The sequence below is a fragment of the Micromonospora sp. I033 genome (assembly GCF_053890995.1).
In genome coordinates, this window is sequence record NZ_JBSSLX010000028.1 from 1 (window position 1) to 44,937 (window position 44,937).

40 protein-coding genes and 1 pseudogene are annotated in these 44,937 nt (G+C 74.1%); 25 read left to right on the top strand and 16 right to left on the bottom strand.

All coding sequences use genetic code 11. The annotated features are described in order from the left end of the window. The 4 genes from ACW0Q9_RS07600 to ACW0Q9_RS07615 form a co-directional block, all read right to left on the bottom strand. Window positions 1–1,000, bottom strand: a 1,000-nt coding sequence (locus tag ACW0Q9_RS07600; protein ID WP_456179257.1) for an NADH:flavin oxidoreductase/NADH oxidase, incomplete at its 3' end; no start/stop codon positions are given. A 60-nt stretch (window positions 1,001–1,060) separates the two neighbouring features. Further along, a complete protein-coding gene (locus ACW0Q9_RS07605; RefSeq protein ID WP_456179320.1) occupies window positions 1,061–2,353 on the bottom strand; it encodes a dicarboxylate/amino acid:cation symporter in 1,293 nt (430 codons plus the stop codon). A 240-nt stretch (window positions 2,354–2,593) separates the two neighbouring features. Further along, window positions 2,594–3,217, bottom strand: coding sequence for a DUF998 domain-containing protein (locus ACW0Q9_RS07610; RefSeq protein ID WP_456179259.1), 624 nt, complete (start codon window positions 3,215–3,217; stop codon window positions 2,594–2,596). Then, window positions 3,210–4,175, bottom strand: coding sequence for a glutathione S-transferase family protein (locus ACW0Q9_RS07615; protein ID WP_456179261.1), 966 nt, complete (start codon window positions 4,173–4,175; stop codon window positions 3,210–3,212). The genes ACW0Q9_RS07610 and ACW0Q9_RS07615 overlap by 8 nt, the downstream gene beginning before the upstream one ends. Before the next feature lie 108 nt (window positions 4,176–4,283). On the opposite strand from ACW0Q9_RS07615, the gene pcaF reads away from it, so the two are divergent. The 5 genes from pcaF (at window position 4,284) to ACW0Q9_RS07640 (ending at window position 10,992) form a co-directional block, all read left to right on the top strand. Then, entirely contained in the window at window positions 4,284–5,489 is a 1,206-nt protein-coding gene (gene pcaF / locus ACW0Q9_RS07620) for a 3-oxoadipyl-CoA thiolase (protein ID WP_456179263.1), read from the top strand. A 135-nt stretch (window positions 5,490–5,624) separates the two neighbouring features. Further along, entirely contained in the window at window positions 5,625–6,443 is an 819-nt protein-coding gene (locus tag ACW0Q9_RS07625; protein WP_456179264.1) for an SAM-dependent methyltransferase, read from the top strand. 6 nt (window positions 6,444–6,449) lie between these two features. After that, window positions 6,450–8,612, top strand: coding sequence for a putative bifunctional diguanylate cyclase/phosphodiesterase (locus tag ACW0Q9_RS07630; RefSeq protein WP_456179266.1), 2,163 nt, complete (start codon window positions 6,450–6,452; stop codon window positions 8,610–8,612). Further along, window positions 8,609–9,109, top strand: a complete 501-nt coding sequence (locus ACW0Q9_RS07635) for a DUF456 domain-containing protein (RefSeq protein ID WP_456179268.1) — start codon at window positions 8,609–8,611, stop codon at window positions 9,107–9,109. The genes ACW0Q9_RS07630 and ACW0Q9_RS07635 overlap by 4 nt, the downstream gene beginning before the upstream one ends. Before the next feature lie 293 nt (window positions 9,110–9,402). After that, window positions 9,403–10,992, top strand: coding sequence for an amino acid permease (locus ACW0Q9_RS07640; protein ID WP_456179270.1), 1,590 nt, complete (start codon window positions 9,403–9,405; stop codon window positions 10,990–10,992). A 25-nt stretch (window positions 10,993–11,017) separates the two neighbouring features. On the opposite strand, the gene ACW0Q9_RS07645 is transcribed toward ACW0Q9_RS07640, so the two are convergent. Then, window positions 11,018–12,142, bottom strand: a complete 1,125-nt coding sequence (locus ACW0Q9_RS07645) for a PQQ-dependent sugar dehydrogenase (protein ID WP_456179272.1) — start codon at window positions 12,140–12,142, stop codon at window positions 11,018–11,020. A gap of 147 nt (window positions 12,143–12,289) precedes the next feature. Continuing rightward, window positions 12,290–13,054, bottom strand: a complete 765-nt coding sequence (locus ACW0Q9_RS07650) for a class I SAM-dependent methyltransferase (protein WP_456179273.1) — start codon at window positions 13,052–13,054, stop codon at window positions 12,290–12,292. A gap of 147 nt (window positions 13,055–13,201) precedes the next feature. On the opposite strand from ACW0Q9_RS07650, the gene ACW0Q9_RS07655 reads away from it, so the two are divergent. Together ACW0Q9_RS07655 and ACW0Q9_RS07660 are read left to right on the top strand one after the other, a co-directional pair. Beyond that, the gene (locus ACW0Q9_RS07655; RefSeq protein ID WP_456179275.1) at window positions 13,202–14,152 is read left to right on the top strand and encodes an ATP-binding cassette domain-containing protein; all 951 of its coding nucleotides are present in this window, start codon (window positions 13,202–13,204) and stop codon (window positions 14,150–14,152) included. Further along, window positions 14,149–14,898: an ABC transporter permease gene (locus ACW0Q9_RS07660; protein WP_456179276.1), complete on the top strand. Its 750-nt coding sequence runs from the start codon at window positions 14,149–14,151 to the stop codon at window positions 14,896–14,898. The genes ACW0Q9_RS07655 and ACW0Q9_RS07660 overlap by 4 nt, the downstream gene beginning before the upstream one ends. Here the strand turns inward: ACW0Q9_RS07660 and ACW0Q9_RS07665 are convergent. Continuing rightward, window positions 14,882–18,024 (bottom strand): annotated as a pseudogene (locus tag ACW0Q9_RS07665) (BTAD domain-containing putative transcriptional regulator). The gene ACW0Q9_RS07660 and the pseudogene ACW0Q9_RS07665 overlap by 17 nt on opposite strands. Before the next feature lie 66 nt (window positions 18,025–18,090). Here ACW0Q9_RS07665 and ACW0Q9_RS07670 point away from each other — a divergent pair. The 6 genes from ACW0Q9_RS07670 (at window position 18,091) to ACW0Q9_RS07695 (ending at window position 26,717) form a co-directional block, all read left to right on the top strand. Then, window positions 18,091–18,525: a hypothetical protein gene (locus tag ACW0Q9_RS07670; protein WP_456179278.1), complete on the top strand. Its 435-nt coding sequence runs from the start codon at window positions 18,091–18,093 to the stop codon at window positions 18,523–18,525. Window positions 18,526–18,571: 46 nt separating this feature from the next. Beyond that, window positions 18,572–19,936, top strand: a complete 1,365-nt coding sequence (locus tag ACW0Q9_RS07675) for a glutamine synthetase family protein (RefSeq protein ID WP_456179280.1) — start codon at window positions 18,572–18,574, stop codon at window positions 19,934–19,936. Window positions 19,937–20,042: 106 nt separating this feature from the next. After that, a complete protein-coding gene (locus ACW0Q9_RS07680; RefSeq protein WP_456179282.1) occupies window positions 20,043–21,398 on the top strand; it encodes an aldehyde dehydrogenase family protein in 1,356 nt (451 codons plus the stop codon). A gap of 1 nt (window position 21,399) precedes the next feature. Beyond that, the gene (locus ACW0Q9_RS07685; RefSeq protein ID WP_456179284.1) at window positions 21,400–22,167 is read left to right on the top strand and encodes a 3-oxoacyl-ACP reductase; all 768 of its coding nucleotides are present in this window, start codon (window positions 21,400–21,402) and stop codon (window positions 22,165–22,167) included. Next, window positions 22,164–22,931: a gamma-glutamyl-gamma-aminobutyrate hydrolase family protein gene (locus tag ACW0Q9_RS07690; protein ID WP_456179286.1), complete on the top strand. Its 768-nt coding sequence runs from the start codon at window positions 22,164–22,166 to the stop codon at window positions 22,929–22,931. The genes ACW0Q9_RS07685 and ACW0Q9_RS07690 overlap by 4 nt, the downstream gene beginning before the upstream one ends. A gap of 123 nt (window positions 22,932–23,054) precedes the next feature. Continuing rightward, a complete protein-coding gene (locus ACW0Q9_RS07695; RefSeq protein WP_456179287.1) occupies window positions 23,055–26,717 on the top strand; it encodes a SpoIIE family protein phosphatase in 3,663 nt (1,220 codons plus the stop codon). A gap of 12 nt (window positions 26,718–26,729) precedes the next feature. On the opposite strand, the gene ACW0Q9_RS07700 is transcribed toward ACW0Q9_RS07695, so the two are convergent. Further along, window positions 26,730–27,044, bottom strand: coding sequence for an STAS domain-containing protein (locus ACW0Q9_RS07700; protein ID WP_456179289.1), 315 nt, complete (start codon window positions 27,042–27,044; stop codon window positions 26,730–26,732). Between the two features lie 94 nt (window positions 27,045–27,138). Between ACW0Q9_RS07700 and map the strand changes: the two genes are divergently transcribed. Together map and ACW0Q9_RS07710 are read left to right on the top strand one after the other, a co-directional pair. Beyond that, complete coding sequence (map, locus tag ACW0Q9_RS07705; RefSeq protein ID WP_357338204.1) at window positions 27,139–27,996, top strand: type I methionyl aminopeptidase; 858 nt, start codon at window positions 27,139–27,141, stop codon at window positions 27,994–27,996. Continuing rightward, the gene (locus ACW0Q9_RS07710) at window positions 27,993–28,709 is read left to right on the top strand and encodes a VIT1/CCC1 transporter family protein (protein ID WP_456179292.1); all 717 of its coding nucleotides are present in this window, start codon (window positions 27,993–27,995) and stop codon (window positions 28,707–28,709) included. Before map ends, ACW0Q9_RS07710 begins: the two co-directional genes overlap by 4 nt. A 16-nt stretch (window positions 28,710–28,725) precedes the next feature. Here the strand turns inward: ACW0Q9_RS07710 and ACW0Q9_RS07715 are convergent, their stop codons facing one another. From ACW0Q9_RS07715 to ACW0Q9_RS07745, 7 genes are all read right to left on the bottom strand, one after another. After that, window positions 28,726–29,463 (bottom strand): nucleotidyltransferase domain-containing protein, encoded by a 738-nt coding sequence (locus ACW0Q9_RS07715; protein WP_456179294.1) that lies wholly within the window; start codon window positions 29,461–29,463, stop codon window positions 28,726–28,728. 111 nt (window positions 29,464–29,574) lie between these two features. Then, window positions 29,575–30,054, bottom strand: coding sequence for a nitroreductase family deazaflavin-dependent oxidoreductase (locus ACW0Q9_RS07720; protein ID WP_456179296.1), 480 nt, complete (start codon window positions 30,052–30,054; stop codon window positions 29,575–29,577). A gap of 67 nt (window positions 30,055–30,121) precedes the next feature. Then, window positions 30,122–32,809 (bottom strand): FtsX-like permease family protein, encoded by a 2,688-nt coding sequence (locus ACW0Q9_RS07725; RefSeq protein WP_456179297.1) that lies wholly within the window; start codon window positions 32,807–32,809, stop codon window positions 30,122–30,124. Then, window positions 32,806–33,549 carry an ABC transporter ATP-binding protein gene (locus tag ACW0Q9_RS07730; RefSeq protein WP_456179298.1) on the bottom strand — a complete coding sequence of 248 codons (744 nt, stop codon included), beginning with the start codon at window positions 33,547–33,549 and terminating at the stop codon, window positions 32,806–32,808. Before ACW0Q9_RS07730 ends, ACW0Q9_RS07725 begins: the two co-directional genes overlap by 4 nt. Continuing rightward, window positions 33,546–34,127: a PadR family transcriptional regulator gene (locus ACW0Q9_RS07735; protein ID WP_456179300.1), complete on the bottom strand. Its 582-nt coding sequence runs from the start codon at window positions 34,125–34,127 to the stop codon at window positions 33,546–33,548. Before ACW0Q9_RS07735 ends, ACW0Q9_RS07730 begins: the two co-directional genes overlap by 4 nt. A 70-nt stretch (window positions 34,128–34,197) precedes the next feature. Continuing rightward, entirely contained in the window at window positions 34,198–34,638 is a 441-nt protein-coding gene (locus tag ACW0Q9_RS07740; RefSeq protein WP_456179301.1) for a ferritin-like domain-containing protein, read from the bottom strand. Then, complete coding sequence (locus tag ACW0Q9_RS07745) at window positions 34,635–35,084, bottom strand: hypothetical protein (protein WP_456179322.1); 450 nt, start codon at window positions 35,082–35,084, stop codon at window positions 34,635–34,637. The genes ACW0Q9_RS07740 and ACW0Q9_RS07745 overlap by 4 nt, the downstream gene beginning before the upstream one ends. Window positions 35,085–35,347: 263 nt before the next feature. Here ACW0Q9_RS07745 and rimP point away from each other — a divergent pair, with 263 nt between their 5' ends. The 10 genes from rimP to ACW0Q9_RS07795 all read left to right on the top strand — a co-directional run bounded on the left by rimP (window position 35,348) and on the right by ACW0Q9_RS07795 (window position 44,297). Continuing rightward, entirely contained in the window at window positions 35,348–36,001 is a 654-nt protein-coding gene (rimP, locus tag ACW0Q9_RS07750) for a ribosome maturation factor RimP (RefSeq protein ID WP_456179303.1), read from the top strand. Continuing rightward, window positions 35,998–37,041 (top strand): transcription termination factor NusA, encoded by a 1,044-nt coding sequence (gene nusA, locus ACW0Q9_RS07755; protein WP_456179304.1) that lies wholly within the window; start codon window positions 35,998–36,000, stop codon window positions 37,039–37,041. The genes rimP and nusA overlap by 4 nt, the downstream gene beginning before the upstream one ends. Window positions 37,042–37,057: 16 nt before the next feature. Then, on the top strand, window positions 37,058–37,393 hold the full coding sequence (locus ACW0Q9_RS07760; protein WP_456179305.1) for a YlxR family protein: 336 nt from the start codon (window positions 37,058–37,060) through the stop codon (window positions 37,391–37,393). Between the two features lie 93 nt (window positions 37,394–37,486). Continuing rightward, window positions 37,487–40,411: a translation initiation factor IF-2 gene (gene infB, locus ACW0Q9_RS07765; RefSeq protein WP_456179307.1), complete on the top strand. Its 2,925-nt coding sequence runs from the start codon at window positions 37,487–37,489 to the stop codon at window positions 40,409–40,411. Between the two features lie 78 nt (window positions 40,412–40,489). Further along, window positions 40,490–41,551: a TRM11 family SAM-dependent methyltransferase gene (locus tag ACW0Q9_RS07770; RefSeq protein ID WP_456179309.1), complete on the top strand. Its 1,062-nt coding sequence runs from the start codon at window positions 40,490–40,492 to the stop codon at window positions 41,549–41,551. A 34-nt stretch (window positions 41,552–41,585) separates the two neighbouring features. Next, window positions 41,586–41,879, top strand: a complete 294-nt coding sequence (locus tag ACW0Q9_RS07775; protein ID WP_456179310.1) for a DUF503 domain-containing protein — start codon at window positions 41,586–41,588, stop codon at window positions 41,877–41,879. Between the two features lie 189 nt (window positions 41,880–42,068). Then, window positions 42,069–42,551 (top strand): 30S ribosome-binding factor RbfA, encoded by a 483-nt coding sequence (gene rbfA / locus ACW0Q9_RS07780; RefSeq protein ID WP_456179312.1) that lies wholly within the window; start codon window positions 42,069–42,071, stop codon window positions 42,549–42,551. Continuing rightward, window positions 42,548–43,594 carry a DHH family phosphoesterase gene (locus ACW0Q9_RS07785; RefSeq protein WP_456179314.1) on the top strand — a complete coding sequence of 349 codons (1,047 nt, stop codon included), beginning with the start codon at window positions 42,548–42,550 and terminating at the stop codon, window positions 43,592–43,594. Before rbfA ends, ACW0Q9_RS07785 begins: the two co-directional genes overlap by 4 nt. 83 nt (window positions 43,595–43,677) lie before the next feature. Then, window positions 43,678–44,088: a hypothetical protein gene (locus ACW0Q9_RS07790; protein WP_456179316.1), complete on the top strand. Its 411-nt coding sequence runs from the start codon at window positions 43,678–43,680 to the stop codon at window positions 44,086–44,088. After that, complete coding sequence (locus tag ACW0Q9_RS07795) at window positions 44,088–44,297, top strand: DUF6186 family protein (protein WP_172968016.1); 210 nt, start codon at window positions 44,088–44,090, stop codon at window positions 44,295–44,297. Before ACW0Q9_RS07790 ends, ACW0Q9_RS07795 begins: the two co-directional genes overlap by 1 nt. 421 nt (window positions 44,298–44,718) lie before the next feature. On the opposite strand, the gene ACW0Q9_RS07800 is transcribed toward ACW0Q9_RS07795, so the two are convergent. Next, a partial coding sequence (locus ACW0Q9_RS07800; RefSeq protein WP_456179318.1) for a hypothetical protein occupies window positions 44,719–44,937 on the bottom strand: 219 nt, incomplete at its 5' end.

The window sequence follows — 44,937 nt, forward strand, 5'->3', positions numbered from 1 at the left end:
GCCAGTACGGGTCGCGGAGGAGTTCGCGGCCGAGGAGGACCAGGTCGGCCTCGCCGGCGGCGACGATCTGCTCGGCCTGCTCGGGTTCGACGATCAGGCCGACGGCGCCGGTGAGCACGCCCGCGTCGCGGCGGATCCGGGCGGCCAGGGGCACCTGGTAGCCGGGGCCGACGGGGACGCTCGCGGCGGCGGAGGCGCCGCCGGAGGAGGTGTCGACCAGGTCCACGCCCGCGGCGGCCAGCTCGCCGGCGAGCACCACGCTGTCCTCGACGGTCCAGCCGCCGTCCACCCAGTCCGTGGCCGAGATCCGGGTCAGCACCGGCACGGCCTCGCCGACCGCGGCGCGGACCGCCCGGGCCACCTCCAGCGTCAGGCGCATCCGGCCGGCCCGGTCGCCGCCGTAGCCGTCGGTCCGGTGGTTGGTGAGCGGGGAGAGGAACTCGTGCAGCAGGTAGCCGTGCGCGGCGTGGATCTCCACGGCGGCGAAGCCCGCGTCGAGGGCCCGGCGGGCGGCCGTGGCGAACGTCTCGACCACCTCGGCGATGCCGGCCTCGTCGAGCGCGGTGGGCGTGCGGTAGTCCGGCAGGAACGGCTCGGCGCCGGGGCCGACCGGGGTCCAGCCGCCCTCGGCGTCCGGCACGCCGCCCCGGTGCCCGGCCCACGGCCGGTACGTCGACGCCTTGAACCCGGCGTGCGCGAGCTGCACGGCCGGCACCGAACCCTGGGCGGCGATGAACGCGGTGATCGGGCGCCACGCGTCGACGTGCGCGTCGGACCAGAGCCCGGTGTCCTGCGGGCTGATCCGCCCCTCGGGGACCACGGCGGTCGCCTCGGTGATGATCAGGCCGGCGCCGCCGACCGCGCGGGAGCCGAGGTGGACGCGGTGCCAGTCGGTGGGCAGGCCGTCCGGCCCGGCGCTGTACTGGCACATCGGGGCGAGGGCCACCCGGTTGGGCAGGGTGACGCCACGGAGGGTGAGCGGGGTGAACAGGGCACTCATGGGGGTGATCCTCCAACGACAGAGGAGGGCCCCGCTCGGGGCCCTCCTCGATCAGCCAGGTCAGGCGGGGACGGGTGCGAGCCGCTCCGCCGGGCGGTCGGCCTCGTCCGGCTCGACCAGCTCACGCTTGCCGGCCGAGTCGTACGCGGTCCGGTCGAGCGTGCCCTCGCGGGCGGCCACGACGGTCGGCACGAGAGCCTGGCCGGCCACGTTCGTGGCGGTGCGGATCATGTCGAGGATCGGGTCGATGGCCAGCAGCAGGCCGGCGCCGGCCAGCGGCAGGCCCAGCGTGCTCAGGGTCAGGGTGAGCATGACGATCGCGCCGGTCAGGCCGGCCGTGGCGGCCGAGCCGACCACCGAGACGAAGGCGATCAGCAGGTAGTCGGTGACGCCCAGGTCCACCCCGAAGACCTGCGCCACGAAGATCGCGGCGAGGGCCGGGTAGATGGCCGCGCAGCCGTCCATCTTCGTGGTGGCGCCGAAGGGCACGGCGAAGGAGGCGTACTCGCGGGGGACGCCGAGCCGCTCGACGGAGCGCTGGGTCACCGGCATGGTGCCCACCGAGGAGCGGGACACGAAGGCCAGCTCGATGGCGGGCCAGGCGCCGGCGAAGAAGCGCAGCGGGTTGAGCCGGCCGGCGGCCAGCAGCACCACCGGGTAGACCACGAACAGCACGATGGCGCAGCCGACGTAGACGGCGGTGGTGAACTTCGCGAGCGGGGCCAGCAGGTCCCAGCCGTACGAGGCGACGGCGTTGCCGATCAGGCCGAGGGTGCCGATCGGGGCGAGCCGGATGACCCACCAGAGCGCCTTCTGCACGATGGCCAGCACCGAGCGGTTGAAGTTCACGAACGGCTCGGCGGCCTCACCGATGAGCAGCGCGGCGGCGCCGACCACCAGGGCGAGGAAGACGATCTGGAGGACGTTGCCCTCGACGAACGCGCCGACGGGGTTTGTCGGCACGATGCCGGTGAGGAAGTCGGTCCAGGAGCCGGTCTTCTTCGGCGCGGTGGCGCCGGCCACGTCGAGGGTGACGCCCTTGCCCGGGTCGGTCAGCAGGCCGAGCCCGATGCCGATGCTCACCGCGATCAGCGCGGTGATGCCGAACCAGAGCAGCGTCTTGAGCGCCAGCCGGGCGGCGTTGGCCACGCCGCGCAGGCTGACCACGCTCACCACGATGGCGGTGAAGACCAGCGGCGGCACGGCCAGCTTGAGCAGCTGGACGAAGAGGCCGCCGACGGTGTCGAGGGTGCTGGTCAGCCAGGCGAGGTCGTTGGCGCGGGCGAGGAAGCCGAGCGCCACGCCGAGGACGAGGCCGAGCAGGATCTGCACGGAAAAGGGGATCTTGCGCAGGGCGGAAGCCATGGGGATCTGTCCAAGGTCTGGTGGTGGGTGAACGGGGCAGCGTCAGGAGAGCGGCTGCGCCGGACAGATGCCGCTGGCCTGCCGTCGGAGGTCGACGTACAGGCGCACGGTGAGGTGCCAGACGTTGGTCATCGCCTGCCGACGCTACTCCCGCCCGACTGCCGGGTGGAAGGAGCGATAGGCGTGACGATCCTTACAGGGAGGGTTGACGACCCAGTATTCCGTTCGTCACGATCGGCGGTGCGCCAGGCCCAGCACCGCGGCGGTGGCCAGCCCCCACCCGACGGCCACCGCGAGCAGCAGCCGCTCCAGGATCCCGACCAGGCCGCCGCGTCCGGCCAGCAGCATGGCCAGCCCGACCGCCCCGGACAGCGGCAGCGCCAGGGCCACGCCGACGCCCGCGACCCGGCGCAGCGCCCGGCCGGCCGCCGGGGCGAGCAGCAGCGCCAGCATGGCGAAGACCACCGCGGCGGTGGCCGCGATGCTCGCGCCGCCGTGCACCAGGTCGGCCACGGTGGCGGCCTCGAACGGCGGCAGCGGGCAGCCGGTGGAGCAGGTCACCACACCGGAGAGCGCCGTGCCGGCCGCGCCGGCCACGAGCAGCGCCGCCGCCGTCCGCAGTGCCGGGGGCAGCGCCGCGGCGAGCAGCAGCAGCCCCGCCGCCAGGGCGAAGACCCCGATCCGGTACGCCCCGGCGTACCGGCTGTCGGTGACGCCGGCCTCGCTGACGTACCCGGTCAGGCCCGGGCCGGGACCGGCGACCACGGCGACCGTCACGGCGACCACCCCGGCCACGGTGCAGCCGGCGGCGGCGGACGCGGCGGCGGCCCGCAGGACGCCCCGGTCAGCCACGCCCGTGCGGCGTGGTCCAGCCGGACAGGTCCGGACCGAGCGGCACGATCCGGGTCGGGTTGATCATCTCGTGGGTGGCGTAGTAGTGCCGCTTGATGTGGTCGAAGTCCACCGTCTCGCCGAAGCCCGGGGTCTGGAACAGGTCCCGGGCGTACGCCCAGAGCACCGGCATCTCGGTGAGCTTCTGCCGGTTGCACTTGAAGTGCCCGTGGTACGCCACGTCGAACCGGACCAGCGTGGTGAAGAGCCGCACGTCGGCCTCGGTGATCTGCTCGCCCATCAGGTAGCGCCGCCCGGACAGCCGCTCCGACAGCGCGTCCAGCCGGGCGAAGAGCCCGGTGTACGCCTCGTCGTACGCCTCCTGCGAGGTGGCGAAGCCGCACCGGTAGACGCCGTTGTTGACGTCCCGGTGGATCTCCGCCATCAGCGCGTCCATCTCCGGGCGCAGCTCGATCGGGTAGAGGTCCGGCGCGCCCGGCTTGTGGAACCGCCGCCACTCGGTGGAGAAGTCGAGGGTGAGCTGCGGGTAGTCGTTGGTGACCACCCGACCGGTCAGCGTGTCGATCAGCGCCGGCACGGTCACCCGGCCGGTGTAGTCGGGGTCGGTGGCCAGGTACGCGTCGCTGAGGTAGCCGATGCCCAGCACCGGGTCGAAGCCGTCCTGGTCGAGGCTGAACCGCCAGCCCCGCTCGTCGCGGATCGGGTCGACCGTGCCCAGCGAGATGACCTCGTCCAGCCCGAGCAGGCCGCGCACGATCCGGGCCCGGTGCGCCCACGGGCACGCCCGGCACCAGATCAGCCGGTAGCGCCCCGCCTCCAGCGGCCAGCGGTCCTGGTCGTCGGGGCCGCCGCCCTCGGGTGAGGTGGAGTGCGGGGTGACCCGACCGGTGAACCGGTTGGGCTGGCGGACGAACGCCCCGCCGCCGGCGGTCTCTGCGCTGAACTGGGCCCGGGCCATGCGGCCAACCTATCCGTTCCGGGCGCGGATATCCTGGCGCCGGGCGTCCCCGTGACCCGGCGGGCGACCCGCCGCCACCCCCCCCCACCCCCGAAGGACTGAGCGCCGATGACCGTCGCATACCTCGTGGCCGGTGTCCGCACCCCGATCGGCCGGTACGCCGGCGCCCTCGCCGGGGTCCGCCCCGACGACCTGGCCGCGCACGTGATCCGCGAGCTGGTCGCCCGCCACCCCTCGGTGGACTGGGCCCGCACCGACGACGTGATCCTGGGCTGCGCCAACCAGGCCGGCGAGGACAACCGCAACGTGGCGCGGATGGCCGCGCTGCTCGGCGGGCTGCCCGAGGAGGTGCCGGGCAGCACGGTCAACCGGCTCTGCGGCTCCGGCCTGGACGCCCTCGCCACCGCCGCCCGCGCCGTCGTGGCGGGTGAGGCCGACCTGCTGGTCGCCGGCGGGGTGGAGAGCATGAGCCGGGCGCCCTTCGTGATGCCGAAGGCCACCACCGCGTTCGCCCGCACCGCCGAGGTGTACGACACCACCATCGGCTGGCGGCTGGTGAACCCGCTGATGAAGAAGCAGTGGGGCATCGACTCGATGCCGGAGACGGCGGAGAACGTCGCCGCGGACTTCGGCGTCGACCGCGCCGCGCAGGACGAGTTCGCCCTCCGGTCCCAGCAGCGGGCCGCCAAGGCGCAGGCCGACGGCCGGCTGGCCGAGGAGATCGTGCCGGTGACCGTGCCGGCCGGCAGGCGGGAGACGAAGCTGGTCGAGGCCGACGAGCACCCCCGGGAGACCTCGCTGGAGAAGCTCGCCGCGCTGCCCACCCCGTTCCGCGAGGGCGGCACGGTGACCGCCGGCAACTCCTCCGGCGTCAACGACGGCGCGGTGGCCCTGCTGGTCGCCTCCGCGGCGGCCGTCGAGCGCTACGGCCTCACCCCGCTCGCCCGGGTGACCGGGGCGGCGGCGGCCGGCGTACCGCCGCGGATCATGGGCATCGGGCCGGTCCCGGCCACCCGCAAGCTGCTCGACCGGCAGGGCCTGGGCCTTGCCGACCTCGACGTGATCGAGCTGAACGAGGCGTTCGCCGCCCAGTCGGTGGCGGTGCTGCGTGAGCTGGGGCTGCCCGAGGACGCCGAGCACGTCAACCCGAACGGCGGGGCGATCGCGCTGGGCCACCCGCTCGGCGCCAGCGGCGCCCGGCTGGCCCTCACCGCCGCGCTCGAGCTGCGCCGGCGGGGCGGGCGGCGGGCCCTGGCGACCATGTGCATCGGCGTCGGGCAGGGCATCTCGCTGCTGCTGGAGTCGGCCGACTGACGGCCGCCGGACCCGCACCGTCGACAGTGGATCTCCCGTTCCCGGGTGGGCGCGCATAGAGTGGTGTGGACCACACCATGCCGCGCGCCGGCCCGGTTGCCGGGCTGCCGCGGCGACGACCTGGGGGACCGAGCGATGCAGACGCCGGACGGACTTCCCGCCGAGATCGACCTGACCCGGCCGAGCGCGGCCCGGGTCTACGACTACTTCCTCGGCGGCGCGCACAACTTCGAGATCGACCGGCAGCTCGCCGAGCAGATCGCCGCCATGACGCCGAACCTGGCGGCCACCATGCGTTCCGGGCGGGAGTTCCTGCGCCGGGCCGTGCGGGTGCTGCTCGACGCCGGCATCGACCAGTTCCTCGACATCGGCTCGGGGATTCCCACGGTCGGCAACGTGCACGAGGTGGCCCAGGCGGCGAACCCGGAGGCCCGGATCGTCTACGTCGACATCGACCCGGTCGCCGTGGCGCACAGCCGCGAACTGCTCGCCGGCAACGAGCGGGCCACCGCGATCCTGGCCGACCTGCGGGAGCCGAAGCTGATCCTGGACCAGGCCCGGGCCAGCGGCCTGATCGACTTCGACCGCCCGCTCGGCATCCTGCTCGCCGGGGTGGTGCACTTCATCCCCGACGACGACCGGCCGGGCGACATCCTGGCCACCCTGCGGGCCGCCGCGGCGCCCGGCAGCTTCCTGGTCATCTCGCACTCGACCTACGAGGACCAGCCGCAGGAGATGCTCGACGCGCAGCGGCTGTCGGCGCGCACCGCCACCGCGATCACACTGCGCTCGCGGGCCGAGATCACCGGCTACTTCGGCGACTGGACGGTGCTCGAACCGGGGGTCGTGCACATGCCGCTGTGGCGGCCCGACTCACCGTCCGACGTGGACGAGCACCCCGAGCGGTTCGGCGCGTTCGGCGGCGTCGCCCGGTACGACCGCACCGCCGGCTGAGCCGACATGCGCGCCCCGGACCCCGACGGGGGCGACCTCAGCCGGCCGGGCGCCGCGGCGTACGCCGCCGAGTGGGCCCGGGCGGTGCGGCGCATCGGATTCGTGCCGCTGAGCGCGGCCGAGACCGAGCGCCTGCTGCTGGCGCACACCGTCCGACTCGGCCAGGCTCTGCTCGCCCCGGCGTTCTCCGCCCAGCCGGCGGAGGACGTCGGCCGGGCCATGGTCGACGCGCACCTCACCGAGCCCGGGGTGCTCGACTGGTCGGTGCGGGCGCTCGGTGACCGCCTGCTGCCCTGGGTGCTGCCCGCCCGGGTGGAGCTGCCCGAGGTGCGGGAACGGATCGCCGCGCTGCAGGGCGCCTTCGCCGCCGGCTTCAGCCGGGCGCTGCGTGACCGGGTGTTCAGCCAGCAGGAGCGGATCGCCCGCTCGGCCTGGCAGGCCCGGGACGCGGTGGAGCAGGCGCTGCGGGACAGCGAGGCGCGGTTCCGGGCGGTCTTCACCGGGGCGGCCATCGGCATCGGCATCGCCGGCGTGGACGGGCGGATCATCGAGGTCAACCAGTCCTTCGCGGACATGCTCGGCTACCCGGCGGCCGAGCTGCGGGAGCTGACCGTCGACGGGCTGTTCCACCCCGACGACGCCGCCGGCATGTGGGAGCTGTACCAGGAGCTGATCGAGGGCAAGCGGGACAGCGCACGGCTGGAGAAGCGCTACTACCGCAAGGACGGCAGCGTGGTCTGGACCGACCTCGCCGTCTCGCTGATCCGCCACGACGACGGCCGCCCCCGGTTCACCGTGGCGATGATCGAGGACATCACCGAGCGGTACCAGCTCCAGCAGCGGCTCCGCTTCCAGGCGCTGCACGACCCGCTCACCGGCCTGCCCAACCGGACGCTCTTCTTCGAGACGCTCGGCCAGGTCTTCGACACCCCCGCGCCCGAGCAGCGGGTCGGGCTCTGCTTCATCGACCTCGACGGCTTCAAGGCGATCAACGACAGCCTCGGCCACGACCTGGGCGACCGGCTGCTCAAGGTGATCTCCCGGCGGCTGGCCGACTGCGTGTCCGGCCGCGGCCACCTGGTGGCCCGGATGGGCGGCGACGAGTTCGTCATCCTGGTCGACTCCGACGGCGGCCTCGACGACGCGGTGGAGGTGGCCGAGCTGGCCCTGGCCGCGGTCTCCGCCCCGGTGCACGTCGGCGACCAGCAGCTCGCGGTCTCGGCGAGCATCGGCATCGTGGAGTGCCCGGCCGCCGAGACCAGCGTCTCCGACCTGATGAAGGCCGCCGACACCACGCTCTACTGGGCCAAGGCCGAGGGGCGGGGCCGCTGGGCGGTCTACGACCCGGAGCGCAGTGCCGCCGACATCGCCCGCTCCGCGCTGGCCGCGAACCTGCCCGCCGCGCTGGACCGGGGGGAGTTCGTGCTGCACTACCAGCCGATCGTCTCGCTGCTCGACGGCTCGATGGTGGCGGTGGAGGCGCTGGTCCGCTGGCAGCACCCCGAGCTGGGCCTGATCGGGCCCGACCGGTTCATCGGGCTGGCCGAGGAGACCGGCCTGATCGTCCGGCTCGGCGCCTGGGTGCTCCGGCAGGCGTGCCGGGACGCCGAGAGCTGGCGGCGGGCGTATCCGGAGGCGCGGCTGGTGGTCAGCGTCAACCTGGCCGCCCGGCAGGCCGACGACCCGGCCATCGTGGAGACCGTCGCCGAGGCGTTGCAGCACACCGGGCTCCCCGCCGAGCTGCTGCAACTGGAGCTGACCGAGAGCGCCGTGATGGGCACCGCCGGGGAGCCGCTGCGCGCCCTGCACCAGCTCGCCGACCTCGGGATCCGGCTGGCCATCGACGACTTCGGCACCGGCTACTCGAACCTGGCGTACCTGCGGCGGCTGCCGATCCACTGCCTGAAGCTGGCCGGTCCGTTCGTCGAGGGGATCCGGGCCGACGGCGCGGACGTGGTCGCCGACCACCGCGACGAGCGGATCGTCGACGCGCTGGTCCGGCTGGCGCACGCGCTGGAGCTGTGGGTGACCGCCGAGGCGGTGGAGACCGAGGTGCAGGCCGAGCGGCTGCGGTCGCTGCGCTGCGACACCGGGCAGGGCCGCTGGTTCGGCCCCCCGATGCCGGCCCGGCACATCTTCGACCGGCTGGGCGGTGGGGAGGCGGCGTGAGTCTCACGGATTCGCAGGCGGTGGTGTCGGTGGTGGCCGCGCTGGCCATCCTGGCCGGGCTGGCCGGGGTGGTGGTGCCCGGGCTGCCGGCGCTGCCGCTCTGCTGGGGCGGCGTGCTGGTGTGGGCGCTCTTCGGCGACGCCGGGCCGGGCCGCTGGGCGGTGCTGGCCGCCGCCACCGTGGTCGCCGTCGGCGGCGGCGTGGTCAAGTACCTCTGGCCGGGGCGGAACCTGAAACGGACCGGCGTGCCCACCTCGTCGCTGCTGGCCGGCGGCCTGCTCGGCCTGGTCGGCTTCTTCGTCATCCCGGTGATCGGCCTGCCGATCGGTTTCGTCGGCGGGATCTGGGGCGCGGAACGGCTGCGGCTGGGCAGCAACCAGCTCGCCTGGCCGGCGACCGTGCAGGCGCTCAAGGCGGCCGGGCTGTCCATGCTGGTCGAGTTCCTGGCCGGCCTGGTCATCGCCGTGCTCTGGGTGGCCGGGCTGCTGTTCGCCTGAGGCGTGCGGTGCGACGGCGCGGGCGTCCGGGGGTACGGCGAACCGCCGTACTTCAGTGAGAGAGAGGTGGACGCCGCGCGCCGCCGCGGGCCGGGCGTTGCCGAGCGCCCGGGGGTGGCCCGTCGCGATCGGGCCTGGTCACGGGCTCAAGGATGCCCCGGAACGGGTTGGCGCGGCAACGCAATTAGCCGTGCCGGCGGTGAGATTCCCACGGCTGCCGTATTGACCGCCTTGATCGACGGGATCACACTTTGCCCACTCGCACCGGGGAATCCACCTCGAGGAGGTGTGCAGTGGCCACGACGCCCGCGCCGACCGCCGAGCAACCGATGGACGACGACGCCCGACGGCTCGCCGAGCTCGGCTACAAACAGGAGCTGCACCGCAAGTGGAGCGGCTTCTCCAACTTCGCCATCTCGTTCTCGATCATCTCGATCCTGGCCGGTTGCTTCACCACGTTCGGCCAGGCGTGGAACAACGGTGGTCCGGTCGCCATCTCCTGGGGCTGGCCGCTGATCTCGCTGTTCATCCTGATCATCGGCTTCTGCATGGCCGAGCTGGTGTCCGCCTACCCGACCGCCGGCGGGATCTACTGGTGGGCCGCCACCATGGGGCGGCCGGTGCACGGCTGGTTCACCGGCTGGCTCAACCTCATCGGCCTGGTGGCGGTGACCGCCTCGGTCGACTACGGCTGCGCCACCTTTCTCAACCTCACCCTCTCCGCGCTCTTCGACGGCTGGGCCGGCACCGCGCACCAGACCTTCGGGCTGTTCGTGGTGATCCTCGCCCTGCACGGGCTGATCAACATCTACGGGCACCGGATCATCGACGTACTCCAGAACGTCTCGGTCTGGTGGCACGTGGCCGGCGCGGCCGCGGTGGTGCTCATCCTGCTCCTGGTCCCCGACGACCACCAGAGCTTCAAGTTCGTCTTCACCGAGCGTTTCAACAACTCCGGCTTCGGCGACGGCGACACCGGCGGGCTCACCTTCTGGTTCTACGTGCTGCCGCTGGGTTTCCTGCTCACCCAGTACACGATCACCGGCTTCGACGCCTGCGCGCACGTCTCCGAGGAGACCCGGGGCGCCTCGAAGGCCGCGGCACAGGGCCTCTGGCGGTCGATCTTCTATTCGGCGGTGGGCGGCTGGATCCTGCTGCTCGCCTTCCTCTTCGCGGCCACCGATGTGGACGCGATCAACGAGGCGGGCGGCTTCTCCGGGGCGATCTTCGAGTCCGCGCTCACCCCGTTCTTCTTCAAGGCCGTCATCATCATCTCCACCATCGGCCAGTTCTTCTGCGGGATGAGCTGCGTGACCTCGATGTCCCGGATGGCGTACGCGTTCAGCCGCGACCGGGCGGTGCCGGGCTGGCGACTCTGGTCGCGGGTGAACCGCAACGGCACCCCGGTCAACGCGATCATCGCGGCCACCCTGGCCGGGCTGGTGCTCACGCTGCCCGCGCTCTACCAGAAGGCCGGCGTACCGGTCGCCTTCTACGCCGTGGTCTCGGTCGCCGTGATCGGGCTGTACCTGTCCTTCCTCATCCCGATCTTCCTGCGGTTGCGGATGGGGGACCGGTTCGTCCCGGGCCCGTGGACGCTGGGCCGCCGGTACAAGCTGCTCGGCTGGATCGCGGTGATCGAGATCGCGATCATCAGCATCTACTTCGTGCTGCCGATCGTGCCGGCCGGCGTGCCCGGCAACGCGGACTTCACCTGGACGGCCGTCAACTACGCCCCGCTCGCCGTCGGTGGGGTGCTGCTCGGCGTCGCCGTCTGGTGGTACGCCTCGGCCCGGAAGTGGTTCACCGGCCCCCGCCGTACCGTCGAGGTGCCGGCGCCGCGCTCCGCCGCGGACGCCGCGCCGGCCGACGAACCGGCCTGACCCGCGCTCCCTCGCCGGCGGCGGATCACCCGGCGCCGGCGAGGAGCGCCGGGGGCTGCGGCTGGCGCGCCCCGGCCGGGAAGCGCAGGATCCGGTCGTCGTCCGCCGCCGGGCTGCCCCGCCCGTCCCGGTTGCTGGTGGCCAGCCAGAGGGCGCCGTCCGGAGCCACCTCGACGGTACGCAGGCGGCCGTAGGCACCCGGCAACACGGCGGCGGGCGTGCCGACCCGCCCGGCGGCATCGACGGGTACGGCCCAGAGCCGCGCTCCCCGCAGCGCCGCGACGAACAGCGTGCCGGCGGCGAAGGCGGCCCCGCTCGGGGACGCCTCCGCGGGTGACCAGACCACGACCGGGTCGCGGAACCGGGGATCACCACCGCGGCCCTCGACGACCGGCCAGCCGTAGTTGCCACCCGGCACGATCCGGTTCACCTCGTCCCAGGTGCTCTGGCCGAACTCGGTGGCGAACAGCCGCCCCCGCCGGTCCCAGGCGAGACCCTGCACGTTGCGGTGACCGTAGCTGTAGACCAGCGAGCCGGGGAACGGGTTGTCCGCCGGCACCCGGCCGTCCGGCCGCATCCGCAGGATCTTGCCGTTCCGGCTGGCCAGGTTCTGCGCGTTGGCGGGTACGACGGCGTCACCGATCCCGGCGTAGAGCATGCCGTCGGGGCCGAACGCGATCCGGCCGCCGTCGTGGGCCGCCGCCCGGGTGACACCGCTGAGGATCACCTGGAGCGACTGTGGCGCGTCGAGGCGGAACCGCGCGATCCGGATGTCGGACGCCGTGGTGTAGCAGACGTAGACCAGCCGGTCCCGCCGGAACCTGGGGGAGACGGCCAGCCCGAGCAGGCCCGCCTCCCCGCCGGCGACCACGCCGGGGATCCGGGCGACCTCACGGGGCGGAGCGCCGGGCCGGACCCGTACGACGGTGCCCCGGTTGCGCTGGGCCACCAGCCCGCTGCCGTCGGGCAGGAAGTCGAGCCCCCAGGGCACTTCCAGGCCGGTGGCGACCACCTGCGGGTTCGTGAAGTCGAAGCGGGGCGGGACCGGGGGCCGCTCGGTCCCGGCGGGTGGCTGGCGGTCCGCGCGGGCATCGGTGGCGCTCAGCCCGACGGCGAGCACGGCGGCGACCGCGGCGACGATCCGACGCATGCGAACTCCTCGGGTTCCCGTCCCGGGACCGTGCCGGGGCATCGACGGCGATCTGGCTCGCCGGTGGGCCTCCAGGAACGGCCCGCTGCTGATCAGAACGCCTCTGACCTGCGAAAAGTTGCGGGTCACCGGCGGATCGTCGAGGTGCTAGCGCTCGCACCGACGCGCGAGGTGGACGGTGATGTCGGCGGCGATCTCGACCGTCTCCGGCAGGACCTGGAGGATCCGGCGGTACACCTGCTCCTGCGTCGGGATCGGCAGCAGGAGGTAGGCCGAGACGGTCGAGAGATGGCCGACGTAGTCGCGCGCACTCGTCGTCAGGCGCCGCTCGATCACGGACTGCCGGACATCGGTGAACCACTCGGACCGTTGGAGTTCGGTGCCCGGCCACTGCATCGCATGTCCTGGAGGCGTCCCGTCCGGAGACGGAACATCGTCGCTCGCCAGGAACGGTGCCCGGGCCGCGCGGACCGCCTCCTCCACCGCCGGGTCGGCCAGCTGGATCGGTCCACCGAACGAGGCGAACACGCCGCCCGGCTCCATCAGCGCGGCCATGCGCGGCCACCGGCCCTCCGGCTTCGTCCAGTGCAGCGCCGCTGCCGCATAGACCAGGCCGTAGGTCTCACCCGGTCGCAGGTCCTCGAACGCGGCCTGCACGGTCGTGACGTCTGCCGGCACGTGCTTACGCAGCTCGGCGAGCATGGCGCCATCAGGATCGGTCGCGGTGACCGTGACGCCCCGGTGAGCGAACAGACGGGTCGCCTTGCCCGTCCCGGCGCCAATTTCGAGGGCGGTGCGAACGGGCTGACCCGCGTACGTCAGCACCGTGTCGACAAGCTCCACGGGATACCCCGGCCGGAACCGCTCGTATGCTTCCGCCACCGCTCCGAAGCTCAGTGCCCGACCAGACATGCCGAGATCCTGGCACCATCGGCGCCGTCCACGCTCGGTCTTTTCGCGCGACCCGGCGGGCTCGTCGTCGGCGACCAGAAGGCCGTGTCAGAGGTCGTGTCAGGGGCGCGTCAGGCCGGTGACAGGGCGGGCGGCCACGGTGGTCGCATGACACGTTCAGCTATTGAAGTTTCCGGGCTGCGGAAGGCCTTCGGGGACAAGACCGTGCTCGACGGCATCGACCTGGAGGTCCAGGCCGGCACGATCTTCTCCCTGCTCGGACCGAACGGAGCGGGTAAGACGACGACCGTCAACGTGCTGACCACGTTGATCAAGGCCGACAGCGGGACGGTGCGCGTCGCCGGGCACGACCTCGCCACCGAGGCCAGGGCGGTGCGCGCGGCGATCGGCGTCACCGGTCAGTTCGCGGCGGTCGACGAGCTGCTGACCGGCCAGGAGAACCTGCAGCTCATGGTGGATCTGAGCCGGGGCTCCGCCGGCGACGGCCGGCGGGTCGTCACGGATCTGCTGGAACGGTTCGATCTGGTGGAGTCGGCGCAGAAGCCCGCCTCGACCTACTCCGGGGGTATGCGGCGGAAGCTCGACCTGGCGATGACGCTGGTCGGCAACCCGCGGATCATCTTCCTGGACGAGCCGACGACCGGGCTGGACCCGCGCAGCCGGCGCACGATGTGGTCGATCATCCGCGACCTGGTGGCGGACGGGGTGACCATCTTCCTCACCACCCAGTACCTCGAGGAGGCAGATCAGCTCGCCGATCGCATCGCGGTCCTCGACCAGGGCCGCCTCGTCGCCCAGGGCACGCCCGACGAGCTCAAGCGCCAGCTGCCGGGGACGCACGTCCGGCTCCGGTTCACCAGCGTCGCCGAACTCGACGCGGCCGCGCGGATCCTCACCGACGCCACGCGGGACGACGAGGCCCTGGCCCTGCGGGTTCCCAGCGACGGCGGCACCAGGTCGCTGCGGGCTCTGCTGGACCGGCTCGACGAGTACGCGATCAGTGCCGAAGAGTTCTCCGTCCACACGCCGGACCTCGACGACGTCTTCCTCGCCCTGACGGGTCACACCAGTCACACCACGGAGGTGGTCGCCAAATGAGCACCAAGTCCCACTCGACGGTCATGCTGCGTCGCAACTTCAAGCACATCACCCGGAATCCGACCTCGGTGTTCAACGCGGTCCTGATGCCGATCGTGCTCATGCTGATGTTCGTGTACGTGTTCGGAGACGCCTTCAACGTCGGTGTCGACTACATCGACTACGCGACGCCGGGCCTGATGCTGTTGGCCGTCTGCTACGGGCTGGGGGCCACCGCGACGTCGGTGAACTCCGACATGACGAAGGGCATCATCAACCGGTTCAAGGTCATGGACGTTTCCCGTGGTGCGGTGCTGGCCGGTCACGTCGCCGCCAGCGTGCTGACCAACCTGATCGCCATCGCGGCCCTCATCGGGGTGGCCTTCCTGCTGGGATTCAGCCCGGCGGCGAGTTTCCCCGACTGGCTCGGCGTGGCCGGCATCGTCGTGCTGCTCGGGTTCGCGACCGCCTGGCTCACGGTCGCCCTGGGCCTGTCGGCGAAGTCTCCGGAAACGGCGGGTATCGCCTCCGTGCCGCTGGTCATGCTGCCGTTCTTCAGCAGCGCGATCGTGCCGGCGGAGAAGATGGGGCCGGGGATCCGGCAGTTCGCGGAGTACCAGCCCTTCACGCCGATCATCGAGACGCTGCGCGGCCTGCTCAACGGCACACCGTCCTCCGGCGACACGATCGCCGCCGTCGCGTGGTGCGTCGGCATCGCCCTCGTCGGCTACCTGTGGGCGCGGTCCACGTTCACGAAGCGAGCGTGACCGCGACCAGTTCACTCCAGCTCGTCCGGCTACCTTCCCGCGCCGCCTCGGCGAACTTCGGTTCGCCGAGGCGGCGCTGCACCGTCTGCTCGATCCGGGCCGCGTCCGGGTGGGAACAATCCGGCCGTCCGCGTACGCCGGTGCTCGCCGCGAGCAGCCGAGCGGCCTGCTCGTGCTGGTCGCGGCGCAGGGCCAGGTCCGCGACTCCGACGAGTACCTGAGCGATCAAGGGTGCGTGCCCCGTCTCGGCCGCCGCCCGGCAGGCCGAGGCGCGGTGCGTACGGGCCTCCCGAGATCGTCGGCGAGGTAGCCGAGCAGGTCGTGTGTCACCGCGCGGATGTGCACCTCCTCCGCTTCGTCGCCCAGGAAGGTCGCCGCGGCAGCGAGTTGCCGGGCCGCCTCCTCGGCGTCGCCGCGCCAGCGGGCGAGTTCCGCCTGCGAGAGGGCCAGCACGGCCAGCGCCCCCGGCCAGGTGACCCGTTCCGCGCCTCGCTGCGCCGCACCGATCGCGGAAGCGCTGGCGTCCTCGTCGCCCAGCAACCAGAACAGCTGAGCCTGTCGCGACCGCATCCGGATGACGTCCTCGAGGGTTCCGACCTCGGTGACGGCCCCGATCGCCTGCTCGTAGTGGTCGCACGCACCGGCGAAGTCACCGCGCGCGGCGATCAGCTCCGCCAGCTCGGTCAGGGCGAACGAGATCCCGAACCGTTCGCCGAGGGCCCGGAACTCGGCGAGCGCCGACTCGAGATACGCCTCCGCTTCCGGCCCGTGCTGGCCGAGCACCATCCGCATCTTGCCCAGCTGCAGCCGGGCCAGCGCGCGCACCCAGGGGTCCTCGTCGTCCAGCAGTGGTTCCCAGGCGGGCAGGATCGCGTCCGGCGCCCGCAGCATGCGTTCCAGCGGGACGACGAGCGCCATCCCCGGGTGGCTGCCCTTACTGCGCCGGCTGACCTGGTACGCCTTGTGGATCCACTCCGCCGCATGGTGTTCGTCGCCCGGCCCGGAGTTGACGAACAGCACGACGAGCGCGTACACCGTCGCCCGGATCTCGTCGGTCACCTCGCCGGGCGTCCCGGTGGCCGCGGTGATCAGCTCCATGCCCTCGGTCCGGTGGCCGCCGAGCCACCAGTACCAGCCGGCGCCCGCGGCAAGCCGCATCGCCGCGTGGGCCTCGCCCGCCGCGAGCGCACCACGCATCGCCGAACCGATGTTGTCGTGCTCGACCTCGAGCGCGGCGAGCCAGGTCACCTGCTCGGCGCGGCGCAGATGCGGCTCCGCGGTCTCGGCGAGTTCGGTGAAGTAGGCGAGATGCGCCCGGCGCGCCAGGTCCGCTTCCCCCGCCTCGGCGAGCCGGTGCCCGGCGTATTCCCTGATCGTGCCGAGCATCCGGTAGCGCGGCGTGCCGTCGCCCTCGATGGGCAGCAGCGACTTCTCGGCCAGCGAGGTGAGCATCTCGAGCACCTCGTCCGGCCCGACCCCGTCGCCGGCGCAGACCCGCTCGGCCGCCTCCAGGCTCGCCCCGCCCCGGAACACCGAGAGCCGGCGCAGGACCAGCCGTTCGGCGTCGGTCAGCAACTCCCAGCTCCAGTCGACCACCGCGCGCAGGGTCCGGTGTCGCGGCAACGCGGTCCGGCTGCCGCCGGTCAGCAGGCGGAACCGGTCGTCGAGCCGGTGGGCGAGCTGATCGAGGGACATGGTGCGCAACCTGGCGGCGGCCAGTTCGATCGCCAGCGGCATCCCGTCCAGCGCCCGGCAGACGCGCGCCATCGTCGCCAGCGTGGCGGCGTCGACCGCGAGATCCCGGCGCACCGCGCTCGCCCGGTCCCGCAACAACCGGACGGCGGGCGAGGACTCGATCTCGCCCGGGTCGGCGTCCCCGTCCGGCAGGGCCAGCGGCGCGACGGGCCACAGCGCCTCACCGGTGATGCCCAGCGGTTCCCTGCTCGTCGCCAGGATCCGCAGCCGCCGGCACTCGCCGAGCACCCGGTGGGCGAACGCCGCGGCCGACTCGATCACGTGCTCGCAGTTGTCCAGGATCAGCAGCGCCTCACGCTCGCGGATCGCGGCGACGAGCCGGTCGGTCAGCTCCAGGTGGGGCGCCTCGCCGAGCAGGGCGTCCCGGAGGCCGAGCCCGGCGAGCGTCGCCTGCGCCACGTCGCCGTCGGCGCCGATGGCGGCGAGCTCCACGAGCCACGCCCCGTCCGGCAGCTCCCCCAGCAGGGTGCGCGCCGTCTCCGTGGCCAGCCTGGTCTTTCCCGAGCCGCCCGGCCCGACGAGGGTGACGAGCCGATGTCCGGCGACGAGTTCGCGGACCGCGGTGACGTCGGCGCCCTTGCCGACGAAGCTCGTCAGCTCGGCACGCAGGTTGGTCTGCCGCGTCTCCGCCCGCCGTCCCCCTTCGCCGCGCAGCAGCGCGACGTGCAGGGCGGACAGCTCCGGTGAGGGGTCGGCGCCCAGCGTGTCGGCCAGGGCTTCCCGCGTGCGCTGGTACACCAGCAGCGCCTCGCTGCCGCGCCCGGCCGCCGCGAGGGCGCGCATCAGCGCCGCGACGAGCCGTTCCCGCAGCGGATGCGCGGCCACCAGATCGGCCAGTTCGGTGACCAGCTCCGCGCCGTGGCCGAGGCCGGTCTCCGCGTCGAACCGGTCCTCCAGAGCGGTCAGGCGGAGCCCTTCGAGCCGGGTGACCGCCGCACCGAACGCCGTGCTGTCCGGGAGACCGACGTCCTGCATGGCGGCGCCGCGCCACAGTGCCAGGGCCTCCCGCAGCAGTCGTACCCGCGCGGGATCGTCGTCGTTCCGGACCCGGCTCGCGGTGATGAGGCGTTCGAACCGCACGGCGTCGACGGCGTCGGGTTCCACCGTCAACCGGTAGCCGTCCGGCTGGCCCTCGATCGCGCCCTCCGGCAGCGCCTTGCGCAGCCGGGACACCAGGCGGTGCAGCGAATTCGTCGCGTCGGCGGGCGGGTGTTCACCCCAGATCCAGTCGACGAGCGTCGCCTTCGGGACCACGCGACCAGGTTCGAGCGCGAGGGCGACCAACAGCCCGCGCAGCCGCGCGCCCGGTACGTCGGCGACGGCGCCCTCGGCCGTGCGAACCTCGAACGACCCGAGCATCCCGATCTGCACGCGGCAGATTTTGCCACGGGCGATGACCGGCACTCACGTGCCGATGCTCACGCCTACCCTCGCACCGTGGCCAGGACTCGCAGGCGGAGGATCAGCGTCGACGGTGTGGACTACCGGTGGGCGGTCGGTCAGGTCGACCCGAGTCACGTCATGGTCCGGGTCTGGCAGGTCGCGACCGGGCAGGGCATCCGGTTGGAGGTTCTCGTGGCCTTCGACGACCCGTGGCTGAACTTCGGGCCGATCATCACCGCGCCCGCGGACCGGGTGGCCGAGGTGTTCGCCCTGGATCCGGTCACGCCGCGGTTGGTCGCGGGACTGATCCGGGCGGCGCTCGCCGAGGGCTGGCAGGTTCAGGGTGCCGGCGGGCCGCTGCGCTTCGCGCTCAGCCGGGACGGCGAGCGGCTGGAGCCGACGCTTCCTCGCCGGGGCGCGGGGCCGCGGCTGACCCGGCTGCCGCCCTCGGCCGATCGCGTTTGCGACGGTGTCCGCAGGGGGCATTGACGGTGATCCGGTTCTGCCAGTAGACCTTGGTGATGGAGGCGCGCCGATGAGGAAAGCTCCGCTCACGCTGGAACAACTGCGCGTCGCGGTCGCCGAGGGCGAGATCGACACCGTGGTGCTCGCGCTGACCGACATGCAGGGCCGCCTCCAGGGCAAGCGGTTCCACGCGCCCTACTTCCTCGACCAGGTGGTCGCGCACGGCAGTGAGGGCTGCAACTACCTGCTCGCCGTCGACGTCGACATGAACACCGTCGACGGGTACGCCATGTCGAGCTGGGAACGCGGCTACGGCGACTTCGCCATGCGGCCCGACTTCGGCACCCTGCGCCGGGTGCCCTGGCAGCCCGGCACCGCGATGCTCCTGGCCGACCTGGAGTGGCTGGACGGCTCCGGCCCGGTGGTCGCCTCGCCCCGGCAGATCCTGCGCCGCCAGCTCGACCGGCTGGCCGCCCACGGGCTGACCGCGTACGCCGGCACCGAGCTGGAGTTCGTGCTGTTCCGCGACTCGTACGAGGCGGCGTGGCGGCGCGGCTACCGGGACCTCACGCCGGCGAACCAGTACAACGTGGACTACTCGCTGCTCGGCACCGCCCGGGTGGAGCCGCTGCTGCGCCGGATCCGCACCGAGATGGCCGGCGCCGGGCTGACCCCGGAGAGCGCCAAGGGCGAGTGCAACCTCGGCCAGCACGAGATCGCCTTCCGCTACGACGAGGCGGTGGCCTGCGCCGACCACCACGTCGTCTACAAGAACGGGGCGAAGGAGATCGCCGCCCAGGAGGGCATGTCGATCACCTTCATGGCCAAGCCGAACGCGCGGGAGGGCAACTCCTGCCACATCCACTTCTCGCTGCGCGACGCCGACGGCCGCTCGGCCATGCTCGGCGACGGGCCGGCGCACCTGTCGCTGACCGGGCAGCGGGTGCTGGCCGGGCTGCTCGCCACCATGCGCGAGTTCAGCCTGCTGTTCGCCCCCAACGTCAACTCCTACAAGCGCTACCAGCCCGGCTCGTTCGCACCGACCGCGCTGCGCTGGGGCACCGACAACCGCACCTGCGCCCTGCGGCTGGTCGGGCACGGCCAGGGGATGCGGGTGGAGAACCGGGTGCCGGGCGCGGACGTCAACCCGTACCTGGCGATCGCCGCGCTGGTGGCCGGCGCGGTGCACGGCATCGAGCGGGAGCTGGAGCTGGGCGAGGAGTGCGCCGGCAACGCGTACGACGACGGGGACGCCGAGCGGGTGCCCTCGACGCTGCGCGACGCCCTGACGCTCTGGGAGGGCTCGACCGTGGCGACGGAGGCGTTCGGCGCCGAGGTGGTCGCCCACTACGCCAACAACGCGCGGGTGGAGCTGGCCGCTTTCGACGCCGCCGTCACCGACTGGGAGCTGGTCCGTGGCTTCGAACGCCTCTAATCCCGACCCCCGGTCGATCATGGACTTGTGGTGCCCGGTTCATGATGACCGGCGGCTTTCGGGCGGTGCCACAACTCCATGATCGGCGAGGAAGGGGGTGGGGCGCGTGACCCAGGTCATCAATCCGGCGACCGGTGAGGCCCTTCGCGAGGTGATGGGCACCTCGCTTGACGAGACCGACGCCGCGATCGGGCGGGCGGCGGCTGCCTTCGAGACGTGGCGGGCCGTCTCGCCGGGGGACCGGGCGCGGTTGTTGCGGCGGTTCGCCGGCGTGGTCGACGCGCACCGGGAGGAGCTGGCGCTGCTGGAGGTGCGCAACGCGGGCCACACGATCGGCAACGCGCGCTGGGAGGCCGGCAACGTCCGGGACGTGCTCGACTACTACGCGGGCGCGCCGGAGCGGCTGACCGGGCACCAGATCCCGGTGGCCGGCGGGCTCGACGTCACCTTCCACGAACCGCTCGGCGTGGTCGGCGTGATCGTGCCGTGGAACTTCCCGATGCCCATCGCGGGCTGGGGCTTCGCCCCGGCGCTCGCCGCCGGCAACACCGTGGTGCTCAAGCCGGCCGAGCTGACCCCGCTGACCGCGCTGCGGCTGGCCGAGCTGGCCCTCGACGCCGGCCTGCCGGAGGGCGTGTTCACCGTGCTGCCCGGCCAGGGGAGCGTGGTGGGGGAGCGGTTCGTCACCCACCCGGCGGTCCGCAAGGTCTGCTTCACCGGCTCGACCGAGGTCGGCACCCGGATCATGGCCGGCTGCGCCGCCCAGGTGAAGCGGGTCACGCTGGAGTTGGGCGGAAAGTCCGCCAACCTGGTCTTCGCCGACGCCGACCTGGCGAGGGCGGCGGCCAGCGCGCCGGCCGCGGTCTTCGACAACGCCGGCCAGGACTGCTGCGCCCGCTCCCGGATCCTGGTCCAGCGATCGGTGTACGACCGCTTCCTGGAACTGCTCGAACCGGCCGTGCGGGCGTTCCGGGTGGAGGACCCGGCCGCCGAGAGCGCCGAGATGGGCCCGCTGATCTCCGCCGGGCACCGGGACCGGGTCGCCGGGTACGTCGACGGGGCGAAGGTCGCCTTCACCGGCGCCCGCCCCGACGGCGGCGGCTTCTGGTACGCCCCGACCGTGCTGCTCGCCGACTCCCCGGCGGACCGGCACTGGCGGGAGGAGATCTTCGGCCCGGTGGTCTCGGTGCTCCCGTTCGACGACGAAGCGGACGCGATCCGCCTGGCCAACGACACCGAATATGGTCTCTCCGGCTCGATCTGGACCCGGGACGTGGGCCGTGCGGTCCGGGTGGCCCGGGCGGTGGAGTCCGGCAACCTCAGCGTCAACTCGCACTCCTCGGTGCGCTACTGGACCCCGTTCGGCGGGATGAAGCGCTCCGGCCTCGGCCGGGAGCTGGGCCCGGACGCGCTGCACGCCTTCACCGACGTCAAGAACGTGTTCATCAGCACGGAGGAGTGAGATGCAGGGACGGCTTCAGGACCGGGTCGCCGTGGTGACCGGGGCGGGCAGCGGCATCGGCCTGGCCACGGTGCGGCGGTTCGCCGCCGAGGGCGCCCGGGTGGTCTGCGTGGACATCGACCCCGAGGCGGGCAAGCGGGCGGCCGACGAGGTGGCCGGCGAGTTCGTCGCCGCCGACGTGGCCGACGAGGCGGCGGTCCGGGACCTCTTCGACGGGGTGGCCGAGCGGCACGGCCGGGTGGACGTCGCGTTCAACAACGCCGGCATCTCGCCGCCGGACGACGACTCGATCCTGGAGACCGGGCTGGACGCCTGGGAGCGGGTGCTGCGGGTCAACACGACAAGCGTCTACCTCTGCTGCAAGTACGCCATCCCGCACATGCGGCGGCAGGGCAAGGGCTCGATCATCAACACCGCCTCGTTCGTGGCGCTCATGGGGGCGGCGACGTCGCAGATCGCGTACACGGCGAGCAAGGGCGGGGTGCTGGCGATGACCCGGGAGCTGGGCGTGCAGTTCGCCCGGGAGGGCATCCGGGTCAACGCTCTCTGCCCCGGCCCGGTCGCCACCCCGCTGCTGCTGGAGCTGTTCGCCAAGGACCCGGAGCGGGCCGCGCGCCGCCTCGTCCACGTGCCGATGGGCCGGTTCGGCAATCCCGAGGAGATCGCCGCCGCGGTCGCCTTCCTGGCCAGCGACGACGCCTCCTTCATGACCGCCGCGCAGTTCGTGGTCGACGGCGGGATCACCGGCGCCTACGTCACACCGCTATGAGCCGTCCCGTGATCGGCGTCACGGCGTACGTCGAGCCGGCCGGCTGGGCGGTGTGGCGGGACGTGCCGGCGGCGCTGGTGCCCCAGGCGTACGTCCGGGCCGTCACCGCGGCGGGCGGCCGCGCGGTGGTGCTGCCACCGGACGACGCCGACGCCGACGTGCTGGGGGTTCTCGACGGGCTGCTGCTGGCCGGCGGCGCCGACATCGGCCCGGAGCGGTACGGCCAGCCGCCCGACCCGCGCACCGAGAGCCGGCCGGACCGGGACGCCGGCGAGCTGGCGCTGCTGACCGCCGCGCTCGCCGCCGACCTGCCGGTGCTGGGCGTGTGCCGGGGCATGCAGCTGCTCGCGGTGGCCTACGGCGGCGCGCTGCACCAGCACCTCCCCGACGTGGTCGGGCACGACCGGCACCGCCCGGCCCCGGGGGTGTACGGGTCGCACCCGGTCCGGTTCGCCGCCGGCAGCCTGGCCGGGGCGGTGATGGCCGGGGTGGACCGGGTCAACTCCTACCACCACCAGGCGGTGGCCGACCCGGGCGGCCTGGCCGTGACCGGCTGGGCCGACGACGGGGTGGTGGAGGCGGTGGAGGACCCGGCGCGGCGCTTCCTGCTCGGGGTGCAGTGGCACCCGGAGAACGACGCCGATCCCCGGCCGGTCGCCGCCCTGGTCCGCGCGGCGGCCGTCGCCGCGACGCCCGACGGCACCGTCCGGGTTGACCCGCGGGAGCGCCCGACTCGCCGCCGCCCGCCGGTTGCGTCAGGATGAGGCCTAGGTAACCAGCGTCCGACCATGGACATGCGTTACGTTGCTCCTCCGTCGGGGTAGTAGGCGGGGACGACCGGCGTGCTCGCGCCGGTCGTCGTGGACATGGCCGGAGCGGGAGGCTGCATGGGCTCGGCCCAGGGGGGCGGGGACGTTCGTCATTCGTCCTCGGGGACCGGGGAGGCGCAACTCTCTCCACTGCTGACCGCGGCGTTCGCCGCCGGTGGTGAGATGGGCGAGCGGCTACGCGACCTCGACTGGTCCACGATCCCGGTCGGCGGCCCGGAGGCCTGGCCCGCGGCGCTCTGCCACGCGATGAGCACCATGCTGTCGTCCCGGGCCCAGATCGTCCTGTTCTGGGGCGAGGACTACCTGGCCTTCTACAACGACGCCTACCGGCCGACCATCGGCGACAAGCACCCGGCCGCGATCGGCGCTTCCGCCCGGGAGTACTGGGCGGAGACCTGGGACGTCCTCGGGCCGCTGCTCGACGGGGTACGCCGCACCGGCGTGCCCTACCAGGCGGAGAACCACCCCTTCGTGCTGAACCGGCACGGCTTCCTGGAGGACGTCTACTTCGACATCTCGTACGACCCGATCCGGGACGCCGACGGCGGCGTCAGCGGCGTGTTCTGCTTCGTCAACGAGACCACCGGCCGGGTGGTCGGCGAGCGCCGGCTGCGGGCCCTGGCCGAGCTGGGCACCGAGCTGGCGGACGTGCGGAGCACCGTGGAGCTGGGCCGGACCGTGGCCCGGGTGCTCGACCGGCACCGGGCCGACGTGCCGTTCAGTGCCATCTGGCTGCACGACGAGGACGGCGTCCCGGCGCTGACCGGCTGCGCCGGGATGGACCTGAGCGCGGTCGCGGGCGGGCCGCCGGCCCCCGGCGCCGGCGAGACCCCGGACGCGGCCCGCTGGGTCTCGACCGCGGAACTGCTCGGGACGGTGCCGCCGGACGCCGCCGACCAGGCGCTGCTGCTGCCGCTCACCGCCGTCAACGAGCCGGCCGGCGCGCTGCTGCTCGGGGTGGCCCGCCGGCTGCCCTTCACCGACGACTACCGCCACTTCGCCGACCTGGTCGCCGCCCAGGTCTCCCGGGCGGTCGACAAGCAGCGGGCGTACGAGCAGGAGCAGGCCCGCGCCGCCGAGCTGGCCACGCTCGACCGCGCCAAGACCAACTTCTTCGCCAACGTCAGCCACGAGTTCCGCACCCCGCTCACCCTGGTGCTCGGGCCGCTGGAGGACCTGCTCGCCGACCGCGACCTGCCCGGTGCGTACCTCGACCGGCTGGCCGTGATGCACCGCAACGCGCTCCGGCTGCTCAAGCTGGTCAACACCGTCCTCGACTTCTCCCGGCTGGAGTCCGGCCGGCTGGCCGCCCGCTACCAGCCCACCGACCTGGCCGACTACACCTCCCGGCTGGCCAGCACCTTCCGCTCGGCCACCGAGCGGGCCGGGCTGCGCCTGGTGGTGGACTGCCCGCCGCTGCCCGCGCCGGTCTACGTCGACCGGGACATGTGGGAGAAGATCGTCCTCAACCTCGTGTCGAACGCGGTCAAGTTCACCTTCGACGGCGAGATCCGGGTCCGGGTCCGTGCCGGCGACGGCGCCGCCGTGCTGGAGGTCGCCGACAGCGGCGTCGGCATCGCGCCGCAGGAACTGCCGCACGTCTTCGAGCGGTTCCACCGGGTGCCCGGCACCCGCGCCCGCACCCACGAGGGCACCGGCATCGGCCTCGCCCTGGTCCGTGAGCTGGTCGAGATGCACGGCGGCACGGTCGAGGCGCACAGCGCCGTCGACCGGGGGACCACGTTCACCGTCACCGTGCCGTTCGGGTACGCGCACCTGCCCGCCGACCGGGTCGCCGCCCTCGCCCCGGCGCCACTCGGCGAGCCGGAGCAGGCCCGGCTGCACGTCGCCGAGACCGTGCTCTGGACCGCCGAGGTGGCGCGGCCGGGCGGGCTGCCGGAGCCGGCCGCCGTGTCGGGCGGGTCGGGCCGGATCCTGGTCGCCGACGACAACGCCGACCTGCGCGAGCACGTCAGCCGGCTGCTCTCCCCGTCCTACGAGGTGGTGGCCGTGCCGGACGGCGTGGAGGCGCTGCGGCTGGCCGTCGACTCCCCGTTCGACCTGGTCCTCACCGACGTGATGATGCCCCGGCTGGACGGCTTCGGGCTGGTCACCGCGCTGCGCGCCAACCCGCTCACCCGGCACGTGCCGATCGTGCTGCTCTCCGCCCGGGCCGGCGCGGCCGAGGAGGTCGCCGGGCTCTCGGTCGGCGCGGACGACTACCTCACCAAGCCCTTCTCCAGCCAGGAGCTGATCGCCCGGGTCCGGGCCAACGTCGAGCTGGGCCAGCTCCGGGGCCAGATCATCCGCCGGCTGCGGGCGCTCGCCGACGCCGCGGTGGCGATCAACACGGCCCGGTCCACCACGGAGGTGGTGCGGGTCGCCGCGCGGCACGCGCTCAGCCTGGCCGAGGCCGCCCGGGTGGTGGTCACCGCCACCGGCGCCCGCTACGAGGCGGACGGCGGCGGGGACGTGTCCCCGGAGCCGTCGGTGGTGCTGCCGCTGACCGGCACCACCGACGAGCAGCTCGGTGAACTGCGCGTCTGGCGCCGGGAGGGCGGCGGCACCGAGGAGGCGGCGCTCACCGAGCTGGCCCGGCTGGTCGGCGTGCGGCTGGAGAACGCACAGCTCTACGAGGCCGAGCACCGGATCGCCACCACGCTCCAGCACAGCCTGCTGCCGCGTACCCTGCCGCAGCTCCCCGGCGCCGTGGTGGCCAGCCGCTACCTGCCCGGCAGCGCCGACGTCGAGATCGGCGGCGACTGGTACGACGTGATCGGCACCGCCGACGACGAGCTGGTGCTGGTGATCGGTGACGTGGTCGGCAAGGGGGTGCGGGCCGCCGCCGCCATGGGCCAGCTCCGCAACGCGCTGCGGGCGTACGTGCTGGAGGGCTACGACCCGGGTGAGGCGCTGACCCGGCTCAACCGGCTGGTCGGCTCCACCGAGGGCGGCTCGTTCGCCACCGTCGTCTGCCTCCGCTTCGCCCCGCGCACCGGCCGGCTCCGGTACGCCAGCGCGGGTCACCCCTCGCCGCTGCTCATCCGGGGAGGCGACGCGGTGTTCCTGCACGACCGGGCGCTCGGTCCGCCGGTCGGGGCGATCCCCGGCACGGCGTACCGGACCGTCGACGGCGAGCTGGCGCCCGGGGGCCGGCTGCTGCTCTACACCGACGGGCTCATCGAGGACCGGCAGGCCGGCATCGACGCCGGGCTCGGCCAGCTCCGGGCGGACGCGACCATCCCGGGGGAGCACGTGGCCGACCTGGTCGACGCGGTCGTCGAGCGCGTCGCCGAGCGGAACCGGCACGACGACGTGGCCGTGCTCGCGCTGGAGGCGACCGAGCTGAACCGCTTCGCGCTGCGGCTGCCGGCCGACCCGACCCGGCTCAGCGTGCTGCGCAAGCGGCTGGAGGACTTCCTGGTCGCCCACCACGTCGGCGAGACCGACCTGTTCGACCTCACGGTGGCCATCTCCGAGGCCGCCGCCAACGCCATCGAGCACCCGGTCGACCCGGCCGAGGCGATGATCGGCGTCGAGGTGACCATCGACGGCCGCACGGTGACCGCCACGGTCCGGGACAGCGGCCGGTGGCGGGAGTCCAGCGGGTCGAGCTTCCGGGGCCGGGGGCTGGCGCTGATCGAGGCGCTCGGCGAGATGACCGTGACCCGCACGGACGACGGCACCGAGCTGGTCCTGCGTCGCCGGCTGGCGGACTGAGGCCGCGGCGGCTCAGGCCGGCGCCAGCCAGTCCTGCTCGCCCAGGCCGGAGATCTCCAGCACCCGCCGGACCTGCCGGGACGGCAGCACCGTGAGCGTGCCGGGGAAGTGCTGGGCCAGCCGGACCACCGCGTGGATCGCCGCCGAGTCGAAGAAGGTCACCGCCCGCAGGTCGAGCGTGACGTGCCGGACGGGCTCCCGGAGGACGGTCTGGTACATGGTGTCGGCGGTCGCCATGTCGACCTCGCCGGCCACCCGGACGCGCAGTTGATCGCCGTCGACCTCCGCGGTCGCGGAGAAGACGGGCGGCGCGCCCCCTTGATCCACGGAGCAACAATGGCACAGCGCTTGCGGCACGGCAACAACCCGGGCGAGCGGGCCGTGGCGGGGGTCACCAGGGGTGCGGCGATAGGCTGTCGTCATGACCGTCCGTGCGCCGCTGACCCCAGGCACGCTCTCCCCGTGGCGAGCGGTTCCCGCCCACATCCCGCGTCCGGAGTACGTGGGCAAGACGCGTCCGCAGGAGTGGCGCGGCTCGCACGTGCAGACGCCGGAGACCATCGAGAAGATGCGGATCGCCGGCCGGCTCGCCGCCCAGGCCACCCAGCTCGCCGGGGAGCACTGCAAGCCGGGGGTCACCACCGACGAGATCGACAAGGTGGTCCACGAGTTCCTCTGCGACCACGGCGCCTACCCCTCGACGCTGGGCTACAAGGGCTTCCCGAAGTCCTGCTGCACCAGCCTCAACGAGGTGATCTGTCACGGCATCCCGGACTCCACGGTGCTCCAGGACGGCGATATCATCAACGTCGACGTGACCGCCTACATCGGCGGGGTGCACGGCGACACCGACGCCACCTTCTGCGTGGGTGAGGTGAGCGAGGAGGCCCGCCTGCTGGTCGAGCGGACCCACCAGGCGATGATGCGCGGCATCAAGGCGGTCGCCCCGGGCCGGCAGATCAACGTGATCGGCCGGGTCATCGAGTCGTACGCCAAGCGGTTCGGCTACGGCGTGGTGCGCGACTTCACCGGCCACGGCATCGGCGAGTCCTTCCACAGCGGCCTCTACGTGCCGCACTACGACAGCCCGCGCCCCACCGACGTGATGGAGCCCGGGATGACCTTCACCATCGAGCCGATGATCACTCTCGGCACCCACCAGTACGACATGTGGGACGACGGCTGGACCGTGGTCACCAAGGACCGCCGGTGGACGGCGCAGTTCGAGCACACCATCGTCGTGACCGACGACGGTTACGAGATCCTCACCCTGCCGTGACCGACACCCCGGCGGCGCTGCGCGAGGCGCACCACGCGGACGTGTCCGGCGGCTGGCTGCGGCCGGCGGTGTTCGGGGCGATGGACGGGCTCGTCACCAACATCGCGCTGATCGCCGGGGTCGGCGGCGGCGGGGTCTCCCCGCACAGCATCGTGCTCACCGGCGCGGCCGGGCTGGTGGCCGGCGCCATCTCGATGGGGCTGGGCGAGTACACCAGCGTCCGCTCGGCCAACGAGCAGGTGGCCGCCGAGGTCGCCAAGGAGCGGCGCGAGCTGGAACGGCACCCCGAGGCGGAGGCCCGCGAGCTGGCCGACGCGTGGGTGGCCCGAGGGCTGCCCCGGGACCTGGCCACGCAGGTCGCCGAGGCCGTCCGGCGCAACCCGGAGGAGGCGCTGCGGGTGCACGTCCGGGAGGAGCTGGGCGTCGACCCCGACGAACAGCCCAGCCCGTGGGCGGCGGCGATCTCCTCGTTCCTCTGCTTCTCGGTCGGCGCGCTGGTGCCGCTGGTCACCTACCTGCTCGGCTTCACCAGCCTGGCGCTGGCACTCGGCGTCGGCGGGGTGGGACTGTTCGTGGCCGGCGCGATCGTGGCCCGGTTCACCAACCGCACCTGGTGGTCCAGCGGGCTGCGGCAGCTGCTGCTCGGCGCCCTCGCGGCCGGCGCCACCTACCTGGTCGGCGCCCTGATCGGCATCCAGGGCGGGATCGGCTGACAAGCCGGCCGCCCCGTCAGCCGCCGAGCAGGTCGTCCACGGTGCCGTCGACCGGGCGGCCCCGGGCGGCCAGCTCCTCGGCCTGGCGGGCCAGCACCGTGCCCACCTCGGTCATGTCCGCACCGGCCAGGCCGGTGCGCCGCACCGCGTCGCCCGGATCGCGGAAGTAGGTGCGGCTGAGCAGCCCCTGCACGGTGGCCGCGGCCAGCCGGGCCTCGCCGAGCATGAGCAGCGCCGGGTCGGTCTCGTACCACTCGGCCAGCCGCAGCGCCCGGGCGTGCGCCGCGCTGCCCCGGTACCAGGCCTGCCGGGCCGCCGCGGTGAACTCGGCCGGCCGGGCCCGGGCCAGCCGGGCCAGGTGCTCGTCGCGGAGGGTGCGCAGCCAGCCGGTCGGGTCGTGCAGGGCGCGGGTGGTGACGTACCGGTCGGCGGTGAGCGGCCAGAGCGCGGTGATCGTGGTGGCCTGCCGCAGGTAGTCGTCCGCCCCGGCCACGGTGAGGTCGACCAGCACCCCGTCCACCCGGCGGGTCGCCGGGGACGGCCCGCCGCCCGGGCGGTAGGTGGCCACCAGCAGCCCGACCTCGCCGGTGCCACCGCCGTCGTCGTCGCCGTGCGCGAGCGGGCCGTGCACCGCGACGGCGAGGACGTCCGCCGGGAACCGGCGCACCGCCGCGTCACCCACCCGCTCGGCGACCCGCCACCGGGGATCGTCCAGGTACCGGTCGGTGTCCAGCCCGGCGCCGCTGGCGTCCACGGTCCACCTCCGTTCCGCGCGCGGCTCGCCCGGCGGCGGCCCGGCGCGCGTCGACCGATGACCACCCTAGCCAGCCGGACCGGACCCGCCGGCTCGCCGCGCCGCCCCGGGTCAGCTGACCGGCTCGCCCGCCGGGACCAGCCGGAACACCCGGATCTCCCGGTTGCCGGCCCGCTCCACATAGGTGCGGTAGGCCGGCCACTCGTCGACCAGCCGGGCGAACAGCCGCTCCCGCTCCGCGCCGCTGATCGGCTCGGCGCGCACCGGGACCCGGCGCCCCCTAACGTCGACCTCGGCGGCCGGCTGGGCGAGCAGGTTCAGCGACCAGGCGGGCTGGTGCTGCTGCCCCCAGTTCGAGCCGATCACCACGTACGCGTCGCCGTCGGGCACGTAGAGCAGGGGATTGCTGCGCGGCTTGCCGGAGCGGCGGCCGGTGGTGGTGAGGACCAGCGAGGGCACCAGCCCGAAGGCGACCACGCGACCCTTCGTCAGCCGGCCGACCAGCCGGTCGGCGGGGACGAGCAGGCGCATGGTGGCGGCGAACCACTTCTGGTGACCGAGACGACGGGTGAGGGACTGCACGGCGGACACCCGACCAGTGTGCCGGGCACGCCCCACCCGCGGCACCCCCCGACCGGTCGGACCGGATCGAGCGCGGTCAGTCCAGCCGGCGCTCGACCGGCAGCCGGGACCGGGTCAGCAGGGCCGCCCCGAGCATGGCCACCAGCGGCACCACCACCAGCACGGTCAGCGTCGACCCGGGCACCACCAGCGGGTACGGCGGCTCCACCGGCCAGGCCTGGGCGTACCGGCGGTTGAGCGAGATCAGGATGATGGCCGCCGAGCCGAGGCCGGCCAGGATGCCGAGCACCGACCCGAGCCCCGCGATCACCCCGGCCTGCCAGAGCGACAGCACCCGGCGTACCCGGGGATCGGCGCCGACCGCCGCGAGGGTGGACAGGTCCCGGCGGCCCTCGGCGGCGGCGAGGCCGGTGGCCACCGCGGCCGCGCCCAGGGTGATCAGGCCGGAGGCGCCGGCCAGCAGGAGCAGCAGCGGGCGCTGGTCGGACGGCGGCCCGGCCGTCGCCACCTGGACGGCCAGCGGGGCGACCGCGGCCAGGTCGGCGGCCAGCCGGTCCCGCTGGCGGTCGGTGGGCGGGTCGGCCGTGTCGACCAGGTAGCCCAGCGGCACGGCGACGAGGCCGAGCGTGGTGGCCGCCGCCGGGGAGACCACCAGCCGGTCCACCGGGAGGCCGCCGCGCAGCACGTGTCCGGGCAGGCTCCCCGCGGTCGTCGGGGCGCCGGAGCCGTGGCTGACCTCGATCCGGACCCGCCCGTCCACCACCTGCCGGGGGTCGGTGACCACCACGCCGCCCGCCCGCAGCGCGCGGCGGGCCGCGGCCACCTCCTCGGCCGGGGCGCCGGTGAGCGCGGGCAGCGCCGTCCCGTCGTCCACGAGGGCCGGCAGGTAGAGGTCGCTCGGTTCGCGGAACGGCCGCACGCAGCGCGGGTCGGTGCGCGCCGAGGCGGGCCCGGGGCCGAACGGGTCGTACGGGCAGCGCTCCCCGGGCGGGCGCACCGCGATGGCGACGCAGTAGTCCTCCGGGGCCGCCGGGCGGGCGCACTCCGGTGCGGCGACCGGGATCACCGTGGCGCCCGGCAGAACCGTGCGGACCCGTTCCGCCACCTCGCCGGCCGGGGGCAGTGCGCCGGTGGCCGGCCCGTCGGTGCGCTGGAGCAGCACGTGCCCCGGGGGCAGGCCGGGCTGCCAGGCGGCCCGCTGCCGGGCGTCGTCGCTGGCGACGTAGACGCCGAGCGCCACGCTGCCGGCCACCGCCGCCATCACCGCGGAGATGGCCGGCGCGGCCGACGAGCGGTTGCGGCTGGCGTCGCGCAGCGCCAGCCGGGGCGTCAGCGGCAGCAGCCGGCCGGTCCGGGCCAGCACCCCGATCAGCGTCGGGGTGCAGAAGACGAGCCCCAGCTCGCCCAGGACCACGCCGGCCAGCACCCCGGTCGGGGCGGTCCTGGTGGCGCCGAACGCGGCCAGGGCGGTGCCCGCCACGGTGAGCAGCACCCCGAGCACCAGCCAGCGGCGGCGCGGGCGGGGCGGCTCGCGCCGGCCGGCCAGCCCGGCCACCACGTCCTGCCGGGCGGCTGCCCAGGCGGGCGCGAGGGCGGCCAGCACGCCCGCCAGCACCGCCACCGCCACGATCGCCATGAGCGCCGTCGGGAAGACCCGGTACGCCCCGGACCGCGCGCCCATCACGTACTGCTCGACCAGCGGCCGGCCGGCGAACGCGGCGCCGACGCCGAGCAGCACGCCGACAGCAGCCCCGCCCGCGCCGAGCACCACCCCGTCGGCGAGCACGATCCGGCGCAGGTGCGCGGCGTCCCCGCCGGCCACCGCGACCAGGGCGAGGTCCCGCCGCCGGCGGCGGACGCCGACCGCGAAGGCCGGGCCGACCAGCAGCACCACCTCCAGCAGGCCGAGCCCGCCGACCAGCACCGTGTTGCCGGCCTCCTCGGCGTCGGGCAGGTCCGGTCCGGTGGCCATCTCGTCCCGGCCGGGCAGCGGGGTCCGGGCGGCCACCAGGATGCCCCGGGCGTTCAACCGGTCGGCAAGCGCCGCGTCGACGGTCCCGGGCAGGTCCACGAGCCAGTTCTCGTCGGCCGCCGCGAACGGACCGGACGGGATCTCCGGCCGGAGCGCGACCACCTCCCGCAGGTTGTCCGGGAACTCCACCACCCCGACCACCCGGTAGGTCGTGCCGTCGACGGTCCGCACCGGCTCGTCCAGGCGGGCGTCCAGCCGGCGCAGCGCGGCCGGGCTCACCGCGATCTCGTCGGGGCGGGTGGGCCGCCGGCCACCCTGCGCGAGGGCCGGCGGCCGGCTGAGCGGGTCGGTCAGGTCGACGGCGTGGGCGTCGAACGAGACGGTTCTGCCGTCGATCCGTACCTCGAACGGCACCCACCGGCGCAGCCGGGTGAGCCGGCTGCCGGCGGGCAGCAGCGCCCGCAGCTCGTCGGCCGTCACCGCGCGGGTTCGGGGCACCGGGTCGCCCTCGACCGGCCAGGAGCCCTCCCCCCAGGCGTCCTGGGCGATCGCGTTCAGGTCGATCCAGCGCAGCTCCGCGTCGGCCGCGCCGAGTTGCCGGTCCATCCGCTCGGCCCGGGTCAGCTCGGCCATGTCGTAGCTCACCGCGGCGAAGCTCAGCCCGAGCACCGGCAGCGCGATCATCACGAGCACCAGCGCGGTACGCCGGCGCGCCCGCCGGGCCTCCCGCCGGGCGATCCGCAGCGCGGCGCGCCACGACCCGAGCGTGGCGGCGAGCCGGCCCGGGTTCACCGACCGCTGCCGCTGAGCAGGTGCTCGACGCCGACCAGCGGGGCCGTCGAGTCGACCAGCACCCCGTCGCGCAGGAAGACCACCCGGTCCGCCCAGCCGGCGTGCCGCGCCTCGTGGGTGACCAGCACCCCGGCCGCGCCCGCGTCCACCCGGCGGCGCAGCAGGTGCAGCACCGCCTCGCCGGCCTGCGAGTCGAGCGCGCCGGTGGGTTCGTCGGCGAGGACCAGGCGGCGCTCGCCCACCAGGGCCCGGGCGATCGCCACCCGCTGCTGCTGGCCGCCGGACATCTGGTCGGGGAACCGGTCCGCCAGCCCGGCCACGTCCACCTCGGCGAGCGCGGCCAGGGCCAGCCGGCGGGCCGCCCGGACGCCGACGCCGTCCAGTTCGAGGGGGAGCGCCACGTTCTCCACGGCGGTGAGGCTGCCGAGCAGGTTCAGGTCCTGGAACACGTAGCCGATCCGCCGGCGGCGCAGCCGGGCCAGGTCGCGGGCCGGCAGGCCGCCGAGGGACTCGCCCTCGACCAGCACCTCGCCGCCGGTCGGCCGGTCCAACCCGCCGGCCAGGGCGAGCAGGGTGGACTTGCCGGAGCCGGAGGGGCCCATGACCGCCACCAGTTCGCCGGCGGCCACGGTGAGGCTCACCCCGCGCAGCGCATGTACGGCGGCCTCCCCGGCGCCGTGGGTCCGGTGCACCGCCCGCAGTTCCAGCACACCGTTTGTCGGCTCAGGTCCTGGCGTCACCGGCGGGCCTCCTCGTCGGCCCGGTCCACCGCCTCCGGATGGGTGGCCGGCCGGCTCGGCGCCGGGCGGTGGCGGACCAGGCTGGTCTCGCAGTGGTCGAGCCAGCGGACCTCGGCCTCGGCCTGGAAGATCATCGCGTCCAGCACCAGGCGCCAGGGCAGATCCTCCGGCTTGTCACTGGCGTACTTCAACCGGGTGAACTCCTGCAGGGCCCGCATGGTGGCGCTGCGCTGGGTCTGCACCACGGCGCGGACGTCCACGCCGGGCGTCGTGAGGGCCAGGGCCAGCTTGATCGACAGCTCGTCCCGGGGCCGGTCGGCCCGGCTGATCGGGGTGGCGAACCAGAGGGCCAGGTCCGCCCGCCCGGCGTCGGTGATCTCGTACGGCCGCTGCCCGCCGTCGCTCTCCGGCAGCGAGCGGACCAGGCCGTCGCGCTCCAGCCGGGACAGCGTGGTGTACACCTGCCCGATGTTCAGCGGCCAGGTCGAGCCGGTCGAGTCCTCGAACGCGGACCGGAGCTGGTAGCCGTACATCTGGCCGCGCTCGAGCAGGGCGAGCAGGCCGTGGCGGATGGACATGGCCAGGAGTATGCATACCTGGTATGCGGTCCGCAACCGCAGGGTTCCACCGGGTGACCAGGGCCTCCGCTCAGGCCTGCCGGCCGGGGAACGGCACGGTGACCGGGGTCACCCCGGCGGTGCGCCGCCAGCGGGTGGCCCGCAGGGCGCAGTCGGTGAGCGCCGCGAGGGCCTTGTTCCGGTCCGCCCCGGTGGTGTGCGGCAGCGCCGCCCGCCAGTGGCCGGCGGTCCGCTCCTCGATCTCCACCGCCAGCTTGAGCGCGCTCGCCCGGTCGGTCACCGGGTAGGGGAGCGCGTAGCCGGCCCGGTCGGCGGGGACCTGACCGCCGCCTGCGCTGAGCTGGAGGATCAGGGTGTCCCGGCGGGACCGGTGGGCCGCCTCGGCGGCGCGGGCGGCGGAGCGCGCCGCCTCGGTCAGGTGCACGCCGATCACCCCGTACGCCCAGATCGCCGCGTACTCGGCGGCGAGCGCGTCGCCGAGGGCCCGGGCGGGGCCGCTGGTCGGGTTCACTTCAACGCCTCCACGTGGGTCGCCCGGGCCGCCGCGATCGAGCCGAGCAGCGCGGCCCGGTCGGCGGGTGCGGCGGCGCACGCCTTCGCGGCGTTCTCCCGCCCCTCCTGCTCGGCCTGCCGCAGTTCGGTGCGGACCGTGTCCGGGTCCACGGCGGCCCCGGTCGGGTCGGCGGCGGGGCTGCCGGAGGGGGCCGGCCGCCCGATCACCTTCCGCAGCTCCTCGGCGTGGGCCCGATGCGCGTCGGCGATCGGGGTGAGCCGCTCGGCCAGCGCCGGGACGGCGGTGGCGGCGGCCCGGTAACGGGCCTCCAGCGCGGTGGCCTCGGCCGCGAGCGGCTCCAGCGGATCCGGGGGCGGGGCCTCGTCGTCGCGGTCGAAAAGATCACAGCCGGTCAGCGGCACGGCCGCGCCGCCGAGGGCCACCAGCGCCCCGGCGCGCAGCAGCGCTCGCCGGGAATGCCCCGGTGCGCCCTGATCCGATGTCGTTCTGCCCGTCGCCACCGGACAAGTCAACACCATCTCCGCCGGTCTGTGGGCCAGTGGCGTCGGTGCGCCGCCCGGGCCGCCGCCCGGCCCGCGCGTTACGCTCTGCGCAGCCACCGGGCGCGAACGCCCCGGTGGCGTGCCGGCATGGCGGCCGACCGCCCTGCCCACGCATCGACACGACGGGCCCCCGGGCCCGTGGCAACAGCAGAGAGGTACGCCGAATGACGCAGCGTGGCCGTGCCACCCGGCCGACGGGGCCCTCGCGCCCCCGCCGGTCCGACGGCCCCCGTGGCGCGGACCGGGGCGGCGCACCCCGCGGCGACCTGAACGCGCGCCGGGCCCGGCTGCGCGAGGTGATCGAGCCGGTCGTCACCGCCGCCGGCTACGACCTGGAGGACCTCTCCGTGTCCCGCGCCGGCCGCCGGCACGTGGTCCGGGTGATCGTGGACGCCGACGGCGGGATCAACCTGGACGCGGTCGCGGACGTCTCCCGGGCGGTCTCGGCGGCGCTGGACGCCGCCGAGGAGGCCGGCGGGGACATCGTGGCCGGCGAGTACCAGCTCGAGGTCAGCTCGCCCGGCGTGGACCGCCCGCTCACCCTGCCCCGGCACTGGCGGCGCAATGCAGGCCGGCTGGTCAAGGTGACCGTCCGCCTCCCCGAGGGGGACCGGCAGGTCACCGGCCGGATCGCGGCCGCCGACGACGAGCGCGTGGCGCTGGAGACCGACGCCGGCCGCGTGGAGCATGCGTACGCCGAGCTGGGCCCCGGCCGGGTCCAGGTGGAGTTCAGCCGCCTGGACGAGGTGGCCGACGAGGACTTCGGTGACGACACCGACATCGACGACGACGAAGATCTGGAGGACGAGGAGAGGTGAACATCGACCTCGCGGCGCTGCGCGCACTGGAGCGCGAGCGGGAGATCCCGTTCGACACGATCCTCGCGGCGATCGAGACCGCGCTGCTGACCGCCTACCGGCACACCGACGGCGCCGAGCCGCACGCCCGGGTGGAGATCGACCGCAAGACCGGGGCCGCCTCGGTGTACGCCCAGGAGGTGGACGCCGACGGCACCGTGGTCCGGGAGTGGGACGACACCCCGCACGACTTCGGGCGCATCGCGGCCATGACCGCGAAGCAGGTGATCCTCCAGCGGCTGCGGGAGGCCACCGACGAGGTGCACTTCGGCGAGTACGTCGGCCGCGACGGCGACCTGGTCACCGGCGTGGTGCAGGCGCACGAGGCGCGGGCCGAGAAGGGCATCGTCAGCGTCGACCTGGGCAAGCTGGAGGGCGTCCTGCCCCAGTCCGAGCAGGTCCCCGGCGAGCGGTACGCGCACGGCGAGCGGATCCGCTGCGTCGTGGTGCACGTGGCCAAGGGAATGCGCGGCCCGCAGATCACGTTGTCCCGGTCGCACCCGGCCCTGGTGAAGAAGCTCTTCGCCCTGGAGGTCCCGGAGATCGCCGACGGCACCGTGGAGATCGGCGCCATCGCGCGTGAGGCAGGTCACCGCACGAAGATCGCGGTCCGCTCCACCGCTCCGGGGGTCAACGCCAAGGGCGCCTGCATCGGCCCGATGGGCCAGCGGGTCCGCGCGGTGATGAGCGAGCTGCACGGCGAGAAGATCGACATCATCGACTGGTCGGACGACCCGGCCACCTTCGTCGGCAACGCGCTCTCGCCGGCCAAGGCGCTCCGGGTGGAGGTCGTCGATCTGGCCAGCCGGACCGCCCGGGTGACCGTCCCGGACTTCCAGCTTTCGCTGGCGATCGGGCGGGAAGGGCAGAATGCCCGGCTCGCGGCCCGGTTGACCGGTTGGCGGATCGACATCCGCTCCGACGCGGAGCAGAGCGGAGCGGCCGGCCGGGGCGGAGCTGATCACGTTCCCGAGGCGGGCGGCGCGATCTCGAGCAGCTAGGGGTAGACTTCCTCCAGTGGTACGACGCGCGCTGCCGGAGCGCACCTGTGTGGGCTGCCGGAAGCGAGCGCCGGCCAGCGAGTTGCTGCGGATAGTCGCGGTCGGTGACGAGGCAGGTCATTACAGCCTCCGGGCCGATCCGGCTCGCAGACTGCCGGGTCGGGGAGCGAACGTGCACCCGGATCCGGCCTGCTTCGCGCAGGCGGTGCGGCGCCGCGCCTTCGGGCGGGCACTGCGCATCACCGGGGTCCTCGACCACGGTGCGCTCGCGGAGCACGTTGACGCGCAAACCCCGACGACCGGTCAACCCGACCGGTCGAGGGTCGCTAGCAAGGTAGGACGACCGACATGAGCACACGATGAAGTCCCTGAAATGACCAGGCTTCAAGTGCACGAGTGAGGTCGCTGCGGGTGCTGCCCGCACGACCTCGGAGTGAGGAGTGCAGTGGCAGGAAAGGCCCGCGTACACGAGCTCGCCAAGGAGCTCGGGGTCGAGAGTAAGACCGTTCTCGCCAAGCTCAAGGAGATGGGCGAGTTCGTGAAGTCCGCGTCCAGCACCGTCGAGGCGCCCGTCGCCCGACGGCTGCGTGGCGCATTCGTCGCGTCCGCCGGTGGCGCGGCGGCGGCCGCTCCGGCGGCGGCCGCCCCGAGCCCGGCGACGACCCCGACGCCGACCCCGACCCCGGGCGCCCCCCGGGTCTCGGCCAAGCCGATGCCGCCCCGGCGGCCGGCCGCGCCGACCCCTGGACCGAAGCCCAAGGGCCCGGTCCCCGGCCCGCCGCAGCCGGCGACCCCGGTCGCCAAGCCGGCGAGCGCGCACGACATCGAGGTGGCGGCCGCCGAGGCGCGCGCCGCCGCCCTCAAGGCTGAGCAGGAGGCCGCGGTCAAGGCCGCGCAGGCCGCCCGCCAGCAGCAGCGGGAGAACGTCCGCCGCGAGCCCCCGACCGAGGGTGGTCCCCGTCCGGGTCCGCGTCCGGGTCCGAACGCGGTGCCGCCGCGTCCGGGTGCCCCGGCCGCCGGTCGTCCCGGCGGCCCGACCCCGGGCCCGGGTGCCCGTCCGGGCGGTCGTCCGCCGGCGCGCGGCGCCGGCAACAACCCGTTCGGTATCCAGGGTGGCCAGCAGCAGCGGCCCCCGGCCGCCGGTGCCGGCGGTCCCCGGCCGAGCCCGGCGGGCATGCCGCCGCGGCCCAGCCCGGCCTCCATGCCGCCCCGGCCCAGCCCGGCCTCCATGCCGAGCCAGCGGCCGACCACGGGTCGCCCCGGCGGCCCCGGCGGCGGTCGTGGCGGTCCCGGTGGCGGCGCAGGCCGTCCCGGTGGCGGCGGCGGCTTCCGCGGCGGTCCCGGTGGCGGCGGCGGTGGCGCTCCCGGTGGCGGTTTCCGCCCGGGTGCCCCGGCCGGCGGCGGTGGCCGTCCGGGTGGTGGCGGTCGTGGCCGTGGCGGTGGCGCCGCGGGTGCCTTCGGGCGTCCGGGTGGCCGGCCGACCCGTGGCCGCAAGTCGAAGAAGCAGCGCAGACAGGAGTTCGACAACCTGTCGGCCCCGACCATGTCCTCGGGTGCCCCCCGTGGCCAGGGTCAGGTCGTCCGGTTGTCCCGTGGCGCCTCGCTGTCGGACTTCGCCGACAAGATCAACGCCAACCCGGGTTCGCTGGTCCAGGAGATGTTCAACCTGGGCGAGATGGTGACCGCGACCCAGTCGTGCTCCGACGACACCCTGCTGCTGCTGGGTGAGCACCTCGGCTTCGACGTGCAGATCGTCAGCCCGGAGGACGAGGACCGCGAGCTGCTCGCGCAGTTCAACATCGACCTCGACGCCGTGGTGTCGGAGGACCGCCTGGTCAGCCGTGCGCCGGTCGTGACCGTCATGGGTCACGTCGACCACGGTAAGACCAAGCTGCTCGACGCGATCCGCAAGGCGAACGTCGTGGCCGGCGAGGCGGGTGGCATCACCCAGCACATCGGCGCCTACCAGGTCCACGTCCCGCACGAGGGCGAGGACCGCGCGGTGACCTTCATCGACACCCCGGGTCACGAGGCGTTCACCGCCATGCGTGCCCGTGGCGCCCAGGTGACGGACATCGTGATCCTGGTGGTGGCGGCCGACGACGGCGTGATGCCGCAGACCATCGAGGCGCTCAACCACGCCAAGGCGGCGGACGTGCCGATCGTGGTCGCGGTCAACAAGGTCGACAAGCCGGAGGCGAACCCGGACAAGGTCCGCCAGCAGCTGACCGAGTACGGCCTGGTCGCCGAGGAGTACGGCGGCGACACCATGTTCGTCAACGTGGCGGCCAAGCCCGGCATCGGCATCGAGGAGCTTCTCGAGGCCGTGCTGCTGACCGCCGACGCGTCGCTGGAGCTGACCGCTCCGATCGACGGGCCGGCGCAGGGTGTCGCCATCGAGGCGCACCTGGACAAGGGCCGTGGTGCGGTGGCGACCGTGCTGGTGCAGAAGGGCACCCTCCGGGCCGGCGACTCGATCGTCGCCGGTGGGGCGCACGGCCGGGTCCGGGCCATGCTGGACGAGAACGGCAAGCCGGTCGACGAGGCCGGGCCGGCGCGTCCGGTCATGGTGCTGGGTCTGACCACGGTGCCGGGTGCGGGTGACACCTTCCTGGCCGCCGAGGACGACCGGACCGTGCGGCAGATCGCCGAGCAGCGGCAGGCGCGGCGGCGGGCGGCGGCATTCGCCAACTCCCGTGGCCGGGCGACCCTCGAGACGCTCATGGAGCAGCTCAAGGAGGGCGAGAAGACCTCGCTCAACCTGGTGCTCAAGGGCGACGTCTCCGGTTCCGTGGAGGCCCTCGAGGACGCGCTGTTCAACCTCGACATCCCGGAGGAGGTCCAGCTTCGGATCATCCACCGGGGCGTGGGTGCGATCACCGAGAGCGACGTCATGCTCGCGAGCGCCTCGTCCGAGGCGGTCACGATCATCGGCTTCAACGTGCGGGCCGCCAACAAGGTCCGCGAGATCGCCGACCGCGAGGGCGTGGAGATCCGGTACTACACGGTCATCTACCAGGCCATCGAGGAGATCGACGCCGCGCTCAAGGGTCTGCTCAAGCCGGAGTACGAGGAGGTCGAGCTGGGCACCGCGGAGATCCGCGACGTCTTCCGCTCGTCCAAGATCGGCAACATCTCCGGCTGTATCGTCCGGTCCGGCCTCATCCGCCGCAACGCCAAGGCGCGGCTGCTGCGGGACGGGGCGGTCGTGGCGGACAACCTCACGATCAGCTCCCTGAAGCGGTTCAAGGACGACGCGACCGAGGTCCGCGAAGGCTTCGAGTGTGGTCTGACGCTGGGCGGTTTCAACAACGTCCAGGTCGGCGACATCATCGAGACCTTCGAGATGCGGGAGAAGCCGCGCGCCTGAGCGGTGTGAACGACGGAGACGGCCGGGGCCTGCGGGCCCCGGCCGTCGCCGTTTCCGCAGGCTGCGACAATCTCCGGCGTGATCGGGTACGCGCTGCTCCTCGCCCCCTCCGCCAACCGCGTCTACGCCGACGCCGCCGGCCGGCTGGCCCGTGCCGAGCTGACCGTGTTCGCCGGGTCGGGGGTGCTCGACGCGGCACCCGTCGACGCCGGGGTGGAGCGGATCGGCGGGGTGGAGTACCTGACCTTCGCCGTCCCGGCGCCCGGCCTCGGCGCCCGGGACCTGGCCCACCTGGCCAACCTCTCGGCGGCGTACGCGCTCTTCGAGCGGGTGGGCGACGACCTGCTCCGGCCGGTGCCGCTGCACCCCCTGGCCCGCTACGACTCCGACCTCATCACCATCCCCAAGTACGCCGGCAAGACGAACGAGCAGTTCACCCGGCTGCTGCTCAACGTCACCCTGCTGGCGTCGGCCTCGGCGCCCCGGATGCTGGACGCGCCGCTCGTGGTGCTCGACCCGCTCTGCGGCCGGGGCACCACCCTCAACCAGGCGCTGATGTACGGCTACGACGGCATCGGCGTGGAACACGACGGCAAGGACGTGGACGCGTACGCGGCGTTCCTGCGTACCTGGCTGCGCCGCAAGCGGCTCAAGCACACCGCCGAGACCGTTCCGGTGCGGCGGGACCGCCGGCTCGTGGCCCGGCGCTTCGAGGCGGTCCTCGCGCCGTCCCGGGACGCGCACCGGTCCGGGGCGACCCAGCGGGTCACCGTGCTGCACGCCGACACCACCCGGGCCCGCGAGGTGCTCCGTCCCCGCTGCGCCGACGTGATCGTCACCGACGCCCCGTACGGGGTGGCGCACGGCAGCCGCACCGACGCGGGGCTGTCCCGCAGCCCGCTGGACCTGCTCACCGCCGCCGTGCCGGTCTGGCGGGAACTGCTGCGTCCCGGCGGCGCCCTGGGGTTGTCCTGGAACACCCACGTGGCCCCGCGGGCGGCGGCCGAGGCGGTGCTGGCCGACGCCGGCCTGCGGGTGGTGGACGGGCCCGGCTGGCGGGACCTCGCGCACCGGGTCGACCAGGCGATCGAGCGGGACGTGCTGGTGGCGGTCGCCCCCACGGCCGGGGAAAACGGGTGACCGGGGCGGCGCCGCTGCCGTACCGTTGCTCGCCGTGTATACCGGAACCGCGCAGTTCGACCTGTTGCTCCCGGGGGACTCCCGGTCCCTGAAGTCCAAGCGGTCGTACGTCCGGCCGATCGTCGCGGCGCTGCGCCGGTTCGAGGTGTCCGCCGCCGAGGTCGGGGCGCTCGACCTGCACGGCCGCGCGCAGATCGGGGTGGCCGTGGTGGCCGCCGAGCCGGCGCACGTCCGCGAGGTGCTCGACTCCTGCGAGCGGCTGGTGGCCGCCCGGCCGGAGGTCGAGCTGCTGTCGGTCCGCCGCCGCCTGCACGGCGAGGAGGACTGACCGGGCCCCTCGCCGCCGGCACCGGCGGCCCCGCGCGGGGGCGGCGATCGCGCGGGTAGTGTTCGAGATGTTGGGGGTCGGACCCGGCGGCGCCCGCGCCGTCGTCTCCGGCCGACGGCTCCAGCGACGGCGTCAGAGGCGCCGAGCGGAAGTCGTCGTGGGAAGCAGGAAGCCCTGGAGGTGGGGGACATGACGGATCCGGCCAAGGTACGCCGGCACGCGGAGCGCATCCGTGAACTGGTCGCGTCGGTGGTGCGGAGCCAGATCAAGGACCCCCGGCTCGGCATGATCACCATCACCGACGCCCGGATCACCGCCGACCTGCGCGACGCCACCGTCTTCTACACGGTGCTCGGCGACGCGGCGGCCCAGGCCAGCACCGCCGCCGCGCTGGAGAGCGCCAAGGGCATGCTGCGCAGCACCGTGGGCAAGGCGCTCGGGCTGCGCCACTCGCCGACCCTGACCTTCGTTCTCGACGACGTGCAGGACCAGGTCAAGCACATCGACGACCTGCTCGCGGCGGCCCGTAACGCCGACGCCGAGGTCCAGCGCCTGGCCGCCAAGGCCCAGTACGCGGGCGAGGCGCAGCCGTACCGGGTGGAGGACGAGGAGACCGAGGACGAGGAGACCGAGACCGAGGTCGACGAGCCGCGCGGCGGCGACCGCCGGTGACCGGTTCCGCCCCGGGTGGCCCGCCGGCCGGTGCCGGCCCGACCGACACCGACTGGGCGGCCGCCGTCGCGGCGGTACGCGGGCTCCCCGCCGCCGCGCGGGTGCTGCTCATCTGCCACGTGAACCCGGACGGCGACGCGCTGGGCAGCATGCTCGGCTTCGGGCTGGGCCTGCGCCGGCTCGGCGTACGGCAGCTCCAGGCGACCTTCCCCGGGCCACCGGAGGTGCCCGAGCCGTTCCGCTGGCTGCCCGGCTCGGACCTGCTGGTCGCGCAGGCCGACGCGTACCCGGATCCGGACCTCGTGATCTGCTTCGACGCGGCGAGCGAGTCCCGGCTGGGCGACCTGGTCGACCGGCTGGACAAGGCGGGCACCGCGCTGGTGCTGGACCACCACGCCTCGAACACCGGGTTCGGCGGCATCCACCTGGTGGACCCGCACGCGGCGGCCACCTCGGTGGTCGCGCTCGGGCTGCTGGACCGGCTCGGGGTGACGCTCGACGCGGACATCGCGGCCTGCCTCTACGTGGCGCTGAGCACCGACACCGGCTCGTTCCGCTTCGAGGCCACCACGCCGGCCGTGCACGAGCTGGCGGCCCGGCTGCTGGCCACCGGCATCCGGCCGGGGGAGATCTCCCGGAAGATCTTCGACACCCGGCCGTTCGGCGCGGTCCGCCTCTTCGGCGAGGTGGTGGGCCGGGCCCGCCTGGAGCCGGCGGCCGCCGCCGGGCACGGGCTGGTCTGGACCTACGCCACCCACGACGACCTGGCCCGGCACGACCAGCCGGCGTACGTGCTGGAGGCCCTGATCGACTCGGTGCGCTGCACGGCCGAGGCGGACGTCAGCTGCGTGGTCAAGCAGGCCGGTGACGCCGAGTGGGCGGTCTCGCTGCGCAGCAAGGGCGCCGTGGACGTGAGCCGGGTGGCCATGGCGCTCGGCGGCGGCGGGCACCGGTTCGCGGCCGGGTTCACCGGGCGCGGCACGGTCGACGAGGTGGTCGAGCGCATCCGCGCCGAACTCACCGGCGCCCTGCTGCCCGCCTGACCCACTCCGGGGGCGAGAACCGGGGGGTGACTCCGGGGCGTGCCGGTCTTCCCGCGTTCCGTGACGCTGGGGACAATCGGGTGATGGATCACCCCCGCGAGCTCACCGTCGAGGCGCCCCGGGCCTGGGACCGGCCGGTCGTCTCCGTACCGGTGTTCATCTGCCTCTCCCTGGTCGGCGGGCAGCTGCCGTCCTTCACCACCGCGGCCAACCTCTACACCCTGGGCACCGGCGGGGCGTTGATCTGGGTCGGCCTGAGCAACCGCGTGCCGCCCCGGCGGCCGGCGCCGACGCGGCTGCCGTCCGCCGCGCTCTGGTGGCTGCTGCCGGTCACCGTCTTCGGGGTCCTGGAGGGCGCGACCTTCGTGCTGTCCGTGGGCGACGAGTTCCCCACCTTCTCCCGGCTGGCCGACCCGATGCTGGAGGACCAGCTGGTCCGCTCGGCGGCCTGGTTCGCCTGGCTGACCGCGTTCTGGGGGCTGGTCCGCCGATGATGCGCGCCCTGGCGATCGGCGGCTTCCTGGCCGCGCTGCTGCTCTTCGCGGCCGTCGAGTGGGCCGCCCGACGGGAGGGCTCCCGGATCCCGTCCCTGGCCGACGTCTGCGCCTTCGTGATGCGCTACGAGGTCGGGCCGGTCCCGGTCGGGCGGATCGGCCTGTTCGGATTCTGGTGGTGGCTGGGCTGGCACTTCCTGGCCCGCTGAGCCCGCGCCGCGCCCGACCCGTTCCATGCTGTCCGTATCGCGGGAACAGTGGGCAGCATGTGGAAAGTGAACGTTAATTTGGGTGGGGGGCCGGCGCTTCGGCGCTGGTCACGGGCGGTGGTGCCACACCAGGTGCCGCCTCCCTCCAGGGTCAGACCGACCCGGGCTCACGCTGCCAGGGAGCCGCTCCGGTGATCCCGGACCGCTGCCGGCGCTCAGCAGGCCGAGGATCGCCGTGTGTCGGTGGTCCGCACCCTGGAAGGGAACGCCCATGGCGACCAAGCGCAAGCCGCAGACCGAGAACACCACCGACGAGGCGCGCGAGCAGATGCGCCGCGCTCTGCAGACCTCGATGGACACCCGTCAGTGACGGTGGCCGCCCGGCGGTGACGCCGTACCCACGACGTCACCGCCGCTCCGGTCACCCCGTCGGCGCTACCGTCCCCCCGGTGCGCCGCATCCTGATCGTCGGCAGGGCGGGCGCCGGCAACAAGCGCTCGCCCGCGAGGTCGCCGGCCGGCTCGACCTGCCGCTGATCCACCTCGACCGGCACTACTGGCGGCCCGGCCGGGTGCCCGCCGGGCAAGCCGACTTCCGCGCCCGCCGCCGGCCCGGCCCGGGTCATGGACGGCAACCACGG

Excerpts from the sequence above, each read along its gene's own strand:
- ACW0Q9_RS07615 (WP_456179261.1), bottom strand. The coding sequence starts at position 4,175 with ATGGCCCGGGCCCAGTTCAGCGCAGAGACCGCCGGCGGCGGGGCGTTC.
- ACW0Q9_RS07685 (WP_456179284.1), top strand. The coding sequence starts at position 21,400 with ATGCAGGGACGGCTTCAGGACCGGGTCGCCGTGGTGACCGGGGCGGGC.
- rimP (WP_456179303.1), top strand. The coding sequence starts at position 35,348 with ATGACGCAGCGTGGCCGTGCCACCCGGCCGACGGGGCCCTCGCGCCCC.
- ACW0Q9_RS07660 (WP_456179276.1), top strand. The coding sequence starts at position 14,149 with ATGAGCACCAAGTCCCACTCGACGGTCATGCTGCGTCGCAACTTCAAG.
- ACW0Q9_RS07625 (WP_456179264.1), top strand. The coding sequence starts at position 5,625 with ATGCAGACGCCGGACGGACTTCCCGCCGAGATCGACCTGACCCGGCCG.
- ACW0Q9_RS07795 (WP_172968016.1), top strand. The coding sequence starts at position 44,088 with ATGCGCGCCCTGGCGATCGGCGGCTTCCTGGCCGCGCTGCTGCTCTTC.
- ACW0Q9_RS07675 (WP_456179280.1), top strand. The coding sequence starts at position 18,572 with ATGAGGAAAGCTCCGCTCACGCTGGAACAACTGCGCGTCGCGGTCGCC.
- ACW0Q9_RS07630 (WP_456179266.1), top strand. The coding sequence starts at position 6,450 with ATGCGCGCCCCGGACCCCGACGGGGGCGACCTCAGCCGGCCGGGCGCC.
- ACW0Q9_RS07655 (WP_456179275.1), top strand. The coding sequence starts at position 13,202 with ATGACACGTTCAGCTATTGAAGTTTCCGGGCTGCGGAAGGCCTTCGGG.
- rbfA (WP_456179312.1), top strand. The coding sequence starts at position 42,069 with ATGACGGATCCGGCCAAGGTACGCCGGCACGCGGAGCGCATCCGTGAA.
- map (WP_357338204.1), top strand. The coding sequence starts at position 27,139 with ATGACCGTCCGTGCGCCGCTGACCCCAGGCACGCTCTCCCCGTGGCGA.
- ACW0Q9_RS07790 (WP_456179316.1), top strand. The coding sequence starts at position 43,678 with ATGGATCACCCCCGCGAGCTCACCGTCGAGGCGCCCCGGGCCTGGGAC.
- ACW0Q9_RS07645 (WP_456179272.1), bottom strand. The coding sequence starts at position 12,142 with ATGCGTCGGATCGTCGCCGCGGTCGCCGCCGTGCTCGCCGTCGGGCTG.
- pcaF (WP_456179263.1), top strand. The coding sequence starts at position 4,284 with ATGACCGTCGCATACCTCGTGGCCGGTGTCCGCACCCCGATCGGCCGG.
- ACW0Q9_RS07695 (WP_456179287.1), top strand. The coding sequence starts at position 23,055 with ATGGGCTCGGCCCAGGGGGGCGGGGACGTTCGTCATTCGTCCTCGGGG.
- ACW0Q9_RS07650 (WP_456179273.1), bottom strand. The coding sequence starts at position 13,054 with ATGTCTGGTCGGGCACTGAGCTTCGGAGCGGTGGCGGAAGCATACGAG.
- ACW0Q9_RS07690 (WP_456179286.1), top strand. The coding sequence starts at position 22,164 with ATGAGCCGTCCCGTGATCGGCGTCACGGCGTACGTCGAGCCGGCCGGC.
- ACW0Q9_RS07735 (WP_456179300.1), bottom strand. The coding sequence starts at position 34,127 with ATGTCCATCCGCCACGGCCTGCTCGCCCTGCTCGAGCGCGGCCAGATG.